This window comes from Streptococcus sp. HMSC10E12, assembly GCF_001807855.1.
In the GTDB taxonomy this organism is placed as follows: domain Bacteria; phylum Bacillota; class Bacilli; order Lactobacillales; family Streptococcaceae; genus Streptococcus; species Streptococcus salivarius.
This window is the reverse complement of sequence record NZ_KV791088.1, coordinates 1-57,671: the sequence shown is the minus strand read 5'-3', so window position 1 is coordinate 57,671 and position 57,671 is coordinate 1. Positions and strand designations below refer to the sequence as shown.

50 protein-coding genes, 1 pseudogene and 1 other annotated feature (1 of these 52 running past the window's edge) are annotated in these 57,671 nt (G+C 39.9%); of the genes and pseudogenes, 6 read left to right on the top strand and 45 right to left on the bottom strand.

Translation table 11 applies throughout. The features are described from left to right. From HMPREF3112_RS10950 to HMPREF3112_RS04735, 16 genes are all read right to left on the bottom strand, one after another. Positions 1–397: part of an SH3 domain-containing protein coding region (locus tag HMPREF3112_RS10950; RefSeq protein ID WP_141738652.1), annotated on the bottom strand (this coding region is incomplete at its 3' end). Its footprint begins 1,389 nt before the window's first position; the window shows 397 of its 1,786 annotated nt. A gap of 271 nt (positions 398–668) precedes the next feature. Next, a complete protein-coding gene (locus HMPREF3112_RS04800; RefSeq protein ID WP_070438439.1) occupies positions 669–1,319 on the bottom strand; it encodes a DUF6287 domain-containing protein in 651 nt (216 codons plus the stop codon). A 97-nt stretch (positions 1,320–1,416) separates the two neighbouring features. Next, positions 1,417–2,736: a sensor histidine kinase gene (locus HMPREF3112_RS04795; RefSeq protein ID WP_070438436.1), complete on the bottom strand. Its 1,320-nt coding sequence runs from the start codon at positions 2,734–2,736 to the stop codon at positions 1,417–1,419. Continuing rightward, on the bottom strand, positions 2,733–3,467 hold the full coding sequence (locus HMPREF3112_RS04790) for a response regulator transcription factor (RefSeq protein WP_048676267.1): 735 nt from the start codon (positions 3,465–3,467) through the stop codon (positions 2,733–2,735). Before HMPREF3112_RS04790 ends, HMPREF3112_RS04795 begins: the two co-directional genes overlap by 4 nt. Before the next feature lie 210 nt (positions 3,468–3,677). Further along, positions 3,678–6,233 (bottom strand): SH3 domain-containing protein, encoded by a 2,556-nt coding sequence (locus HMPREF3112_RS04785; RefSeq protein ID WP_070438434.1) that lies wholly within the window; start codon positions 6,231–6,233, stop codon positions 3,678–3,680. A gap of 161 nt (positions 6,234–6,394) precedes the next feature. Then, positions 6,395–7,330 carry a hypothetical protein gene (locus tag HMPREF3112_RS04780; RefSeq protein WP_070438433.1) on the bottom strand — a complete coding sequence of 312 codons (936 nt, stop codon included), beginning with the start codon at positions 7,328–7,330 and terminating at the stop codon, positions 6,395–6,397. After that, on the bottom strand, positions 7,331–9,010 hold the full coding sequence (locus tag HMPREF3112_RS04775) for a hypothetical protein (protein ID WP_070438430.1): 1,680 nt from the start codon (positions 9,008–9,010) through the stop codon (positions 7,331–7,333). It abuts the gene before it with no gap. 81 nt (positions 9,011–9,091) lie between these two features. Continuing rightward, entirely contained in the window at positions 9,092–11,710 is a 2,619-nt protein-coding gene (gene alaS, locus HMPREF3112_RS04770) for an alanine--tRNA ligase (RefSeq protein ID WP_013990152.1), read from the bottom strand. 24 nt (positions 11,711–11,734) lie between these two features. Continuing rightward, on the bottom strand, positions 11,735–12,220 hold the full coding sequence (locus HMPREF3112_RS04765; RefSeq protein WP_070438428.1) for an LURP-one-related/scramblase family protein: 486 nt from the start codon (positions 12,218–12,220) through the stop codon (positions 11,735–11,737). Between the two features lie 132 nt (positions 12,221–12,352). Continuing rightward, positions 12,353–12,490 (bottom strand): hypothetical protein, encoded by a 138-nt coding sequence (locus HMPREF3112_RS11415; RefSeq protein ID WP_158084691.1) that lies wholly within the window; start codon positions 12,488–12,490, stop codon positions 12,353–12,355. Positions 12,491–12,558: 68 nt separating this feature from the next. After that, entirely contained in the window at positions 12,559–13,701 is a 1,143-nt protein-coding gene (locus tag HMPREF3112_RS04760) for a peptidyl-prolyl cis-trans isomerase (protein ID WP_014633987.1), read from the bottom strand. Positions 13,702–13,762: 61 nt separating this feature from the next. After that, positions 13,763–14,470, bottom strand: a complete 708-nt coding sequence (locus HMPREF3112_RS04755; protein WP_048676289.1) for an O-methyltransferase — start codon at positions 14,468–14,470, stop codon at positions 13,763–13,765. Between the two features lie 71 nt (positions 14,471–14,541). Beyond that, positions 14,542–15,762, bottom strand: coding sequence for an L-lactate MFS transporter (locus HMPREF3112_RS04750; RefSeq protein ID WP_048676292.1), 1,221 nt, complete (start codon positions 15,760–15,762; stop codon positions 14,542–14,544). Positions 15,763–15,973: 211 nt separating this feature from the next. Then, positions 15,974–17,779 (bottom strand): oligoendopeptidase F, encoded by a 1,806-nt coding sequence (gene pepF, locus HMPREF3112_RS04745; protein ID WP_014633984.1) that lies wholly within the window; start codon positions 17,777–17,779, stop codon positions 15,974–15,976. A gap of 10 nt (positions 17,780–17,789) precedes the next feature. Next, a complete protein-coding gene (locus tag HMPREF3112_RS04740) occupies positions 17,790–18,749 on the bottom strand; it encodes a competence protein CoiA (RefSeq protein WP_038675415.1) in 960 nt (319 codons plus the stop codon). Positions 18,750–20,050: 1,301 nt separating this feature from the next. Then, positions 20,051–21,988 carry a GbpC/Spa domain-containing protein gene (locus tag HMPREF3112_RS04735; RefSeq protein WP_070438425.1) on the bottom strand — a complete coding sequence of 646 codons (1,938 nt, stop codon included), beginning with the start codon at positions 21,986–21,988 and terminating at the stop codon, positions 20,051–20,053. A 410-nt stretch (positions 21,989–22,398) separates the two neighbouring features. Between HMPREF3112_RS04735 and HMPREF3112_RS04730 the strand changes: the two genes are divergently transcribed. From HMPREF3112_RS04730 to HMPREF3112_RS04720, 3 genes are all read left to right on the top strand, one after another. Beyond that, positions 22,399–23,139 (top strand): CPBP family intramembrane glutamic endopeptidase, encoded by a 741-nt coding sequence (locus HMPREF3112_RS04730; RefSeq protein WP_070438422.1) that lies wholly within the window; start codon positions 22,399–22,401, stop codon positions 23,137–23,139. Positions 23,140–23,377: 238 nt separating this feature from the next. Continuing rightward, the gene (locus tag HMPREF3112_RS04725) at positions 23,378–24,274 is read left to right on the top strand and encodes a LysR family transcriptional regulator (protein WP_002885507.1); all 897 of its coding nucleotides are present in this window, start codon (positions 23,378–23,380) and stop codon (positions 24,272–24,274) included. A gap of 10 nt (positions 24,275–24,284) precedes the next feature. Next, the gene (locus HMPREF3112_RS04720; RefSeq protein ID WP_070438419.1) at positions 24,285–25,130 is read left to right on the top strand and encodes an aldo/keto reductase; all 846 of its coding nucleotides are present in this window, start codon (positions 24,285–24,287) and stop codon (positions 25,128–25,130) included. Between the two features lie 204 nt (positions 25,131–25,334). Here HMPREF3112_RS04720 and metG read toward each other — a convergent pair whose 3' ends face one another. The 20 genes from metG to gdhA form a co-directional block, all read right to left on the bottom strand. Continuing rightward, complete coding sequence (gene metG / locus HMPREF3112_RS04715) at positions 25,335–27,338, bottom strand: methionine--tRNA ligase (protein ID WP_070438416.1); 2,004 nt, start codon at positions 27,336–27,338, stop codon at positions 25,335–25,337. 109 nt (positions 27,339–27,447) lie between these two features. Next, complete coding sequence (locus HMPREF3112_RS04710) at positions 27,448–28,326, bottom strand: hypothetical protein (RefSeq protein ID WP_037612004.1); 879 nt, start codon at positions 28,324–28,326, stop codon at positions 27,448–27,450. A 130-nt stretch (positions 28,327–28,456) separates the two neighbouring features. Further along, positions 28,457–29,545 carry a hypothetical protein gene (locus HMPREF3112_RS04705; protein ID WP_048790165.1) on the bottom strand — a complete coding sequence of 363 codons (1,089 nt, stop codon included), beginning with the start codon at positions 29,543–29,545 and terminating at the stop codon, positions 28,457–28,459. A 152-nt stretch (positions 29,546–29,697) separates the two neighbouring features. Beyond that, positions 29,698–30,396 carry a hypothetical protein gene (locus HMPREF3112_RS04700; protein ID WP_048790164.1) on the bottom strand — a complete coding sequence of 233 codons (699 nt, stop codon included), beginning with the start codon at positions 30,394–30,396 and terminating at the stop codon, positions 29,698–29,700. Positions 30,397–30,522: 126 nt separating this feature from the next. Continuing rightward, complete coding sequence (locus tag HMPREF3112_RS04695) at positions 30,523–31,587, bottom strand: PhoH family protein (protein ID WP_048676322.1); 1,065 nt, start codon at positions 31,585–31,587, stop codon at positions 30,523–30,525. A gap of 79 nt (positions 31,588–31,666) precedes the next feature. Beyond that, positions 31,667–32,932 (bottom strand): LysM peptidoglycan-binding domain-containing protein, encoded by a 1,266-nt coding sequence (locus HMPREF3112_RS04690; RefSeq protein ID WP_070438413.1) that lies wholly within the window; start codon positions 32,930–32,932, stop codon positions 31,667–31,669. 239 nt (positions 32,933–33,171) lie between these two features. Then, positions 33,172–33,387: a YozE family protein gene (locus HMPREF3112_RS04685; RefSeq protein WP_002885591.1), complete on the bottom strand. Its 216-nt coding sequence runs from the start codon at positions 33,385–33,387 to the stop codon at positions 33,172–33,174. A gap of 8 nt (positions 33,388–33,395) precedes the next feature. After that, positions 33,396–34,253 (bottom strand): RNA-binding virulence regulatory protein CvfB, encoded by an 858-nt coding sequence (gene cvfB / locus HMPREF3112_RS04680; protein WP_070438446.1) that lies wholly within the window; start codon positions 34,251–34,253, stop codon positions 33,396–33,398. A gap of 90 nt (positions 34,254–34,343) precedes the next feature. Beyond that, the gene (gene frr, locus HMPREF3112_RS04675; RefSeq protein ID WP_014633971.1) at positions 34,344–34,901 is read right to left on the bottom strand and encodes a ribosome recycling factor; all 558 of its coding nucleotides are present in this window, start codon (positions 34,899–34,901) and stop codon (positions 34,344–34,346) included. Between the two features lie 14 nt (positions 34,902–34,915). Next, positions 34,916–35,653: a UMP kinase gene (pyrH, locus tag HMPREF3112_RS04670; protein WP_002885551.1), complete on the bottom strand. Its 738-nt coding sequence runs from the start codon at positions 35,651–35,653 to the stop codon at positions 34,916–34,918. A gap of 236 nt (positions 35,654–35,889) precedes the next feature. Continuing rightward, a complete protein-coding gene (locus tag HMPREF3112_RS04665; RefSeq protein ID WP_070438411.1) occupies positions 35,890–37,113 on the bottom strand; it encodes a sensor histidine kinase in 1,224 nt (407 codons plus the stop codon). Positions 37,114–37,126: 13 nt separating this feature from the next. Then, on the bottom strand, positions 37,127–37,804 hold the full coding sequence (locus tag HMPREF3112_RS04660; protein ID WP_037601879.1) for a response regulator transcription factor: 678 nt from the start codon (positions 37,802–37,804) through the stop codon (positions 37,127–37,129). A 1-nt stretch (position 37,805) separates the two neighbouring features. After that, positions 37,806–38,429: a GTP pyrophosphokinase gene (locus tag HMPREF3112_RS04655; protein WP_070438408.1), complete on the bottom strand. Its 624-nt coding sequence runs from the start codon at positions 38,427–38,429 to the stop codon at positions 37,806–37,808. A 147-nt stretch (positions 38,430–38,576) separates the two neighbouring features. After that, positions 38,577–39,200 (bottom strand): GNAT family N-acetyltransferase, encoded by a 624-nt coding sequence (locus HMPREF3112_RS04650; protein ID WP_048790159.1) that lies wholly within the window; start codon positions 39,198–39,200, stop codon positions 38,577–38,579. 57 nt (positions 39,201–39,257) lie between these two features. Continuing rightward, positions 39,258–41,036: an ABC transporter ATP-binding protein gene (locus HMPREF3112_RS04645; protein WP_070438405.1), complete on the bottom strand. Its 1,779-nt coding sequence runs from the start codon at positions 41,034–41,036 to the stop codon at positions 39,258–39,260. Next, positions 41,026–42,840, bottom strand: a complete 1,815-nt coding sequence (locus tag HMPREF3112_RS04640; RefSeq protein ID WP_070438402.1) for an ABC transporter ATP-binding protein — start codon at positions 42,838–42,840, stop codon at positions 41,026–41,028. Before HMPREF3112_RS04640 ends, HMPREF3112_RS04645 begins: the two co-directional genes overlap by 11 nt. Before the next feature lie 3 nt (positions 42,841–42,843). Next, positions 42,844–43,287: a MarR family winged helix-turn-helix transcriptional regulator gene (locus HMPREF3112_RS04635; protein ID WP_002885568.1), complete on the bottom strand. Its 444-nt coding sequence runs from the start codon at positions 43,285–43,287 to the stop codon at positions 42,844–42,846. Positions 43,288–43,472: 185 nt separating this feature from the next. After that, positions 43,473–43,883 carry a peptide deformylase gene (locus tag HMPREF3112_RS04630; RefSeq protein ID WP_038675386.1) on the bottom strand — a complete coding sequence of 137 codons (411 nt, stop codon included), beginning with the start codon at positions 43,881–43,883 and terminating at the stop codon, positions 43,473–43,475. A gap of 157 nt (positions 43,884–44,040) precedes the next feature. Then, complete coding sequence (locus HMPREF3112_RS04625; protein WP_247916160.1) at positions 44,041–45,582, bottom strand: glycosyltransferase family protein; 1,542 nt, start codon at positions 45,580–45,582, stop codon at positions 44,041–44,043. A 280-nt stretch (positions 45,583–45,862) separates the two neighbouring features. Further along, positions 45,863–47,215 (bottom strand): NADP-specific glutamate dehydrogenase, encoded by a 1,353-nt coding sequence (gdhA, locus tag HMPREF3112_RS04620; RefSeq protein ID WP_002885547.1) that lies wholly within the window; start codon positions 47,213–47,215, stop codon positions 45,863–45,865. A 358-nt stretch (positions 47,216–47,573) separates the two neighbouring features. On the opposite strand from gdhA, the gene HMPREF3112_RS04615 reads away from it, so the two are divergent. The 3 genes from HMPREF3112_RS04615 (at position 47,574) to HMPREF3112_RS04605 (ending at position 50,070) form a co-directional block, all read left to right on the top strand. Beyond that, positions 47,574–48,680, top strand: coding sequence for an AAA family ATPase (locus tag HMPREF3112_RS04615; RefSeq protein ID WP_070438396.1), 1,107 nt, complete (start codon positions 47,574–47,576; stop codon positions 48,678–48,680). Positions 48,681–48,736: 56 nt separating this feature from the next. Next, positions 48,737–49,498 (top strand): NUDIX domain-containing protein, encoded by a 762-nt coding sequence (locus HMPREF3112_RS04610; RefSeq protein ID WP_022496252.1) that lies wholly within the window; start codon positions 48,737–48,739, stop codon positions 49,496–49,498. A gap of 68 nt (positions 49,499–49,566) precedes the next feature. Further along, a complete protein-coding gene (locus HMPREF3112_RS04605) occupies positions 49,567–50,070 on the top strand; it encodes an HdeD family acid-resistance protein (protein WP_037612024.1) in 504 nt (167 codons plus the stop codon). Between the two features lie 78 nt (positions 50,071–50,148). On the opposite strand, the gene HMPREF3112_RS04600 is transcribed toward HMPREF3112_RS04605, so the two are convergent. The 9 genes and pseudogenes from HMPREF3112_RS04600 to HMPREF3112_RS10945 form a co-directional block, all read right to left on the bottom strand. Then, the gene (locus HMPREF3112_RS04600; protein ID WP_002885596.1) at positions 50,149–52,029 is read right to left on the bottom strand and encodes an ABC-F family ATP-binding cassette domain-containing protein; all 1,881 of its coding nucleotides are present in this window, start codon (positions 52,027–52,029) and stop codon (positions 50,149–50,151) included. 83 nt (positions 52,030–52,112) lie between these two features. Next, positions 52,113–53,315 (bottom strand): CCA tRNA nucleotidyltransferase, encoded by a 1,203-nt coding sequence (locus tag HMPREF3112_RS04595; protein WP_048676347.1) that lies wholly within the window; start codon positions 53,313–53,315, stop codon positions 52,113–52,115. Further along, entirely contained in the window at positions 53,312–54,079 is a 768-nt protein-coding gene (gene dapB, locus HMPREF3112_RS04590; protein ID WP_048676350.1) for a 4-hydroxy-tetrahydrodipicolinate reductase, read from the bottom strand. Before dapB ends, HMPREF3112_RS04595 begins: the two co-directional genes overlap by 4 nt. A 60-nt stretch (positions 54,080–54,139) precedes the next feature. Next, positions 54,140–54,982, bottom strand: a complete 843-nt coding sequence (locus HMPREF3112_RS04585) for a DegV family protein (protein WP_048676354.1) — start codon at positions 54,980–54,982, stop codon at positions 54,140–54,142. Between the two features lies 1 nt (position 54,983). Continuing rightward, positions 54,984–55,358 carry a DUF1149 family protein gene (locus HMPREF3112_RS04580; RefSeq protein WP_002885550.1) on the bottom strand — a complete coding sequence of 125 codons (375 nt, stop codon included), beginning with the start codon at positions 55,356–55,358 and terminating at the stop codon, positions 54,984–54,986. A 199-nt stretch (positions 55,359–55,557) separates the two neighbouring features. After that, complete coding sequence (locus HMPREF3112_RS04575) at positions 55,558–56,253, bottom strand: GNAT family N-acetyltransferase (protein ID WP_070438393.1); 696 nt, start codon at positions 56,251–56,253, stop codon at positions 55,558–55,560. A gap of 57 nt (positions 56,254–56,310) precedes the next feature. Beyond that, positions 56,311–56,601, bottom strand: coding sequence for a 50S ribosomal protein L27 (gene rpmA / locus HMPREF3112_RS04570; protein WP_002885483.1), 291 nt, complete (start codon positions 56,599–56,601; stop codon positions 56,311–56,313). A gap of 35 nt (positions 56,602–56,636) precedes the next feature. After that, the gene (gene rplU / locus HMPREF3112_RS04565; protein WP_002885597.1) at positions 56,637–56,951 is read right to left on the bottom strand and encodes a 50S ribosomal protein L21; all 315 of its coding nucleotides are present in this window, start codon (positions 56,949–56,951) and stop codon (positions 56,637–56,639) included. 40 nt (positions 56,952–56,991) lie between these two features. Beyond that, positions 56,992–57,066, bottom strand: a sequence feature (ribosomal protein L21 leader region). Positions 57,067–57,178: 112 nt separating this feature from the next. After that, positions 57,179–57,640: pseudogene (locus HMPREF3112_RS10945) on the bottom strand (GNAT family N-acetyltransferase); the annotation flags it as partial. Positions 57,641–57,671: the final 31 nt, after the last annotated feature.

The following is a 57,671-nucleotide window of genomic DNA, read 5'->3' as shown; positions in this document are numbered from 1 at the left end:
ATGAAGCATTTGTAGCACTTGTTGCTTCTGAGCTGGCAGCTGTTGATTCAGAAGTTTTATCTGTTGCTTGTGAGGTACTAGTACTCACTTCACTTGTAGCCTCGCTAGTAGCAGTTTCACTAGCAGTTTGGCTAGTTGTTGAAACTTGGCTAGCCTTCTCACTTGACGCCGCCCCATCTGTTGCTACACCACTGAAAATATCAGCTGCGGTCACAGCATCACTATCTGAGGTAGCACGCAAAGTGGCATCTGAAAATGTTGACACCTCATGATGCTCATCAGCCAAAGCTTGACCTGCAAAGACCAAACTAGCTCCTAAAAGAACTGATGCTGCCCCAAATGAATATTTACGAATGGAAAAACGTTGTTGTTCGTGTAAAAATTTTTCTCGTTTCATATTATTATTTCTCTCTATCGAATTGATGTTACTGGTTGATTGTAACACTCGGTGATAAATATTACAAGTATTTTACAGAATATTACTAAATATTTCTCACTTGACCATTAGTATACCAAATTTATTTGACTTGTTCACACCTAAATCATAAACTGTCCAATTTTTGTCATAATCGGAAAATGACCGACTTATACTTACATTTTCGTTATTTTTCCAAAAAAGCAAAAGGAAAAGTAAAAAGATTACTAAATAAATAGCAATCTTTTTCGTACTAGTTACGGTAATATGGTCCGTTTGCCCCAATAACAAGATAATCTGAGCTTCCAGATACTCCGGCAACTGCAGACAAAGCTACACTATCATCTTGAGATACAACTGATGCATTGAATGTATTATCTGAAACTCCTTGAGGCTTCAATTGAGCAGTATAACCTGTTGAGTTTTTGATAATTGTACCATCAGCGTTAATTGTAACTGATTCACCATTCGCATTAGTCCAAGTCCCCACAATAGAGCTAATATCACCATTATCAAGGGCACCGAAGTTAAGTGATGATTGACTATTAATTGTCCCCTTCTCAGATTTAGCCTTATCTGTTCCAGCTGCAGATTCAGCCACTTGTCCACCATCTGTAGCGCCTGCTTGAGCTTGTTCCTTAGAAGAAGCTTTAGGTGCTACTGCTGAATCCTGATTGTCATTTTCTTCATTTGAAACTGCTGAAGATGATGATTGAGTTGATTTTTTATCCTTCTTAACAGCCTTACTTGAGCTTGAAGATGACTTCTTAACCGTTTTGACTGGACTGCTACTTGTGCTAACACGAGCTGATTCATGGCTGTTAAACTTAGTCACCAGGAAGATGGCAAGAATAACTACGATAAGAGCTGCCACGATACCAATGAGTTTACTTGTATTTTTCATGAGTGATATTCCTTTTCTGATAATTTACTAGGTTATTATAATATATAGACAGCTAAATTTTTCATTGAAGTCATAAACAGTCGTTTTTTCGTCATAATCAAACCACATCTTCTATTTTTAGTGTCTGTTTAAAACGATAGTCTTTAGATTGTGTTGACAAAGAACAATTAGGGTACTTCCCTAAAATCTCTCGAACAGTGGACAGACCTATACCGCGGCCCTCTCCTTTACTTGAGCGACCAAGTTTAAAGATACCGACTGTATTGATAGATTCTTGAGCAATGGTATTCTCCACTATCACCACCTTTGTCTCTCCACTGATAAGAGCAATGTTTACTTCTTTAGCACTGCTATCCAGACTAGCTTCAATAGCATTATCCAAAAAAATAGACAACACTGTTATGAAATCCAACAATTCCATCCTCGATACTTCAAAGATATCACTGACCTCAAGGTGAATGGTAATAGACTGTCCCTGTGCTTCCAAAATTTTACTAGCCAGGACACCTTTAACGGCTTCATCTTTAATATTAATCAAGTTGGCAATTTCGTACTGTTTCCCCTCAATCCGAGTCTTTGTTTTTTCTAGGATGTTATCGTAGATATCGGAAATAATAGCCATATCCTTGGAGTCAATGCCATATTTGATACTAGACAAAACATTTAGGTAATCGTGCCTGAAGCGACGAAGATCCGTATAGAGTTGCTCGATTTGTTGACTATAATGAGCCAAATCACTCATTTGCCTATCTTTTTGGAGTAGGACTTCTTCTTTTAGTCTCTCACTGAAGGTCGCATTAATATAAACAAGGGTCGCAAGAAAGAGTAAAGCATAGGTCACCACGAGATAAACATGCCAATCTCTTCCTCCAGGGCTCTGTTGCACAAAAAAGGTAATATATTGGAGAAGGAGGGCATAAGATAACATTGATATATCTATAAGTAATAAAAAGTACTTTGAAAATGACTTTCGAAAACCATAGTTCAATGCTTTGAAATCCACTTTTAAGGTCTTAATGATTAACCAAAACACAGGAAAGACTAGCAACTCAATGACAAGGTTTAAATGAAAATGGTTAAGTACAATCAGATAATGACGATTGATGACCAAGGCAATCCCATAAATAATAAGATTGTGAACAAGACTTTCTATGATGATTGGAAACAAGCCATAGAAAATATCTAATAACCTATTGCCATAACGATTTCTGTAGAGGGAATAAACAACCAAGAAGGCATGCCCTAAAACATAGGATAGTGCTGGAGAAAGCACAAACAAAAATCGGATAATCAAGGGGATGATGATATACCATCTTAGCTTTATCTCCTCGGAGGTAATGTATTGATAAATGAGAATAAAGAGGATAATCTCCGCTAAAAAGTCTAGATTATCCAACAAAAAATTGATTGCTGTCATAGGCTGATTCTCTCAAGCAATTTCTTTAGTTTCAACTTTGAAACATAGCAAACGCCACCATTTTCAAAATAGACTGTCCCCGTACTTTTATCTAATTTGATGATATTTTCTGGATTGATAAGGAAAGATTTGTGGCATTTAAACAGTCTAGGGTCACTCTTTTCAATTTGTGAGAGACTGCCATAAAACTCAATCTGCTCCTCTTTAGTATAAAGGATAACCTTATGAACGATATCCGAGGTCTCAAAGTACAAGATATCATGAAAGGGAACCTGAATAACGGTCTTAGCATTCTCAATCCGAAAAGCGTCTTCTGGATTCTGACTCTGTATCTTTTTGCAGGTTAATAAGATAATACTTTCCACACGCTTTTGAAAGTCCTCACCCTCCAAAGACTTATCAATAAAATCTAGAGCTGCCAGTTGGTATTGAAAAGTTAAGGGAAGATACTCTGAATGGGTCGTGAAGAAAACAATATTGGCATAGGGATCATTCTTGCGAATCTGCTTAGCCACTTCCAAACCTTTTTTAGTATCGTCTTTAATTTGAATGTCCAAGAAAAAGAGCTGATGAGACCCTCGCTCGGTAATAGACTCTAACAGTTGATTGGGTTTGTCAAAAACCTCAAAGTCCCCCACTTTAATATTATTTTTCTTAAGAATCGTATGAATAACCTCTTCAATACGATTTTGTTGGATAAAATGATCTTCTAAAACATAGATGTTAAGCATAGCATAACTTCCTTTAGCATAATCTTAAGAGAAATTCTAAGTTAGAGCATTTCTTTAATAAATGAACCTCTCTTATTTATTTAAAATGAGATTTTTTGTTCTCTTTACCTATTTTACAGTTTTATTACAAAAAAACAATAGTTTGTAACATTTTTTTTGCTTCAATCAACCAAAAAACACCACCCTCAAAAGAGAGTGATGTTACGAATCTTAAGAAATATCCACATAGCGTCTTGCACCACTATAGGTTACATAAGACAACCAGGTGTGGCCATCAGCTGTTAGGACCTTGTCATAGCGAACGGACATGCCTTTATCATAGTAGGCTAGTTCTGGGCTTGCCACACTTGGTTGAGCCTTGATAGAGCTAGGTTTTGTAAAGGTATAAGTGCCGGTTGCAGCTAGGCTTGGGCTTGCTGGTTGAGCAACTGCTGTTGCCTTAGCATCAATAGCAACGTATCGGCGGTTGCCTCCATGGCTTACATAAGAGAGCCATGTATGACCATCTGCAGTCACCAATCTGTCATAGTTAACGGACATACCAGCATCATAGTAAGCCAACTCTGGACTTGCTACACTTGGTTCTGCTTTAATGCTAGAGCGTTCCTTGAAAGTATAGGTGCCAGATGAAGGTGTGCTTGGTTGAACAGGTTGTTCTACTGGTTTAGTCACACTTGTTGGTGCAATAGCCACATAGAAACGATGCCCTGAATAGCTGAGGTAAGAAAGCCATTGATAACCATCACCACTGACAATCTTGTCATAGTTGACTGACATACCAGCATCGTAGTAGGCCAACTCTGGGCTTGCCACACGAGGTTCTGCCTTAATGCCAGTACGAGCAGTAAAGGTATATGAACCTGAAGCTGGAAGATTGTGGCGAGTTGCATTTTGAACTGGAACAGTTGTACTAGTGCCTCCGATACCTACCATTTTACCATCTTGGACATAGTAGAGATGGACAATGTATTCACCTGCTTCAGACTTATGGTCGCTAACATTGATACGAACCTTGTAGCTACCATCACTTTGTCTGTCAGCTTGGTGCCATACAAGATCATCTTGGCCGTCCTTAGCTGTCCATACTGGAACACTCACACCTTGGATAGCCTTGTCACCACCAGAAACATTAGTGATATGAACGTCAAAACCGAGGTTAGAGAGGTTTTCAATATTGATAGTACCGCTTGGTTTGCTTTCTTGTTGAGCAAGTTTAACCACGGCTACATAACGTCGGTTGCCATTGTAGCTGAGGTAAGAAAGCCATTGGTAACCATCACCACTGACAATCTTGTCGTAGTTGACTGACATACCAGCATCGTAGTAGGCTAACTCTGGACTTGTCACACGAGGCTCTGCCTTAATGCTAGAGCGTTCTTTGAAGGTGTAAGTTCCTGCATCAGGAAGGCTATAGCTAGTAGTTGTATGCGTTTCTTCAACCTTGGCAGGAACTGTGTAAGCTGTGCCACCCACACCAACTAATTTACCATTAGTTTCAACATAGTAAAGATGAACATTGTAGAGACCACGTTCATTCTTATGGTCACTTAGACTGACGTTAACCTTGTAGTTGCCATTGTTAAGACGAGTTGCATTGTACCAAATGATATCATCTTGGCCATTCTTTTCAGACCAGATTGGAACAGATACCCCGAGGACACCGTTTTGGTCTGAAACATTACTGATAACTACACTAAAGTCACCATTGTCATGACTTTCAATAGCGATATCGCCTCTTGGTTTAGCTACAGCCTCTGCAGCAGCACCTAGGTCGACATAACGACGAGTACCACTGTACGAAGTGTAAGAAATCCAACGGTGGTTGTCAGCAAGCAAAGATCTATCGTAGTTGACTGACATGCCTGGATCAAAATTGAACTCAGTCTTGGCAGTCAAGCTAGGTTGGTTCTTCACATCTGCAGGTTTAGTAAAGTAATAAGTACCACGTTCAGGTATGACTTCATCTCTAGTTGCTTCAGTGGTGCTATTAGTGTTTTCAGCCTTCAATGCTGCGATATCAGCGTAGTAGCGTTCATAGTCGTAGCCAATGTAAGAAATCCATTGATGATTGTCTCTCTTCAAGACCTTGTCATAGATAACATGGTCACCCGCACTAAAGACAAAGGTAGGCTTGATATCCATGATAGGCGCTGTACGAATTTCAGTTGTACGACGGAAATAGAAAGTACCGTTTGATGGGATATCAAGAGAACCATCAGCAGTCACAGGACCATCCACACCAGGTTGAGGAGTATCCACAGCTTCACGGTCAGTACCTCTAACTTCTGCTACTTCTGAAGTTGCTGAACGGTTAGTCTCACTTGCTGCTTCAGAGCTAGCTACTGATGACACTTCAGAACGTGGACTAGCCACTTCTGATCTAGAAACAGAAGCGACAGCAGATGCAGAATGAGCAACCTCTGCCGGTACTTCCAAAGAAGCAGCCTCGCTAGCCACTACACTACTAGCTTCAGAAGAAGCAACTTCACTGCTGGCAAGCTTAGGTCTTGGCGCTTCAGATCTTGAAGCTGGTTGATTGAGGACATCGGTAACAGCTTCTGAAGTTGTCTGGTCGATTTGAAGTGGTTCAGAATTATTTACAAAAACTTCATAATCCTTGCTGGAATTTACGCTATTGGCTTGTTCCTGAGCCAAAGCATGTCCACCAAGCATCAAGCTCGCACCAATCAAGACTGATGCAGCTCCAAAAGAATATTTACGTATTGAGTAACGTTGACGTTCCTTAAAAACATATGCCTTTCTCATTTTGATCACTCTCACTTTCTAGGCTGTTTGATAAAAATTGGAACCGTTTTCACACCTATAGTATACTTCTTTTAAAAATATTTTACAAGTATTTCAATATTATTACTAAACTTTTTTAAGCATGAAAAAAGAGCTGAAAGTTCAGCTCTTCAATAATGTTTTTACTCTGCCCAGGTATTATAGTCTTGAAGCGAAGCGATATCATGCTCTTGTCCATCCTTTGACTCAGAAGCTGAAAGTTTTGTTCCACTAAGCATATCCGTCTGATCTGGCTTAGCTAGCAAATGAGAAACCTGCTCTAGAGCATCATCTCCAAAGAAGACCAACTCTCCAGAAACTTCCTTGTTCAAAATTGTCATAAGTGCTTTATTGGAACTGATGTTTAATTCCCTAATTCTAAAAGTATTTGGGTCAGACAACTCTAGAAATACTGCATTAGATCTATTCCGAATACGAAGTCCATAATAATCTAATCTTTCATTTAGCGATTTACTAAAATAGTCTCGTTTGTAAATCTGTTTATCATCTTTATCTACTCCACCTTGAATAGCAACTCCCGTCACGAACTTGCCAGTCTCAAAATCAAAGACCCTTCGTCGGCCAATTCTATCACGTTCTCCACCAGAATTAGTAATCAAAGTAGTTACGATAAGATAACTTTTCCCACTGATATCCTTGTCAAGATCCAGATCACTAACATATTCTTCAGGAAAATCCTTTCGTAAGATTTTCAAGACATCCCATTTTTTGTAAATCTTCTTGGTGTTAAAAGGGTTATAAATCATCACCTTGTAGTAATCCTTATCAGTGATGTCATAGTTATCCCTAATATCTTCACCCCTATGGTAGTATTCATCAAATAGTATCAGATAATCTTTAGTCAAGGCGACATAATTTTGATTTTCAGGAAGATACAGTACATTGTCCTGAACCGTTCGAATATCTCGAAGAGGAGTGGATTTCTTAATGGTTTCAATTTTATGTGAATAAGACTCTATGGGTTTGTGCCTATAAGCAAGATAGAAGCCAAGTAATGCTCCTAGAAGAATAATCACGATTCTCACTTTATCTTTGAAAAGTTCTTTAATTAAAGCCATCTACTCTTCCTCCCTTGGGATTATTACTGTTATGGCCTTACCATTTTGAACAAAAGACATACTATTATACACTGCCTGTGTTCTCGGACCTTCAAATTCGCTAATGCCATATTTTTCTTTCGCTTGATTACTTGGAGTTGTACCTAAAAGATAACCTCTCTGTACCATATCTGGACTAATGTTAAATGAACCATTATCAATAGCATCCCTAGGTGCATCAAGAATGGAATACAAACCAACAGGTGCTCCTTCATTAATAATACGGTTGAAAGCATCTTTACCCTCTTTCATCGCATTTTCAAAGGGATTTGATTGAAGCAATTCAAAAATACTCTCTTGCATAAATAAGATTTGTTTGGGTTCTTGGTTCGCATTTGCAGTATCAATACGTTCTATATAGGGACTGTAGTCACTCGTATAGTATTTCTCATAATACAATTCCTTAACGACCTCATTGTCCTTAAAACCAGCTCTCCAATTTTGAATCAGTTCGATACTTTTCTTTAGTTTACTTGTTTCAGAACCTATACTATAAGTATAAAAACTATATAGTGGCCCTGAGGCTAAATCGTAAGTTACGAGACTATTATCTGAGGCGTTAACACCAATCGGAAGCAAGGTTGAATTCGGATCATATAAAATGGCTTGAACATCCTCTCGAGATTTAAACTCTTTTCTTGTCAAGCTGACGTTTCGATATATCCATCTGTCAAAATCCTGAAAATTTGACAAGAGGTGTTCTTGTCCATCAATTGTTGTATCTGCTTTAGCTACCAAGCCGTCTACAAAACTAGTCTTACCATCTTCCTTGTATAAATCCAAAAGACTTTGGGTCTTTGCCTGATCATTACAAAAACTATCTGTAACTACCAATTGATAACTATCATTTTTAGCCATCTCTAGAAGTTTAGAATTTTGGCCATAAATCGTTCTCGATGTACCATCAAAAGCCCCAACACTAATAGCAACACGTCCCGAATCTAAAGTATGAACATTAGATAAAAGATTATTACCAAGATTATTGATAATCCCAATAGTCTGAGGTAAATAGCCTTTTACACTTTGTTCCTGTTTTGGGATAGTATCGATATCATAAAGACTAGTGTCTGAAAAATTGCTTATTTGCTTTAATGTTTTATCATCTTTTGAAACCTCAAAAGTATAAGCAGGCTCACGATTTTGCCCTACCTTTGTGCCTTCAAAAGTAACAAGAACATAGGCTTTCTGATTCTCTTCATAAAGCTTTGCTTTAAGATTTCTAATCTCTTTACCTTTCTTTAACTCTGGTACAAACTTAAAAAGGTCTACCTCAATCGGTTGATTACTAGTGTCATTAACATTATATATAGATAGACGATAATATTGATTATCCTTTTGAGATGTTTTCTCTGTATTTTTAAAAGAATCATGATAACGATAGTTTTGAGACATCATATAGTTATCGGAATATTGGATATTGCCAGTTGATTGGACAGCTAGAACATCAGGATCTGTTAATTTCACATAGGCATCAACCGAACTGAAACCTGTCACATAAGCATAACCATTTAAATAGCGGTCAGTTTGTTGATTATAAGAATTTTGCCACTCAATATACATCAGTGAAAAACAAAACGAGAAAAAGACTGTAATTATGAATATAAGCACATCGTTAAAATCCCTAACATTTTTATCTTCCATAATCCCCCCAAGAATGTGAATCTATTAAAAAAGATAGGATTTTCATCCTACCTTTTCAAGTTTCTTTTATTGTATCACATCTTAAAGCTGTTCTGCTACTGCTGAAAGAAGATCTTGGATACCATTGGCATCGCTACCACCGGCCATGGCCATATCTGGTTTACCACCACCACGACCTGATACGATTGGTGCAAGAACCTTGATGACATTACCTGCGTGAACATCCTTAGACTTGCTTGCTACAAGGACATTAACTTTTTCGCCAATGTGAGCTGCAAGGACAAGGACGTCAGAGTAGTCTGCTTGTTTCCATTGATCAGCAAATGTACGAAGGGCACCTGCGTCAGAAACTTCCACTTGGCTAGCGATGTAACGAACACCATTAGCTTCTTTAACGTCTTTGAAGACATCACCAGCTGCTGCTGCTGCTGCTTTTTCTTTAAGAGCAGCATTTTCTTTTTGAAGAGCATGCAACTGCTCTTGAAGGCTAGCAACCTTGTTAGGTACTTCTTTCAATTGTGGTGCCTTAAGCGTTGCTGCGATTGCTTTAAGGGCATCTTCTTCTTCACGGTAAGCAAGGTAAGCTTCACGTGATGTCACTGCCAAGATACGACGTGTTCCTGAACCGATACCTTCTTCTTTGACAATCTTGAACATACCGATTTCAGCAGTGTTGGCAACGTGCGTACCACCACAAAGCTCAACAGAGTAATCACCGATTGAAACGACACGAACATTCTTACCATATTTTTCACCAAAAAGGGCCATAGCTCCCATTGATTTAGCAGTGTCAATGTCTGTTTCAATAGTTGTTACTGGAGTGGCTTTCCAGATTTCTTCGTTGACTTGTTCTTCGATAGCACGCAATTCTTCTGGAGTTACAGCCTCAAAGTGAGTGAAGTCGAAACGCAAGAATTCTTGTTCATTAAGAGAACCAGCTTGAACAGCATGATCACCAACGATATTATGAAGGGCAGCATGCAAGAGGTGAGTCGCTGTGTGGTTCTTCATAACACGGTGACGACGTGTGTGGTCAATTTCAAGTTTGTAGTTAGCACCTACAACAAGTTCACCTTCAACCTCAACAGTGTGAAGTGCTTGTCCATTTGGCGCACGTTGAACGTCAACCACACGCGCAACAACAGTACCAGCTGCATCTGAGATCGTACCGTGGTCTGCTACTTGTCCACCCATTTCAGCATAGAATGGTGTTTGTTCAAAGACAAGGAGTGCTTGACCAGAGTTAACACTATCATGACGAGCATCATCAGCAACGATAACGCTCAAACGGCTTTCAGCTGTTTCAGCTTCATACAAGAACTCAGATGGTTCAGTGATGTTGGCGAGGGTTTCATTTTGCATACCCATAGAACCACCTTTAACCACGCTAGCACGCGCACGTTCTTGTTGTTCTTTCATGGCAGCTTTAAAACCTTCATGGTCAATCTTGAAGCCTTCATCTTCAGCCAACTCTTCTGTCAATTCCACTGGGAATCCATAAGTATCGTAAAGTTTAAAGATGTCTTTACCTTCAAGCGTATCTTTACCAGATTTCTTAAGGTTAGCAAGAAGCTCGTCAAGCATGCTTGAACCTGCATCGATGGTACGTGCAAAGGTTTCTTCTTCACGTTTAACGATTTTTTCGATAAAGTCTTTCTTCTCAAGAACTTCTGGGTAATAGCTTTCCATGATTTGACCAACAGTTGGAACAAGTTTGTACAAGAAAGCATCAGAAATGCCGAGACGACGGCCGTGCATTACGGCACGACGGAGAAGACGACGAAGGACATAACCACGACCTTCATTACCTGGAAGGGCACCATCACCAATGGCAAATGCCAATGAACGGATGTGGTCAGCGATGACCTTGAAGCTCATTGTGTCACCATCTGGATCATAAGTTTTACCAGACATTTTTTCGATTTCACGAATGATAGGCATGAAGAGGTCTGTTTCAAAGTTTGTTTTAGCCCCTTGCATCACGGCTACAAGACGTTCAAGACCTGCGCCCGTATCAATGTTTTTATTAGGAAGTTCCTTGTATTCTGAACGTGGAACAGCTGGATCTGCATTGAATTGTGACAAAACGATGTTCCAAATTTCAATGTAACGGTCGTTTTCAATATCTTCTTCAAGCAAACGGATACCAATATTGTCAGGGTCAAAGTCTTCGCCACGGTCAAAGAAGATTTCAGTATCTGGTCCTGAAGGTCCAGCACCGATTTCCCAGAAGTTATCTTCAATTGGAATCAAATGACTAGGTTCAACACCACAAGCAATCCAGCGGTTGTATGAATCTTTATCATCTGGATAGTAAGTCATGTAAAGTTTGTCTTTTGGAAAATCAAACCACTCTGGGCTTGTCAAAAGCTCATAACCCCATTCGATGGCTTCATCACGGAAGTAGTCACCAACTGAGAAGTTACCAAGCATTTCAAACATTGTGTGGTGACGAGCTGTCTTACCAACGTTTTCGATATCGTTGGTACGGATAGCCTTTTGTGAGTTGGTGATACGTGGATTTTCAGGAATCACAGAGCCATCAAAGTATTTCTTCAAAGTGGCAACCCCTGAGTTAATCCAAAGAAGGGTTGGATCGTTAACTGGAACCAAGTTAGCTGATGGTTCAACAGCGTGACCTTTTGATTTCCAGAAATCAAGCCACATTTGACGAATTTGTGCTGAAGTAAGTTGTTTCATTGTTTCTCCTTAATTAATTGTTTCTTATTTTGAGCTATTCTCGAGCATTTCCACATAGTCAATAGCAACACACAGGGAAATGGCCAAATCAGCGTAAGTATTTTCATAAACAGTAACAGTATAGGTCGATGTCAGATGGAAGAGCTCCTTTTGAATCCTAGCAACTACCTGATTTTGACTATTAAGTAGTTGAAAATCCAAGTCCCAAATATTACCCTCTATTCGCAAGCCAAGATTATCGACATCATACTTATCACGAAGAAGGGTTAATTTTTTTCGAATGTAAAAACTCGAACCATCCTGCAAGTCTACTGTAAACTTAGGCAAGAGACTAAGCGGCTCCTTGGTGATATGACTAATCTCACGACCATCCTCACCAAAAATTGTAAAGATCTTTGGAATCTTGAAAAAGGATCCTTCAACCTGATAGGCAACTCTACCTTGATCATCCTTGATATCAAAGCGTTCGCCACCCAATCGAAACTTCTGTTTGACAAAATAGGTTTTCATACGCTACCTCCAATATTGTCATACATTTCATTCAGAAAATACCCAAAGAATAAAAGACAAGACCACTAAACGAAGGGCGACGTGAACCGCGGTACCACCTTCATTCAATGAACTTGTCATTCTTATTTGTCTTTAATTGTGAACTTTGAGTAGCAAGTAACCAGATTCGTCCATGGCTCGCAGCGACCGCCATTTTTCTGTATCAGAAGCGATGATTACCAATCTCAAAGGGAAGGCTAAAAATGTCATGATATTAGAACCTTCAGCCACTCTCCATTTTAACGTGTTTTAGGCCTTAGGTCAAGCTGATAATAGCATTATCAACTCTATCTTGTGATTTATTTGCTAGAGCTTGATGATGAACTTGATGAAGCTCCAGAACCAGTCACATACTGGTCAAGAATTGCGCTAAAGGCCTTATCTACAACTTTAACATTATATTTCTTAAGGACCTTAGCAATCACTGAGTTAGTAAAGTTAGTATCAGATTTCTTACCATTGATGATGACCTTAGTCAAATCATCCTTATAGTTTTTCCAATCTGCATTTTTCTCAGATTTTGAAACAGTTTTGACGATGTAGTAAGTTGCAGCACCAGTTGAGCTGTTTGAAACAGTCACTACGTCAGAAACGGCATTAGCATCTTGTTTGAAAGCTGCTGTCAAAACATCTGCTGGGAAGTCTTGAGAAGCTGAGTTAACTGTCTTAGAAGTCACTTCCAAGCTGTTATCTTTAGCTACTTGTGAGAAATCTGCTCCTTCTGCCTTAGCTTCAGAGTCTACTTTATCTGCCACTGCTTTATCAGTAGTTGAAACCACTTGCACCTCTGTATTTGGTGTGTAGTTATCATAGGCAGCCTTGTAATTTGCTTCCGTCAAATCTTTTTGTGCGGCTTGATTAACAGCATACTCAACCAATTTTTGTGTACGGATTTGATTACGGTATGACTCTTCTGTTTGACCATAGGCTGCAAGTACTTGTGAGAATTGATCTCCGTATTGTTCTGAAGCTTGCTTATAAGCTTTGTCAACGTCTTCTTTGCTGACTTTGCTACCATATTCTTTTTCAAGAGCCTTTTGCAAAGTTGCACTCAAAACACTTTGTTGTGTTTGGCTGCTACCTTTAAGTGAATCAAAAACATCACCAACAGTAACAGTATCACCTTTCATAGATACCAAAGTTGTTTCTTCAGTTGTTTTGTTACCTAGAGAAACATACATAGCACCTGCACCAACGAGAGCTGAAACAGCTACAAGGGCAAGACCTCCAAGGAAGCGACCACCTGAGCTTGGTTTACCAGCATCACGTGTCTTTTTAGTTTTAGCACGTTTAGCTTTTTCTTTCGCTTTTTCACTGGCGAGGGCGATGCTTTCCTCTTCTTCTTTTTGGCGATCAAGATGCTCTTGTTCTGCGTCTTTGTCTGCTACAACCTCTTCAACAGTTTCTTCTGTTGACTCAAGGTTTTCATTTTCTTTAGCCATTCTATTTACTCCTTAAATTGTCAATATCTCTGCTATTATACCACACTTACTTAAATAATGCTTAATCTGGGAAGATAATATTTTCAGAATTTTTCCGAAGCATAAGAAGTCCGTCACTCATAGGAACCAAACTAGCAGTCAATCCAGGGTTATCTAAGGTCGCATCAAAAAGACGATGCAAGCCACGGTAAATCGTACGCTGACCACGACGAACCTCCATGATATCTTTGGCAATATCGCCCCCTTGGAAGATATCATCAAAGACGATGACACCACCTACCTTGAGACGTTTTAGGATTTCAGGCAGAAAGACGATATATTTAGACTTGGCTGAGTCCATAAAGACAAAATCATAATCAGTGTCCAAATCTTGCAAAACTTCTGCTGCATCTCCTTCGACCAAGGTAATTTGTTTGCGACTGTCATACTTGGCTAGATTTTCCTTGGCAAAGCCAATCATTTCTTCATTACGATCAACCGTTGTAATCTGAGCATCAGGTGCATACTCAGCCATAAGAAGGGCTGAAAAACCAATAGCTGTTCCTACCTCAAGGATTTTCTTAGGCTGCAAGGTCTGCAATAAAAATCGGAAATAAGCAACAACTTCGTGCTGGATAATTGGAATATTTTCCTTACGAGCAAAGGCCTCCAGTTCAGCCAAATGCCCTTTATTTTCCTGAAGATGCGTTCGCATGTAGTCCACAATATCCTTGTTGACTACAGGACGTCGCATGTTGTGATTTGCGTTTTTACTATATGATTTAACCATGTGTTTTATTATATAAAAAATCCCTAGCGAGTGCTAGAGATTTTTCTTATCTATAAATCAAATCGTCATCATTAGGCTACTTGACGTAACCCCCTCTTTTTCAAGAGGTAAGCAATGACCAAAGCCACCACGTAAAGAGCGATGAAAACAAGCAAGGTCATCTGGTATGATTTTGTCAATTCGTAGGTTACCGACAAGAGCATTGGCCCCACTAAGGCCGCCATCGCCCAGGCAGTCAAAATATAACCATGAAGGGTAGCCAACTCCTTTGCCCCAAAGATATCGCTAAGGTACGGAGGAATCAAGGAGAATCCTGCCCCGTAGCAAGTCATCAGAACAGCCATCGCAACCACAAAGACAAGTGGCACTTGTAGGACAATTAGGAGGACGGCCATAACAATATTAACCACAAAGAGGAGAATAAAGGTCTTCGGACGCCCAATATAATCCGACAAGCCTGCCCACAGAAGGCGACCAAAACCATTAAAGATTCCCATAACACCTACAACAACCGCCGCTGATTCCGCTGACATCCCAACCATATCTTGAGCCATTGGAGAAATAGCAGAGACAAGGGCTAAGCCACAAGAAATATTGATAAACAGAATAAGCCATAACCAGTAGAAAGTTGATGATTTCAGAGCCTCATTAGCCGTAACTCCCTTGCTCAAATCAGCAGCCTGACGGTTTGGACTCTTGTCAGCCAACAGTTGTGCTTCCTCTACACTTGGTCGTTTAATGAATTGTGAGACAAATAGCATAACAACAAAATAAACGACTCCCAAAATATAAAAGGTCTGCTCAACACCACGTGCCTGAATCAGATATTGAGCAATGGGACTGGTTAACAGCGAGGCAAAGCCAAAGCCCATAATGGCAAGGCCAGTCGCAAGTCCACGCTTATCAGGAAACCACTTAATAATAGTTGAAACAGGTGTAATATAACCCACACCCAGTCCTAGACCACCAAGAATACCATAACCAAGATAAAGCATCCACAGCTCTCCATGAGCAATGGCAACTCCTGTCAGAATATTTCCCCCAGCATAGAGAACAGCCGACATACTTCCAGTCACCCTAGGACCAAATTTTTCAACCAGACGCCCCATGAAAGCTGCAGAGAGTCCTAGACAAAAGATGGCCAACGAAAAGGCAAAAGAAACTGAAGATTGATCCCAGCCAGTCTGGGCCATAATAGGATTACGATAGATACTCCAAGCATAGGTAGACCCCAACATGAGATGGAGTAAGACACCACATGTTGCTACAAGATAACGATTGGTTGTTTTCACAAAAACCTACTTTCTATTTCTGAACATTGTTCACTTATCAACTATAAAACGTTAGGTTTTTAGTCTATCATGAATATAAACTAGGGGCTATAAATATGCTCATCCATATATTTCCATATCAATTAGAACTTATATTCTAGTAAATGTTCGTTTTTAAACATAAAAAGAATCATCCTGATTCAGAATGATTCTCTCTTATAGTGACTTCTTTTTAAGAAAGGTGAACACCTTTTTCAACCAAGTCTTCCAATTCAACGAGACGGTCTTCAAAAACTTTGAAGGCAGCATCCAAGTAGTCGGTATTGGTCATATCAACACCAGCTTTCTTGATGACTTCCAAAGGATAGTCTGAGCTTCCCGCCTTAAGGTAAGTAAGGTAAGCTTCCTTATCTTCTTCAGTACCATGAACAATTTTTTCAGCCAAGTAGCTTGCTGCCGCAAACCCTGTAGCATATTGGTAGACATAGTAATTCATGTAGAAATGCGGAATACGTTCCCACTCAAACTGAATTTCGTAGTTATCTTCAGCTTTGAGGTTATAGTATTTCTCATTGAGGTCTGCGTAAAGCTTATTCATGAAGTCCGCTGTCAAGATTTGACCAGATGCATCTGCCTCATGGATAGCATGTTCAAACTCGGCAAATTGTGTTTGACGGAAGACAGTTCCCTTGAAACCATCCAAATAGTGGTTAAGAATAGCAAAACGTGTCTTGTCATCTTTAACCTCTTTAAGCAGCGTTTCTGTCAAGATATTTTCATTGGTTGTAGACGCAATTTCTGCCAAGAAGATTGGGTAATCTCCGTAAACATATGGTTGAGTCTGACGTGTGAAAGTTGAATGCAAACTGTGGCCAGTCTCGTGAACCAAGGTAAAGAGATTATCCAAAGTGTCTTGCCAGTTCAAAAGCATGAAGGCATTGGTATCATAAGCCCCACCTGAATAGGCCCCTGAACGTTTGCCTTTGTTAGGGTGAACGTCAATCCAACGTTCCGTAAAGGCTGCATGAACCCCTTTACTATACTCTTCACCAAAGATTGCCAAGACTTCTTCTGCTTTCTTGAGGGATTCTTCATAAGTAAGAGCAGTTTCAGTCTCAGAAAGTGGTGTATAAACATCATACATCTTAAGCTCGTCAAGCCCCAAGACCTTCTTACGCAAATCAAGGTAACGGTGCAAAAGTGGCAAATGCTTGTTCACTGATTCCAAGAGTGAGTCATAAACACTCTCTGGAATAAAGTTAGCCGCAAGTGCTGCATGACGTGCTGAATTATAGTGACGAACTTTGGCTTGGTAATTGTGAACCTTGACAACGCCTTGGAGTGTTTGCGCATAAGTATGTTGGAACTGCTCGTAAGTCCCATACATCGCTTCATAAGCTCCCTTACGAATGTCACGGTCCTTAGATTCCATAAGAGTGATAAAGTTACCATGTGTCAACTCAACCACATCTCCTTGACCATCTGATACCCATGGAAAGAGGATATCAGCATTATCCAAGACATTGAAGGTATCCGTTGGACCGTTGAAAATATCACCAGCTGCTGCCAAGAGCTCTTCAGCTTCTTGGGAAAGAACGTGGTCCTTGTTTGCCAAAAGGCGTTCGAAATAGTGGTCATAAAGTCCAAGACCTGGCTCTTGCTCTTTAAATTCAGCTAATTTCTTATCATCCAAGGCCATAAATTCAGGCTCAAAGTAAGCAAAGGCTTCACTCAACTGTGAGTAAAGGTTTGAGGCCTTAGCTTGGTACTCTTGGTAAAGCCCTACTGTTGTGTCTTGGTCATTTTTCATTGACGCATAGACATAGATTTTCTCCAAGCGACGCATAAGACTCATATAAAGTTCTGTTGCCTCAAGCAAGTTCTTAGCAGAATCTAAGAGATGACCTGCATAAGCACTAGCCTTCTTCAAATCCTGAACAGTGCTTTCATATTCAGTCTCCCAATCTGCATCTGTCGCAAAAATGGTCGTCAAATCCCATGTGTATTTCTCTTCTAAATGAGCACGATTGTCTGACATAATATTCTCCTTAATTGTATCTATTCTTTACTATTTTAGCATAAAAGGTGGGAGGGTAGAGAGTTTGTCGATAAGAAAAACGCCTTTTTCGATAATATTGCTTAAAAAGCTTTTCAAAACCTTCAAGTGACTGTCTAATTTGTACAAAACCCTGCTTAGATTCTGGAAATCTCACTTGTGGAAAAAAATCCTGATCAGACAGGCATAACAAATTCATTCCCTTAAGATAGGCTTCTTCCTGCCTTCTCATCCACCTTGGATTTTTCCCCATTAATTCTCGTTGAATCACATGTGAGACCTTCTTTCGCTGAGTTACTTGATAAGTCTCAACCTGCTCTGCTTGATAAGGAAAACGTAAAACTGTCATGAGATTTTCGGTTAACGGCCAGGCCTTAGTTAAATAATAGACTTTCCCAAAAATATCCTCATAGATGAGATACTTAAGTCTAATTTCCTCACGCTTCCAATCAAGCTCCCATAGGTGAAATCCTATCTTAGCCGTAAAATAGAGAAAGTCCCGCTGTAAGTCTGTTAAACGTCCATTCAACCAGAGTTCCTCACCCAAAAGCCAACGCACTTCGTAACCTGCTTGGTGATAGGCACGTGTCCTCTCTCTCAAACGTTGCTGGGATAACCGAGAACACTGAACTTCTAGAGCCAGGGAGTCTCCAACAAATAAATCTGCAATTTGCCCCATCTCAGACAAAACCTTTTCAATACTTACTTTTTCACCATGATTAACCAAAGATTTATACAAAGCTGACTTAAGGGATAAATGTTGGGCCGATTCATTCTCAGAGAAGAACTGACAATTTTGCAAAGACTTATGAGCAAAATGTGGACACATTACCTGGCCATGCCTCAACAGGACAACTCCCTGGCAACCAGGACAGCTATAGGATTCCTTACGTTGCAAACTGGTTTCTAGAGCTGAAACGAGGTTTCCCTCCTGATTTCTTGCAATTAACATGACTCTCTCCTTCGTGCACTCTCTTACTTATTCGTAAAAGAATTCACAAAATAAAAAAACATCTAGATTACTCTAGATGCGTCCCCCATTCAAACTGAAACTTGCTCCCTGCTGTATGGAAACTTAGGTTTATAGGTGTATTGCTTACCTTGGGATACAAGTGCCGCTCAGTCCATTTGATCTCTTTTCAAAAATCTCAATTCTTCAAGGAAAATCCCCCAATTTTCCTTGGAATAAAGATTTTGAAAACAGTTTCTATCCCACATAACCATTAAAAATAGCTATTGTAGCATAGACAGATGCTCTCACAAACATCTGGTCAAATTCCGTCACTGAAGCATCATCCCAATATGCTTATCACCCTTTTGTTCCGCAATCCCACTAAAAACTTAATCCTTGAGTTGATAATGAGATAAAACAATTTTTAGACTTTTACAAGTTAAAGTCTTTATTTACTAACATTGAACCACCATTTCCCTAGGTGCAGTTCAATACCAACAAACGCAAAATCGTGTTGGTTCAAAATGGTTTCTAGTTAAGAGTATCTTGTGATTGATAGTCAGTCAATCTGAAGAACTTTCCCTCTAGCTTCTTTACGCAGCACGTCATACTGCTTACAAGATACTATTTCCTAGAAGAGTATTGGCTAAAAACGCCACTCTCAAAACATACCACCTATCAGTCATTAGGTTTAGTCCACCTTCTGATAGGTATATTAGCAGTTACTGCTTTATTTTCTTTTCCTCTTCGCTTTTGACGATTAGTCTCTACCGATTCTGCTGTTTTTGAATCTGTCGTTTGCTCTACACGGATTAAAAATACCGCTAGCTCCCGCTACGATGATGCTGATGTATTAAATCGATTAATCTAATTTTTTGCTGTTTAAATCTTCTCTTTTTTAAATCATCACAATGAAACATTGGAATTTGATAACTTAGAATTCCAGATTCTAAGCTAGTCCTTTTTGACTAGGGAGTCACCCTGCCAAAAAAACAAACTCTTCCTAACACAATCTATTATACTGTATTATAATTTTTTGTCAATTAATTTATTTCATATTTTTTGAAAATAATATTTACCCCCTTGTTTTACACATAGTTAACTATAAAGAAAAGCTTATAATATAGGCTTTTCTTGCGATTTTGAAAAAATTAGAAAATGTATATCTGTTTTTCTTTTTTCAGTCGAAATCAAGTAATTTCAGTAAATGTCAGAAAATTTCATCTTTATTATTTCTGGTTAACTTGATTTTTCCAAACTAAAAAAACTAGGAAATTTTCCTAGCTTTTTTATGTATTATCTTAGTGTTTACGTTTGTAAGTTGAAATACCGAACAAGGCTAAAGCTGATGTCACCATAGCTGCACCTGCTGCTGCAGAAGCTGCTGTTGATTTTTCACCAGTAGCTGGAAGAGCTGGAGCTTCTTCTTTTACAGGTACTGATGTTGGTGTTACAGGTTTACCTGGTGTAGGTTCTGTTGGAGTTGTTGGTACTTGAGGTTTTGGTTTCTCAGTTGTTTCTTCAACAGATACAAAGTTTTTGTGGTAAGTAACTTTTGCTGAAACAGTATTTGGAAGAACAGGTTTGTTTGGTTCTTCTGGCAATTCAGGAACAACTACTGTTGAGTTAGTTGCAAACCAGTAAGCAGTTGGAACGTTAAGGTTATTTCCACTTACGATGAAGTCCATTGGTTCACCCTTGAAGATTGTTGCAGCAGCACCATAGTAGGCATTCTTCGTACGAGGTGTTCCGTCTGGGTTAATAGCATCCCAACCTTCATCTGTAACTTCACCAGTTGTTGGATCAACTGTTGGGTCACTGTTAAAGCGTGAACCGTTAGCCACAAATTCGTTATCATTTGTTGCATAAGCATAACCATCTTCATGTAAAGTGATAGATGAACCAGGAATTTGAACGTATTCATTACCATTCAAACCAACTTTTTCAATGTGGTTTCCAAGCTCAGTGTTCCAGTGGTTAAGTGATGAGATACTCAAAACTGATCCGTTCTTAGACAAATCAAGTGGTGTCACTGATGACTCAGAATCAAAGAAGTTCAAGTTCATCTTAACGTGAAGTTTTTTGTTAGTGTCGTCAGTTTGTGAACCAATGAAAAGTGTCTTAGTTGGATCGTGATACAACTTAACAATGGCTGAACCATCTGTACTTGGTGTTTCTACCAAAGTGTAAGTTGCAACAATTTTCTTAACTGGAGTACCATTGAATGATGTTCCGTTTAGGTTGTTGTATGTTACAGTCAATGTTTGACCTGTAGCCATCTTCAACCATACATCTTCAGTGTATTCACCGTCAGCATTGATAGTGTACTGTGTACCGTTAGCTGCACTGAAGTCACTTGGAATGTAACGAGATGTGTTGAATTGTTCAAGGATTTCATCTACTGAGTGACCTGATTGGATTGTTTTATCCAAGTAGTCAACAGAACCTGCTGAATTTTCAACAGTCATAGTAGCATCAGATTCTGTTTTATAGATCAAGCCAGTAGCATTTTCAGCCAAGCCTTTTGTCAAAAGACGAGCTGTTGTTCCACCAGTGTACTCTTTGTATGATTTTTCCCAAGCAGCATAAGCAAGAACGTCTTGGTAGTATTTATCCAATTGTGTCTTGTAATCTGCAAGTTTTTGTTTATATTCTGAAACCGCAGTTGTCAAAGCTGTTGTTTGAACTTTGTTGTCATTGTTAGCAGCTTCGACGCTAGTGTGTTTAACACCTGCTTCTTCTGTAGCTGTGAATCCCCCTGTTGCAACAACATTTGCTTTTGCAGATGTAAGAGCTGCATCAGCTTCTTCACGAGTCAATTTATTTTCAGAAACAACTGTATTTGAAGCTTCTTGAGCATCTTTAGCTGCTTGATCTTGGACAGCTTTAACATCAGCAGAATCTTTTGATGCTGCTGCAGTCGTTGTTGCAGCTTCAACAGCGTTATCGAAGTCAGGATTTGAAACTTCAGCAATAGCTTTAGTTGTTGTTTTTACAGTAGTATCTGTTTCAGTAGTAGTTTTTTCTTCTGTTCCAGGTACTGTAGTAACAACTGCTGCATCACCTGTTGTTTTAACAAGGTTAGCACTTGATTCTGCAGCCGTATTTGATACGGTTGCATCAGTATCAGTAGTTGCTGTTACATCTTTAGCTTCATCCGCAGCTGCTACGCTTGTAGCCGCGAGTCCTGCAAGCAATACGCTTGAATACAATGTTGTTTTAAATGGATTGACTTTCATTTACACTTTCTCCTTCTTGGTTAACATTTTATTAACCTATTTTCTTCACCGTTTAATATACTACCGTGATTTTCAAAATTTGGCAATAGCTTTCTGAAAAAAATATTATATATTTGCTACATGTTTTTAAAATTTGACACACTTTTGTTATAATTTAATCATTTCTTTACAATTAATTATAATTCGTAAGGATTTTACAGAGTTTTCACTTATTACTTTCTTACAGCCGTTCATTTTTTTCTCATAATAAACTGTTTCAACGATAGAATAGGCTTTCTATTAGAAGTAAGTCATCAAGAACCGGCCTCTTCATAACTAAAAATACATAAAAAACACCTTCAAGTCCTTGACTTTAGTCGTTTTTCGTCGTATGCTTGAAAAAAATGTTAAGAAAGTTGGGGGACTTTTCAATGACAAAAAAAGAAACTAGGACACTGATCCTTTTTGGGGTTAGTATTATTTTTGTGAACCTTGTACTTCGTTTGCTTCTTAAGCCACTGCCAGAGGAGATAGCCTTTCTCATTAAGACACTAGGCCTAGGGTGTGGCTACTATTTCCTAGTCCATAAGCGACTAGGATTAAAAATAAAATCAACTAAAAAGATCAGTTGGTCTGAAACCTTAAGTGTATGTTGGTTGGTTCTTTTAGCAGATTTCTTCTATCTTTCTGCGGGTGCTTTTGGTATCATTAAGGCACCTCACATGATAGGAACTGCCTTGACTATTGCCTTAGGGGCTGGTTTTTTCGAGGAATATGTTTCTCGCGGACTCTTCCTTAAAATCGCCTTCCAAGATGGTGTTAAATCTTCAAAACAGGTTTTAGGTGTCGTTCTCCTATCTGCCTTATCCTTTGGGTTGGCTCATCTTGTAAATCTCACTCATCAACCCTTGAATGCTACTCTGTTTCAGGTTTATTATGCGACAGCTATAGGTATATTCTATGCGGCTATTTACTTACGTACTGGTAGCCTGTGGTGGACTATTGTCCTGCACTGTTTGATTGATTTTGCTAGTGTACTTCTCTCACAATCAACACAGGCTGCTCCAGCTACAAGTGTCTGGAATTTCATTGTTTGGTTACCACTGATTGCTATAGGGCTCTTCCTCATTCGTCCTAAAAAACTGAAAGCCATTAGATATCTTAATGACTAATATTTAAAACTGCATCCTACAATTTAGATTTTTAGTGTCTAGCCTGTGGATGCAGTTTTTCTTTTATCAGAACTATTTTCTTAGAGCTCAGCTCACTTTCCATTATTATTTCTAAAACGACTTAATCATAGAAATTTCATATCAGGTCTTCATCTATTCCTATCAGAATTTTGCTGATTTTAGACTTCTCATTTTGTTATAATATGACCTACAATCATATTTTTCAAAGGGGATGCTTATGAATTTTCAACAATGTCGCTATGTTCAGACTATCGCTGAAACAGGGTCTTTTAGTAAGGCTGCCAAAAAACTCTTTTTGACTCAGCCTAATCTCTCAGCATCCATCCGTGATTTAGAGGAAGAACTTGGAGTCCAACTCTTTGAGCGTTCCAATACAGGAGCCAAACTAACTGATGACGGTCATGATTTTCTCAAATACGCCAAACGTATTCTTGGAGAGTTAGATCTCCTAGAAGGACGTTACCGTAAATCATTCAAGAAATCATTCACTGTTGCCAGTCACCACTACGATTTCTTATCACTTCCAATGGCTCATATTGCCCAACGTTTTCGTAGTGATTATCAAGAATTTCAACTGATTGAAACAACGACTAGGAAGATTCTCAAAAGCGTTGAGAGCTTCGAAAGTGACCTGGGGATTATTTATCTAGATGAAGACAACGACCATATCCTTGAACGCAGTTTCCAACACATGGATCTGACTTTCACCCCACTTGGAGAGTTTGAAACTAAGATTTTCTTAGGTCGCCAACATCCCCTAGCTCACAAAAAATCCCTCAACCTCAAAGATTTAGAGGGATACCCACAGGTCCGCTTTCGTCAAGAAAGCTCTGGTATCCATTTTGACGAAGATCCTCTCGAGGTTCTGCCTGACCAACAAGTAATTTACAGTAATGACCGAGGCAGTGTTATGAATCTGCTCTGTGCCTCAGATAGTTACGCTTCTGGTCTCGGTATTGTTAATAGTTTCATTAAGGACCAAATTGTTTTACTTCCACTAAAGAACAGTCCAAAGCACACCTTGGGTTTTGTGACCAATAATAAACAGAAACAATCCGCAATTATTCAAGCATTTATCGAGGAAATTCAGGATAGCTTACTACCCCACCACTAAGGAGAAGAAAATGGAATTTCAAACACTTAATAATGGCATCAAAATACCCGTGCTTGGTTTTGGTGTCTGGCAAATTTTCGATCAAAAAGAATGTCAAAAAGCCGTTGAAGATGCTCTTTCTGTAGGTTATCGATTGATTGATACTGCTAGCCTTTATCGAAATGAAGAAGCCGTGGGACGTGCTATTAAGGCAACTGGTATCCCTCGCGAGGAGATTTTCCTGACTAGTAAGGCCTGGATTAGCCAGCTTGGCTACGAAGATACCAAATTAGCCCTAAAAGAAACACTTCGCAAACTAGATACTGACTATCTTGATTTATATTTGATTCATCAACCTTTTGGCGACTTACATGGTGCCTGGCGTGCTATGATTGAGCTTAAGCATGAAGAACTTATTAGAGCCATTGGTGTTTCTAACTTCTCAACAGGGCGTTTGGCGGATTTTGCCTTGCAGACACCTGTAATTCCAGCAGTCAATCAAATCGAGTTGCATCCCTATAAACAACACAAACTGATTCAGAAAGCTGATAAGGAATTTGGCACCCTAACGCAAGCCTGGGCTCCTTTTCATAGAGGAGAGGATGGTATTTTTGAGGACCCAACTCTAACTGCTATTGCTGAAAAACATGGCAAGACAGTTGCCCAGGTCATTCTCAGATGGCAAACACAACAAGGCATTCTGACCATTCCTAAGAGTACCCATATCGAACGGATGAAGGAAAACTTTAATAGCTTTAACTTCCACCTAGACCAAGCAGACCTTGACGCTATAGGTAAACTAGACCGATACCCAAATGCTTATGGTCCTGATGAAAGTGTAGAACGCATTAAGCATTTATTGAAATATAGTGTATAAAAAAAACGAGTTCGACTGAACTCGTTTTCTTATACATCAGGTCCTCTTAAGACTTTCCTTAAGAGTAGATGATTTCCGGTTTTAAGGAAGCAAAACTGCCGAGCACTTAACAAAGATGTGTTTCAAGCACTTTAGTCACAACTGAAGATTAGTAAAAAACAGTTTCCCAATTCAAAAAATTGAAAAACTATTTTTCATGATATTTTACCCAATCACGCTTCCGTTTGGAACAGATGGATCTACTGTCAAGACAGTGAGTTTGCCGTCATGTTCTGCGGAAAGAATCATACCTTGGCTGACATATTTCTTCATCATCTTACGTGGTTTGAGATTAGCCACAACTTGAAGTTTCTTGCCGACCAATTCTTGTTCGTTTGGATAGAATTTAGCGATACCTGAGAGGATTTGACGATCTTCACCGTCACCAGCGTCAAGTCGGAAGCGGAGCAATTTGTCTGAACCTTCGACCTTTTCTACTTCTTTAACTTCAGCAACACGGATTTCAACCTTGTCAAAGTCGTCAAATTTGATTTGGTCTTTTTCAGACTTAAGTTCGACCTCTTCTGGGTTCCATTCCTTCTCTTGAGGTTTGCCTGCGTTCATTTGAGATTGGATGTAGGCAATTTCTTCGTCCATGTCCAGACGTGGGAAGATTGGAGTTCCTTTTGAAACGACTGTCACATTCTCTGGAAATGCTGAAAGTTCAAGATTTTCAAGGTCAAATGTTACTGGCAAGCCAAGTTGTTCCATGATGGCATTTGAAGTTGTCATCATGAATGGTTGGATGAGGTGGGCTACCACACGAAGACTAGCTGCCAAGTGAGCCATAACAGCTGCCAATTGTTCCTTGTCACCATCTTCTTTGGCGAGAACCCATGGAGCTGTTTCATCAATATACTTATTGGTACGTGAAATGATGTTCCAAACGGCGTCCAAGGCACGTGGGAAATCTACAGCGTTCATTTGTTTGTGGAACTCTTCGATATTTTCAGCCACAACCTTAGCCAAATCAGCATCAAAGTCTGTAACGTCCTCAACATAGGCAGGCACTTGACCACCGAAATACTTGTTAATCATGGCAACTGTACGGTTGAGGAGGTTTCCAAGGTCGTTAGCCAATTCGTAGTTAATACGAGCCACGTAGTCTTCTGGTGTGAAGGTGCCATCTGAACCGACTGGAAGACTACGCATGAGGTAGTAACGGAGTGGATCAAGACCAAAACGCTCTACCAACATTTCTGGATAAATCACGTTTCCTTTAGACTTAGACATCTTACCATCTTTCATGACGAACCAACCGTGGGCAACAAGACGTGTAGGCAATGGCAAATCAAGAGCCATAAGGATGATTGGCCAGTAGATTGAGTGGAAACGAAGGATATCCTTACCAATCATGTGGATGATTTCGTGGTTTTCATCATTTTGCCAGAATAAATCAAAGTTAGCATGCTCATCCTGACCATAACCAAGGGCAGTGATATAGTTGATAAGAGCATCAATCCACACATAAACCACGTGTTTTGGATCTGATGGTACTTTTACTCCCCAGGTAAAGGTTGTACGTGACACAGCCAAGTCTTCCAAGCCTGGCTCGATGAAGTTTTTAAGCATTTCATTCATACGACCATCAGGTTGGATAAATTCTGGATGTTCTTTAAAGAAGGCAGTCAAACGGTCTGCGTAGTTACTAAGTTTAAAGAAATATGATTCTTCAGAAACAAGCTCTACTTCATGTCCTGATGGAGCTACCCCGCCAATGACATTACCTTCTTCATCACGGTAAACTTCTGCCAACTGACTTTCAGTGAAAAATTCTTCATCTGAAACTGAATACCATCCTGAGTATTCACCAAGGTAGATATCTCCTTGTTCCAAGAGACGCTCGAAAACTTGAGCAACAACTTTTTCATGGTAATCATCAGTCGTACGGATGAATTTATCGTATGAGATATCCAAAAGTTGCCAGAGGTCCTTAACACCAACAGCCATACCATCCACATACTCTTGTGGTGTGATTCCTGCTTCTTCAGCCTTTTGTTGAATCTTTTGGCCGTGTTCATCAAGCCCAGTAAGGTAGAAGACATCATAGTTCATCATACGTTTGTAACGTGCCAAGACGTCACAAGCAATAGTTGTATAAGCAGAACCAATATGCAATTTACCAGATGGGTAGTAGATAGGTGTTGTGATGTAGAATGTTTTTGTCATTTTAATTTCCTTTCATATGTTAACAAATGGGCTAACACTGATGATATAACATCTTATTATAGCACGTTTTGGACACTAAAAAAACCAGCTAAGCTGGTTTTAAACATTACTAGTTTTGGAAGCGCTTTTTATCAACTCTAACATCACGTTCATAGTCATAATCTAATTTCTTCACGTCATCCCCTGATAGGCGTTTGAAACTTCTTTCTTCAATAAGTTTGCCTTTCTTATTATAAGTTGTAACGATCAATCTATCACCCTTAACCTTGTATCGAACGGTTTCTTCAAGAGATTCTTTGTAGGATTTAACGTAAATCTTTTTACTTTCATCGTTATCAGCCTGAGTTCGATATTCACTTATTTTGTATTGATTATCTACCGCTTGGTCAATGACTTTGGTATATTCAGATAGTGACATGGTTGGTTTAAGCGTTCCTGACCAAGCATCTGGATGGTATGCTTCGTCAGTATCATAGTCTGTAAAGTCAACCAGATTGTTCCCGCCAGCTAAGGTATAAAAATAAAATTTAACATTATTACCTTTGACTTTAACAAAATCATGAGCCTCTAGACCACTTTTCTTGAAAGATTCCATACCATCAACCATTTTCTTCTTATCTTTATGGTAAAAGCGATAAGTTTCAAGCAGATAGGTTCCTTCAGGTATTTTACCGCCTTGCAAGTGCATAAACGCATAGCCACCAAATGAAAGTGCCACTAGGACAATCGCCCCCACTACAGAAGCAATAATAATTTTAGCTTTCTTAGACAAGCCTGTCTTAGCAGGAGCAACTTGTGAAACGGCTTGTGTCACTTGGTCACTCAACTGAGCTTGCTGTGGATTAATACCCTCGTCCTTAGCCTCTTGAGAAATAAATTCCCCATTAGCTTTTGCTTGTTGGATTTCTTCCTCTGTCGGCTTACGATTATTGATTGTTTCGAAATAATCTAACCACTCTTTTTCGTTCATAAAAGTCCCCTTTTTCATTGATACTTCCATTCTAACAGAAAAAAGACTCCAAGGCTATTTGATTATTTCCATATAAAGAAAAGCGATACCAGAATGGAGTTTTGGCTCTCCTTCTCGTACCACTTTACTCATTTACATCATTGGGTGATTAGATTTTATCACTAGATTTTTTACTACTTTTACTATCGTCAGAGCCTGATTTAGAACCACTACCATAGTCATCGCTATTACCATAGCCATAGTCATTACCATAACCATAGCCGTAATTGTAGCCATAACCATAATCATAGTAATCCTTGAAGTCATCATATTGATCACTATAAGTCTTCAAATCTTTCTTATAATCTTTGATGGCATCCTTATAGTCATCCCAGCGCTCCTCAGCGTCTCCCTTACTCATACGTTTATAAGTAATACGTGACTGAAGCTTCCCTTTTTTATCATAAGTAGTCAGAGTGTATTCATCGCCATGCTTGACATAGGTACGTTTTTCCTTCAAGGTATCTTTATATTCTCTTGTTGTTTTTTTAACGACTTTGTCAGCTTCCTCTTTGGTATAAAACGAATAGTCTTTTCTCATCTTTTTCATGAAGTCTTTTGTGACATCTTCGACTTGATCCGCATCTAAAACTTGACTCTCTGTTCTATTCCACGGATCAAATACCTGAGGAACATCTATCTCATAGTCCATCAAACTAACATATGATTTATTGTCACTCTCTACTAAATTGTAGGTTCTAGATTGATTATTCTTTACAACTACAAAAGACTGCAAGTCCAAACCTTCGTCCTTGTATTCATCTATGCCATCAACCATTTTATCTTTGTCTTCATCATAACGAGAGAAAGAAACTACTTCATAGGTTCCATCTACAATTTTTCCTGACTGATAACGCCATAATGAATAGCCACCAACAGAAAGTAAAATCACTGCCACAGCACCCAAGACTGATGCCAAAATAATCTTAGTTTTCTTAGACATACCTTTTTTAGCAGGTACGACTTGTTGGAAGGTTGCTGTTGTTTGGGCAAACTGAGGCTGCTGTGTCATCGTTATCACAGGTTCAGCTGGCTTAATCGGTCTTTGCTCCGTCGCCTGTCCATTTGAGCCAAAGACGTTAGGGTTAGGTCGTTCAAGGATAAACTCGCCTGCTGCTTGAGCTTGAGCTAACTCTGCGGGAGTTGCTTTGCGACCGTTGACTAATTCAAAGTACTCAATCCACTCTTGCTGGTTCATAATAATCTCCTTTTTTATTGGTCTACCGTTCTATTGTACCAAAATAAATGGTGAAATAGTATTTGACAATTATCATAAAGACTGTAAGGTTTTTTAATAAATCATTAGGCTATGATTCTCGATAGTAAAGAGGTGCTTGATTGGTAAGTGAATCAGCGCCAGATGAGATAATCCCCATCATGCCTTGAATAATTATAATACTTCAAGGCATACTCATAATCCCTATCATAACCACTTTTGACCCCTTTGGCTTCCTCTGAGCTCAATCGTTTAAAAGTTCTACGCGACTCAATATGTCCATCATTAGCATAAACAGTCAGAACGAGACCATTAGGGCGCTTTTCATAAGTTCTTTTTTGCTTCAACATTTTTTTATAATCGTCTACACACCTTTGGACAGATACTTCTTTTACTCTTGAATACTCCTCTCCCTTTTTAGAAATCTTATCTATATGAGAAATCACTAGAGCTTCATATTCAGAGACTGTTAGATCCTGTTTCAAAGTCCCTGTACGTGGGTCAAAAGTCTGTGGGAGCTTTTCATCATGCTCAAATGGTGAGACAAAAGGTTCCCCATCCCCCACAAAAACATAATAAAATTGAGATTTCATATTCTCAACAACTATAAAATCCTCATATAAGCTATCATTATTCTCTCCTCGCTCAGTCCAATTTATCAATTCATTGGAATATGCCGATTTAGCCTCGTATTTTAGCATCTGATAAGTGCCGTCTGGAATATAGTTCTGTTGATACTTCCAAAATCTTCCCTCTCCTATGGCTATCAAGACTGTCGCAACAAGTCCAAGCAATACAATGATAGCAATCTTCCATTTTTTTGCTTTAGTCATGGCTCTCCCCTCCATATCAGCCTATTATTCAATACTATTTTACCAGAAATAGGGGAAAAGCTAATGACATGACTGTAAAGGAAAAAGAGGTTGAGAACACATACTCTCAAACCTCTTTTCATCAATTTACTTTTTTACATCCTCAGCACCAATTACTGGGTATTCAGTCAATCCTGATGCTGTTTCTTCTTCAAGCTTGTTTGTTTCCTCTGATTTTTCCTCAAAGTCAACCTTAGGTGCATCTTTTTCATAAGCATTAATGATATCAGCTACAACTGGGTGACGTACGACATCGCTAGCAGAGAAGTGAACAAAATCAATAGCCTTAATTCCCTTCAATTTCTCCATAGCATCGACAAGGCCTGATTTAACACGACGTGGCAAGTCAATCTGACTCATGTCCCCATTGACAATCATCTTAGAATTAAAACCAAGACGGGTCAAGAACATCTTCATTTGCATGATGGTTGTATTTTGTGCCTCATCAAGGATAACAAAGGCATCCTCTAGGGTACGACCACGCATATAAGCGAGGGGTGCAATCTCAATAATTTCACGTTCCATGAGGCGGGTCGTTTGCTCCTTACCAAGAATTTGATAAAGGGCATCATAGACAGGGCGAAGGTAAGGATCCACCTTTTCCTTGAGATCACCAGGCAAGAAACCGAGGCTCTCACCCGCCTCAACCGCCGGACGTGTTAGAACAATACGTTTAACTTGACCACGTTTAAGGGCTGTAACTGCAAGGGTAACCGCTAAAAAGGTCTTCCCTGTACCAGCTGGACCAATCCCAAAGACCACATCATGACTTTTGATGCTATCAACATAAACCTTTTGCCCCAAGGTCTTCACTCGAATAGGCTTACCACTGTTGTCCTTGATAATCTCTTCTTCATATAAAGCAACAAACTTGTCAATCGAACCATCTTGAGCCATGGTTAAGGCTGCGACAACATCTGAAGTGTTGACTAGCATTCCACGCTCCACTAAAACAAGGAGGGCTTGAATGGTCAAACGGGCCAATTCAACACTTTCCTCGTCATCTCCAAGTATCTGCACACGCTCTGTTCGAGCATGAATAATAACATTGAGGTTTTCCTCGATAAGTTTTAGATGGCGCTCATTGGTCCCAAAAAGTGACAAGACATCATCTGGGTGATTTAGGGTAATTTCAACAGAATACTCTTGCAAATAGAGTTCCTCTTTCTTTCGTCTTTTTCTCCATTATATCAAAAAAATCACGCCAGGCGTGACTTTTTATTATTCTGACTTATTCATTAAATGACACGTGAACGTGGTCATAGTGGTTTTCAGTAACGCTACCACGGTCTGGCATTTGGTTCCATGTGTTAGCTGGTCCGTAGATGTTGTTTACTGGTGCGTAGAATTGTTGTTTGTAGATGATGTATGAAATACCTGCATTTGAGATATTGTCTACTGCATATTGGGCAACTTGATCACCAACTGCTGAACCAACTGGTACCATAACGTCAACAGCAAGTCCTTTACCATGGTCTTGTGGATCACCTTCACGGTAACCACCGATATCAGTAAGACCAAATTGTGCCGCTACATCTTGACGGAAAGCTTCAGCTTGTGGTTGAAGGTGTGGATCCGTTGGAAGTGTATTTGTTGATGCAGGTTGTGCTGCTGGTGCCTCTGAAGCTACTGGTGCTTCTGATGCCACTTCTGATGTTGCTGCTGGTTCTACCGCTGGAGCTTCTGCTGGCGCTTCTGAAGCAGCTGGTGCCTCTGAAGACGCTTCTGATGTTGCTGCTGGTTCTGCCGCTGGAGCTTCTGAAGTCGCTGGTGCTTCTGAAGTCGCTTCTGATGTTGCTGTTGGTTCTGCCGCTGGAGCTTCTTCTTTTACTTCAGGTTGTGCTGGTGTTTCAGCAGCTGGAGTAGTTTCTGCTTCAGGTGTAGCCTCTGCTGACGCAGTGACATGATCAATAGCATCAGCAACTGGTTGTTCAGTTTCTGCGTATGCTGGTGCTTCTGATGCTGATGCGATAGCTTCTGTTACTTCTGAAACAGCTTGAGTTGACTCTTCTGTAACAGGTGCTTGAGTAGCTGTTGTGCTTACTGTTTCAACTGGAGCTGTCAAGTCCGCTGCAACTACAGATTGACCATTTACAGTCACTTCGTTAGTTGTCAAATTAGCTTCTGCAACTACAGGTGTAGTTGATGTTTCTGAAGCTGGAGTTTCAACTTTAACAGAGACAGCTTGATTATCAGCATTGTAAGTTGCTGTCAAGACTGTTCCAGGGTAAATCAAATCAATGTTTGTGATTTGATTGATGTTAGCCAAAACGTTCACATCAATACCCATTGCTTCAGCGATACTCCCCAAAGTATCACCGTATTGAACTGTATAAGTTTGTTGGTTATCACTTACAGCGATATCTGCTTTGATTTGATCTACTGAACGTGCTGCCCAGTTTGAAGTTTCATCGGCATGTACGTGACTTGCAGCAAAAAGTGAAAGTGCTGCGGTCGAGTAAAGAAGTGCCTTTGTTGTTTTAGATTTTGATAACATGTATAATTCATTCCTTTTTTAACAATTTTAACATCTACAATAATACCACACTTTTTGTCAAAAAAGGGGTGATTTACTGCACTTTAAAGCAATTACTAACTAGTTGTAACAAGCCTAATTTATTGAAAAACAGCTGAGATATTTGTAAAAAATTGTAACAATTCATACCAATTCAAATGGTAATTACTTTTTAAAGAAAATGCTAAAAGTCATTATGCTTATCGTAGACTTAGTCGCTATTAATGAGCCAGATAATCTTCCCAAATCTGGTCAAACTGCCCCAGATTAAAGGAAAAGCTAGCTTGATCTTCCAAGTAACGACTAACTTCTTCGAAGTCATCAGTATGCTTCGGGAAGGTTGAATCTTCAAAAGCCAAGTCAGCCAAGATTGCTACTGGTTCATTGGACTTTGGATTACGCTGGGCCATCAGCCAAGTATAAAAGGATTTTCTCATGCCTTCTCCTAACCGATTAATTCTGTTCCAAACTGATCTTGTTTGATTTTTTTTGCCTTCATCAGACCACCCAGGGCTTTCTTGAATTGTCCCTTAGAAATACCAAAAGTCGCCTTGATGTCCGCTGGTGATGACTTGTCATTAAGCGTCATAAAGCCACCATTGCTCTCTAAATAGGTCAAAATCATCTGTGAATCATTTTCGAGCATTTCAAAAGAACGTGGTTTAAGAGAAAGATTGAGGGTACGATCAACTTCTCTGAACCCAATCACACGCGCTTCAAGGACCTGACCTAAGCGTGGCTCCGCATAGCGTTCTGATGGATGGATGAAACCAAGCATGTTATTTTCTGGCAGATAAACAAAGGTTCCTGACAATTTTAGACGGTAGGCAATGGCTGGCCATTTTTGGTTTTGCATATTATCGTAAGCAGGTCCAGCCATACGTTGAAAGACCTCAGGTTCGGCAGGAAGTCCCCAAATACGATCCTTTTTATCAACATCGAGTTTGATATAGAGTTTGTCACCTTTCTTAGGCCAAAGCTCTTTGAGTTCAGGTAAAACATCTAAAGAGACTACGATTTCCTTATCTGGAATTCCTACGTCTACAAAAACACCCAAATCCTTACGAACTTCAGTAACTTCTCCCCAATCATAGGAATCACGAGTGGCTTTGATTTCTTTTTGCGTTAGACGTGATTTTTGCTTGCTGTCTGTATAGGCGAAACCTGTCACCATGTCACCAATGGCATGTTCTCCTTCTTCTTTAGACAAGGCAAAAGTCACACCGTCCTTTTGAACAAAATAAAATTTGTCATTTTCATCAGTTACTAGGGCAGTAATAATTGTTCCAAGTAATGTATTCATCTTTTTTCCTCTAAAAAGAGAGTCGGACAAGGAAGCTAACATAGTCCATGCTCTTTTGCTTCTGTCCCACTCTCCTTATTTTTCTATTGATTAAACAGTAAGGAGTTCTTTTTCCTTTTCTGCTGTCATGCTGTCAATCTTCTTAACAGCGTCATCAGTTGCTTTTTGGATATCTTTTTCCAAAGATTTCAATTGATCTTCTGTGATTTCTTTGTCTTTTTCTTGCTTCTTAGCTTCATCCATAGCATCACGGCGGATGTTACGGATAGCGATTTTAGCATTTTCACCGACTTTTTTCACTTCTTTAGCCAACTCTTTACGTGTTTCTTCTGTAAGTGCTGGGATAACCAAGCGTACTACAGAACCATCGTTAGCTGGGTTGATTCCAAGGTCAGATTCGTTGATTGCACGTTCGATATCAGCAATTGAACCTTTATCAAATGGTGAAATCAAAAGGACACGTGCTTCAGGAACAGTGATTGAAGCTAATTGGTTAAGTGGTGTTGGGGCACCATAGTATTCTACAGTGATGCGGTCAAGAAGTGATGCATTGGCACGACCTGCACGGATAGAGCCAAATTCACGGGCCAATGACTCATGTGAGTGGGCGAAACGTTCTTTTGCTTTTTCAATAATTGCGTTTGTCATAAATTCTCTCTTTCTTACTTGTGTGATTCTGCTTTGTTAGATACAGTTGTTCCAATTTGTTCACCAAAGATAACACGTTTGATGTTTCCTGGTTCGTTCATGTTGAAGACAACAAGGTCAATGTCATTATCCATTGAGAGGGTAGAAGCTGTGGCATCCATGATTTTCAAACCACGTTTAATAACTTCCACGTGTGTCAACTCGTCAAACTTAACGGCATCGGCGTTTTTACGAGGGTCGTCATTGTAGACACCATCAACACCGTTTTTAGCCATAAGAATAGCATCAGCTTCGATTTCAGCTGCACGAAGAGCCGCTGTTGTATCTGTTGAGAAGTATGGTGAACCAATACCTGCTGCAAAGATAACGATACGGCCTTTTTCAAGGTGACGAAGGGCACGACCACGGATATAAGGCTCCGCTACAGACTTCATATCAATCGCTGTTTGAACACGTGTATCAACACCGAGTTGTTTCAGACTATCAGCCATAACAAGGGCGTTCATCGTTGTTCCAAGCATTCCAGTATAGTCTGCTTGAACACGATCCATTCCTGCTTCAGCAGCAGGTTCGCCACGCCAGAGGTTACCACCACCAATAACTAAAGCAATTTGAATACCTGAATCCGCTACTTCAGCAATTTCCTTAGCCATAGCTTGGACAGTTGGAAGATCAATCCCAACACCTCGTTCACCAGCCAAAGCTTCACCTGAAAGTTTAATGAGGACACGTTTGTATTTTGGTTCTGCCATGATTTCTCCCTATTAACTATTTTGTTTTATGATTTGATTCTTAGCTGAGATTTATCTTTCCTAAGTCATCCATTACCAGCCTTTTAAGGTGGTTAAGGGGTCTCATTCGAGCATCTCCTTTTTATGATTAGGATAGGAAAATGGTTTCTTTTTTGCAAAGAAAATACTAAATCTTCATCCTTAATATTTTATCATAAATTAGGGTTTTCACCTAGTCAAATATTTAAAAAATATCTTTACAAGATGACTGTAAAAGTAATGGTATCATTTTTGTAGGAAGCAAAGAGACGTCCCTTAAATAATTTGACCATACTTTGTGCCATAGAGAGGCCAATACCAAAACCCTTGTGTTCTCTGTTATTATGGGATTCTTCAATACGATAAAAACGTTCAAAAAATTTACTATAGTCAACATCCTTACCATCTTTATAGGTGTTCGATACTTCTAGACGAGCCCGTTTTCGTGTCCTTCCAATCTGACGGAGCCTTACGGTTACTGTCCCTTCTGGATCACAATACTTGTTAGCATTATCCACAAGGAGGGTTACAAGTTCAAAGAGAGACTTCTCCTCTGCTTTCACATGAATATCCGGTGTGATGTCCATAACGAAAGATTTACCATCTCGGACAACAGGCCCCTTAAAGTCCTCTGCTGCATCCTCAGTAATATAGGAAAAATCTACATCTTGAAGAACAATATCCGGCTGCTCCTCCAGACGAGATAGGGCTACAAGAGAATTGATTAGAGTGGTCAAACGTGCCACCTGGTCGTTCGTCGACTTGGTCCATTCGTTCTCTCCAGTCATGAGTTCTTGTAGCTCCGTATTGGCAGAAATAATAGCCAATGGTGTCTTTAATTCATGACCTGCATTGGTAATAAAACGTCGCTGCTTTTCGTAGTTTCGAATGAAGGGACGAATGACAATTCCTGATAAGGCACTAACAATGACAACAAAAAAGATAAAGCCAAACATTGATAAAAGGATAGAAAGATTTAACAAGGCTTGGGAAGAATTATAATAAGAGGTCGTGTCCAGAAAGACCACAAGGATCTTATTTTTGCTAACTTTACTAACCTGATAACTGAGATTAATATTTTTTTCTCTAATGGTTCCAAGAGTACTCGTCATTCGGCTAGCTGCTCGGGCATAAGTAGCGGCCTCTTCATCATTTATCAAGGAAGTATGACTGGTGTCCTGACTGACCACTTCATCACCAGACAAGGTCACGCTGAAAAAACGAAAACTATCTGATGGAATTTCACGCCCTTGATTGGTCTCAATTTTTTTCGTTTTTCCGAAACTACCATTATTTTCTGTAAGTGTGTTGAGAACCTTACTAATTTCCTGCTCCGTCTGAAAGGACCTCACAGTATTGATGATTCCCACAGTAGAGACCAAGATAAAGAGGATAGCCAAGGAAGCAATCGTAATAAATTGAAGTCGTAAACGTCTAAACATGAGCTACTCCTCTCTAATTGGCGAGAAGGCAAAAGTCGCCTCCTTTTTCACCAAGAATGCTGATGTCAGCCTGGATGGCTTGCAATTTCTGACGCAGATAGGAAATATAGACCCAGACAATAGACTCGTCCACATCTTCCTCATCCTCCCAGATAGTCTTGAAAAGGTGCTCAGTCGTTAATTTCTTGGCAGGATTGAGCATGAAGTGGGCCAGTAACTTGGTCTCTCTGCTTGAAAGTCGAATGGCGTTCCCAGCTACCAACTCCTGCTCTTCTTGGTCCAAACGAACAGAACCAAGAGTCAAAATTTTGGCAGTGAAGCTCTCACTCACACGACGTTCTAATGAACGCAGACGAGCCAAAAGTTCTTTAAGGGAGATTGGCTTGGTCAAGTAATCGTCTGCCCCAGCATCAAGCCCGGTCACGCGATCATCAATTTCAGCCATAGCTGTCAACATAATGACATGCGTCCTGTCCCCAGAGGAGCGAATCTCTTTTAGGGCCTCAATACCTGTTTTAATGGGCATCATAATATCCATAATCATCACTTGATAGGCATTCTGTGCAGCTAGGTCTACTGCCTCTTGCCCATTGAATGCTTGATCCACCTCATAACCCTGATGCTCTAGGGCTGCCTTGTAAACTCGAGAAAGAGCCTCTTCATCCTCAGCTAGTAGAATCTTCAAAGCCATTCTAGTCCCCTCCTTCTTGAATTAAGTTACGGATGGTCTGCATGGTCAAATCGCATGAAGCTAATTCATCCGCACAGCGCTTAAGCTCACGGGTAATCATTTCTGGATTCTTGATGTCGTGCTTGTACTTCATTTGATGCTCCAAACTGGCCCAGGAATCCTGAGCAATGGTCCGAAGCTGAACCTCAACAAAATAGGTTCCTCTCTCATTTCCTAGCACATCTGGAAACTCGGTTTCTACTTCTAAAATGAGATGGTAAGAACGATAGCCATTGGGCTTAGCATTTAAAATGTAATCTTTCTCGTTATAGATAGAAACGCCAGGGATAGCCTTGATGACATCGATAGTTTTGTAAATATCATCGACAAAGCCACAAACAATTCGAATCCCAATACTGTCACGAATTTCCTTGAGAGCAGATTGGTTGGTTTCAGGTAAATTTTTCCTACGACACTTTTCACGCATAGAATCGCTTTCTTTGATTCGTGAAATAAAATGTTCATAGAGTTTAAAGCCTGTTTCCTTTTTGCTAGTAATATTAGCCGCAATAATCGGGTCTGTTATTTCTTGTAAAATCTTGGGGAGATACTGAGCATATTCCCCATAAATACTTGGAGTTGACATATAAACCTCCTCTAATAGCGTTTCCTAATTATAGCATAGTTAGGCTTAAAAATAAGGAATGAGCCAGACAAGAAGGACTCTAAGGCTAAGAAAAAAATCCAGCCGAAGCCAGATTCATTTTGCTTATCTTAATTAAATAGCACAAGGCTATTCATCAAGCGATTTGACAAAAGGCCAGTTACCTAGTTTGTGTGTTTCATAAGTCAAAGCTTTATAACCACATTGCTTGTAGCCATTTTTCTCATAGAAAGGTACATTGTAATCGCGATTGGTAATCAAACCAAGACTGTGACCTCCTGTACTACGCACAAAAGGTTCAACCCCTTCAAGCAAGAAACGACTCCCTATCCCTTTTCTTTGATAATCTGGAGTCACCGCCAACATCATCAAGTACCAGTCGTATTCTGCAGAATCTTCCAGATGTCTTTCGGACTCTTCAACAAAGTTAAAATACTTGAACAACTTGGTGATACTTATAAAACGGAAAAGCTTGGTCGCTCCGTTCTGAAGATAGTTAAGCATAGAAATCGTCTGATGCTGTAAAATGGCCGCCGCAACAATGCGACCGTCCTTTTCAGCCACCAAACATGAGTCCTGTTTAATCGCCAAACGCACCAATATTTCCTGCAAGGCTAAGACAAATTCCTTATACTGTTCAGGCTTCTTTAAATTACTGGCAATCATTGAAAGATAGGGGTAATCTTCAAAGGCATCTGCACATACTTGTGCAACTTCCTGAACTTCGTCTAGTCTTGCTTTGCGATATTGCATCATAATCTCCTAATCTGTCTGTTTTTTTGTAAAATCTTATAATTTTATAAGAAAAGTTTAGGCAACTTCTTCTGTAAATTGACTATTATAAAGATCAGCATAGAAACCATCTGCTGCCATGAGCTCATCATGATTGCCCTGTTCAATAATGTTACCATCTTTCATCACAAGGATAAGGTCAGCATTTCGAATGGTTGATAAGCGGTGGGCAATAACAAAGCAAGTACGACCTTCCATAAGCTTGTCCATGGCTTTTTGAATCAATTCTTCTGTTCGAGTGTCGACAGATGATGTCGCCTCATCCAAGATAAGGAGAGGGGCATCCTTAAGAAGCGCACGTGCAATGGTCAAGAGCTGCTTCTGTCCAACTGATAAGGTCACAGAATCATCCAAATAAGTATCATAACCCTTTGGAAGTGTGGTAATGAAGTGGTGAATACCGACGGCCTTGGCTGCAGCAATAACTTGCTCATCAGAAATATTCTCTTGGTTGTAAATCAAATTATCACGAATAGTACCTTCAAAGAGCCAAGTGTCTTGAAGCACCATTGAGAATTGGTCATGAACAGTTTCACGCTTCATGTCATTCGTATCCACACCGTCAATGGTAATACGACCTTGGTCGATGTTATAGAACTTCATAAGCAGGTTAACAATAGTCGTCTTACCAGCACCCGTCGGACCAACGATCGCAATCTTTTGACCTGGCTTAGCAAGAGCCGAAAAGTCATGAATAATAGTCTTTTCAGGAGTATAACCAAAGGAAACATGATCAAAGACAACTTGACCTTTAGTATCTGTCAATTCAGCTGTCTTAGCTGACTCGTCGTCCATATCTTTTTCTTCCAAAAATTCAAAGATACGACCAATGGCTGCAGTGGCTGATTGGAGTTGTGTAATCCCTTGTGCAATTTGAGAAAGAGGTTGTGAGAAGATGCGAACATAGGTCATGAAGGCTACCACATCACCAATAGTCAAGCTACCATCAATAACTTTGATGGCACCCACAAGACAGACCATGACATAACCAAAGTTCCCAATGAAAATCATAAGTGGCATCATAATACCTGAGATAAACTGTGATTGCCACATTGATTTATAGAGTTTATCATTAAGTCCCTTGAAAGCTTGACTACTTTCTTGAGCAGCATTGTAACTCGTTACGACTGCTTGACCCGTGTAGATTTCTTCAATATAACCATTAATATTAGCCAAATTTTCTTGTTGGCGCTTGAAAAGGGGTTGCGAGAAGCCCATGATGAAGGCTACCAGAACAAAACCTATCAAGACAGAACCAATCGCAGTGAAAGCCATAGTGACATTTGAGTAGAACATCATAATAATGGCTGCCACCAAGAGAACACTTGAAGTAATCAAGGTACCTAAGCCTTGGCTAAGCGATTGTCCCAAAAGGTCAACGTCATTGGTCACACGAGAGAGGGTATCCCCTTGAGAGTGACTGTCGAAATAATTAAGAGGGACACTGTTGATTTTCTTTTGGATAGCTGTACGGAAACGTTGTGAAAAGCGTTGTGTAACTGTCGCAACCGTAAAGCTTTGTAGGTAACCCACAATGGCTGAAATGGCATAGAGAACAGCCAAGGTCATAGCAATACTTGCTACCTTGTCCAAATCAATGCCTGGAATCGTTCCCATTTTAGTAGGTGTAATACCTTCAGTTATAGTATTGGTAATTTCTTTAAGCTTATCTGGTCCAATAACTGTAATGACCGCTGAAATAATTGCTCCAAAAATCGCAAGGACAAACGGAATTTGGAAACCTTTAATATAGGGTTTTAAGCGTTTATAGGATGATGTTTTTGGCTTATTTTCCATTTTCTAACTCCTCCTTAGACAATTGTGAATAGGCAATTTCTTGGTAAACCTCATTATTTGCCAAGAGTTCCTTGTGAGTTCCTTGACCAACGACCTTACCTTGATCAAGTACCAAGATTTGGTCTGCATCCATAATAGTAGAGATACGTTGAGCTACAATCAACTTGGTCATATCTTGTGTTTTTTCAGCCAATTCTTGACGTAACTTACGATCGGTCTTATAGTCCAAGGCTGAGAAGGAATCATCGAAAATCAAGATTTCAGGCTTACGTGCCAAGGCACGCGCAATAGCCAAACGTTGCTTCTGTCCACCTGAGAAGTTAGACCCAGCTTGGGCAACTTCTGCTTTAAGTTGACCTTCTTTATTTTCAACAAAGTCTTTTCCTTGAGCTAATTCGAGAGCTTCCCAAATCTTAGCATCATCAAGAGGACTGTTATTGCTCGTTCCCATCGTCATATTTGACGTGATATCACCTGAGAAAAGCACAGCCTTCTGTGGAATATAACCGACTATATTGTGCAAGGTTTCATGGTCATAATGTCGCACGTCGACACCGTCAACCTTGATCGTCCCTTGCGTGGCATCATAAAAACGTGGGATAAGGTTGACAAGTGTTGATTTACCAGATCCAGTCGAACCAATAAAGGCCACCGTGTCACCTTTTTTAGCTTTGAAGCTAACATGCTCCAAAACAGGCTCTGAAGTTTCAGAATAACGGAAGGAAACATCATCAAATTCGACAGCACCCACCTCTTTAGGCTTTTCAGAACTATTTTCAGGATAAGAGACTGAAGATTGGGTATCTAGAACTTCATTGATACGACCAGCTGCTACAACTGCACGTGGAAGAAGGAAGAAAACAACAATCATCATCATGAATCCCATCACAACCTGCATGGCATAAGATGAATAAACCACCATGTCTGAGAAGAGATGGACCTTATTTTCCATAGCACCAGAAATCTTAGTTGGATCTGTTGGAATCTTAACATCTTCAATCAAATGTGCACCAATCCAATAAATAGCCAGTGTCAAACCACTTGATACAGCAGTCATCACGGGTGTCAGTAAGGCAAAAGAACGACCGATAAAGAGATTGTTTTGGGTCAAATCAGTATTGGCCTTTTCAAATTTATCCTCTTGATAACTTTCGGCGTTATAGGCACGCACCACACGAATTCCTGTAAGAGATTCACGCGTTACGCTATTCAGTTTATCGGTCAGAGTTTGAATCAAGCGTTGCTTAGGCATAACCATAATCAAGAGGAAAAGCATGAGAATGGCAATCACTGCCACAGCGACAAGCAAGGCAAGGAGCCAATTTCCATTTTTATCGGCAATCTTTGTAATCGCCCAAATGGCCATGATAGGTCCCTGTGTAATAACCTGTAACCCCATGGTAAGTACCATCTGCAATTGGGTAATATCATTTGTCGTACGGGTCAAAAGACTAGGAATTGAGAATTTCTTGATCTCTGCGTCCGAAAAATCTAGAACCTGATGGAAGATATCATCACGAAGGCGGGTGGTAAAACTTGCCGCTGTTCTGGCAGCTAAGAAACCAACAACTACAGAGGCCATAAAGCCTGCAAACGACATTAAAAGCATTCGCATCCCTGGAGCATCTGTATTCCAGGCAAAAATATCCGACGCTTTAGTTCCCTTAGTTGATAAGAGTGTCGTAATATCAGACATATAGTCTGGAATTTTCAAGTTTAGATAGACGTTCAAGCAAACAAAAATCACCGCTAAGACAATCATGATTAACTCTTTTGTCGTCAAACGTTTAAAAATTTTAAACATAAGTTACTCCTTATTTTTTTCTAAATTCATACGAATTTGGTGAAAGACACGAAAGGCTGTTTCAGCATCTTCTTTGGAAATACCTTCTAACAGCTGTTCATGGATGGCCTCTCGAAAATGTTTGACATCTCGAGCTTTCTTTTTACCTAAGTCTGTCAGATGAACATACTTGTAGCGTTTATCCTTGTCCGATGTCACCAACTCAACAAAACCATTTTTTTCCATTCGTTTGACCAAATTACTAGCCACTGATTTAGAAATACATAGTCTTTTTTCAATGTCTTTGATAAAGATTTCTTTATCTTGATTGTCAGACAAATACTTGACAGCAAATCCTTGAGGGCCAGCTAAATGCTCAACCCCATGGACCTTTCCTAACTCTTGCACGCGAGATTCCATAGTATTGATGAATTCTCTGAATTCACTAAAAGTATCTTTTCCATGCATCGCAAGTCCCTCCTTGAATAATTCTCATGGAAACTATTTTAGTTCTTATGAGAACTAATGTCAAGAAAAAAGTTCCTATGAGAACTAAAAAAGAGTGAGAAAAAAATTGCTTTCCGCTCTCACTCCCATAACTATGATTATTAAGGCTTTGAACTCAAAAACCTAGCCCGCTTGGGCTAGGCTATCTAAATAATAATCCCCTCCAAATGATCCAATTCATGTTGAATAATTTGGGCTGGCATACCAGAAAAACTTAACTGTTTAGGCATCCATTGTTCATCTAAATAGGCAACCTCAATCGACTCATAACGTCTGGTCGGACGACTTCCCTCTAAAGACAAGCAAGACTCCTCTGTTTGATAAGGTGAGGACTTGCTGACTAAAACAGGATTAAACATGACCAGATTGACAAAACCGATATTGACGATAATAACACGCTTTTTAACGCCAATCATATTGGCAGCCATACCCACACAGGCTTCCTTATGAAACTCCAGTGTATCACGTAAATCTTTAGCCAAATAGAGGTCTTCTTTAGTCGCTTCTGTCGATTTTTGTCCAAGGAAAAAGACATCCTTTACGATAGTTTTTATCATCTATTTACTCCCTTTTCTTATCTAAACTATGAAATCATATACACTTCTTTTATCGGAAACAAAGGTTTTCAATTTCATATTAATCACCTTGACCTATTATATCAAAAGGGCTACCATCTAGTAAAACAGACAAAAAAAGAAACCCGCAAGCTTCTTTTTAGTCATCTTTCTTCACTCTATACAAATAACCAATAAACGCCAAAAGACTAATAGTTGATACACCCATTGCCAATTTGGCAACTGGGGTATAGCCATAGGTCAAAACGACATCATGCTTACCTGGTGGTAGGACTAGATTAGTTGGATTCTTTTCCTTAGCTAAGTAAGTAGTTACTCGCTTTCCATCAATCCTCGCTTCTTGTCCTTTATAGTAGAAAACTGGTAGCGACAAGACTTTAGCTTCTTTTGACTCGTTATCTACTGTAAGTGCTAGCTCCTTTGGAGAACGGCTGATGGTTGACTTAATTTCCTGATTATCCAAGAAAAGATGTTTGTCAAAGACAAAGCCAAAGGGCACTTCTTTATTGGTGTAATCGCCATTTATATTTTTATAAGTTCCCTTAGCTAGCATTTCTCTCGTGACTTTTGTATTGCTTGGCAATATATTCTTGGCTTTAGTCATCTTATCTTGGACAGTAACAATCTGAAACATATTCAGGCAAAGACCAAACAAGACAAGTATCGTCGTTGCCTTCATAGACATATTTTCCAAGATATTAGACAAGGCTAAGCTGAAGAAAAGCAAGGCAAAACTCCATAATCTCCAAGGAAATTGTAGATTGGACACTGGACTCTCCTGTAATAACTGCCAAGGAAAACTATTCAAAGTTAAAAAAGCCAAAACAAGAGAAATAAAAAGGTAAATTCTAGCCTCCTTATCCTTCACAAAACGCTTAGCAAAGATTAGGCTTAGCACTAGACCCAAGAGATAGAGAAGATTAACTGATGGAGTCCTTAAATCGCTTTTTAGAATCAACTCCCAGTTGTCTGCCAGACTTAAGGCAGTCTTGGATAGGAGCGGTTTAAAAGTCGTTCGTAGGGTGACATACTTGAATTGCTCTATCATAGGAACAAAGAAAGCTAGAGACATACTAAGAGTGACAAGAGTGGCCTTAAGAAATCCTAGAATACGTTCTTTTTTATTATCCCAAATCCCAAAACTAGCTACCACTGCTATGAAAATCATAAGAGAAGCCAAAAGGACAGATAAGACATGGGAATAGACTAAACCAAGCATGCCAAGGGTCAAGACCCACCATTTCTTATAATCTCCAAATGTTATCAAACGAACGCCAACGAAAACTAGAGGTAAAAAAATCATAGCCAGCGTTTCGCCAACAGCTGCCCGGTAATAAGAATTGTGCAAGAAATAACCCGAAAAAAGATAAAAGGTAGCAAATACCATCACCTGTTTATCAGAATAGTTCAATAAACGTAATCCGTAAAAACTAAGCAAACAAGTTACAAAGCGAACAAGAAATTGAAAACTCATCCAAGCTACAAAGACTGACTGAGTCAGCTTATAGATTATGAAAATAGGATAATAAGTCAACCAGGGATAAAAGGTATTGATTAATTGTCCGGTCCCTCCGTTAGTTGTAAAATTGATAGGACTCTTCCAGACAGTATCCAAGGATAACAGTCGGTTAATGTGAAAGACAATATCATCACCATAAAGCTTGTCCCTAAAAAAGAACATAGGCAGTATCGACACTATGCTGATCAAGAAACTTATTAGAATGACTGTCTGATTAGTATACTTCTTTTCTTTTGCCCCACAGGGATCCTTTCCAAGACTCACGATTATTCCTCTCATATTCTAATTCATAAAAATCTACTCTAGAAAAAGATTTCTTACTAGCTCATTATACCAAAAAAGGACAAATCTCCTCTTCCTCCTAAGTCTGTCTAAACAAAAAAAGAAACCCGCAGGCTTCTTTTCTTATTTTATCGAGAGGCTATTAGTAATAATCTATCAATTAAACGATACCTTGTGCTGACATAGCATCTGCAACTTTAAGGAATCCAGCGATGTTGGCACCAACAACAAGGTTACCTTCATGACCAAATTCTTTAGCAGCTGCTGCAGCATTTTCGTAGATACCTTTCATGATATCGTAGAGTTTAGCATCAACTTCTTCGAATGTCCATTGTGTACGTCCGCTGTTTTGTGCCATTTCAAGAGCTGATACAGCAACACCACCAGCGTTAGCAGCTTTGGCAGGACCAAATGATACACCAGCTTTAAGGAAGACATCAATAGCTCCCAAAGTTGATGGCATGTTAGCACCTTCTGAAACAGCCAATACACCATTTGCTACAAGTGTTTCTGCATCTGTTTCATCCAATTCATTTTGAGTTGCACATGGGAATGCCAAGTCAGCTTTAACTGACCAAACTGTCTTTTCACCACCAGCAGGTGTGAAGGTTGCATTTGGACGTGCTTCTGCATATTTAACGATACGTTCACGTTTAACTTCTTTGATTTCTTTCAACAAGTCAACGTCGATTCCGTCTGGATCATAAACAAAACCAGATGAGTCAGAACATGTTACCGCTTTAGCACCAAGGCTTTGCAATTTTTCGATAGCGTAGATGGCAACGTTACCAGCACCTGAAACAACTGCTGTTTTACCGTTAAAGTTTTCACCACGTGCATTAAGCATTTGTTCTGCAAAGTAAACAGCACCGTAACCAGTTGCTTCTGTACGAGCAAGTGATCCACCCCAGTTCAAACCTTTACCAGTAAGAACACCTGTGTACTCGTTACGAAGACGTTTGTATTGGCCGTAGAGGTAACCAATTTCACGTCCACCAACACCGATATCACCTGCAGGTACGTCTGTATCTGCACCAATGTGTTTGCTCAATTCAGTCATGAAGCTTTGGCAGAAACGCATGATTTCGTTATCTGATTTACCTTTAGGATCGAAGTTTGATCCACCTTTACCACCACCGATTGGTTGACCAGTCAATGAGTTTTTAAAGATTTGTTCGAAACCAAGGAATTTGATGATTGATTGGTTTACTGATGGGTGGAAACGAAGACCACCTTTGTAAGGACCAATAGCTGATGAGAATTGTACACGGAAACCACGGTTTACTTGTACTTGTCCTTTATCGTCAACCCATGGCACACGGAATGAAACGATACGTTCTGGTTCAACCAAACGTTCCAAAAGGTTTTCTTCAATATATTTAGGATATTTATCGAAGACAGGAACAAGTGAATCGAAAACTTCTTCAACTGCTTGAAGAAACTCAGCCTCATGGCCATTTTGAGCTTTCACTTTTTCAAAAACGCTAGCAACGTACTCTTTACCTGTTGTCATATCAATGTTTCCTTTCAAATAATTACCTTAGTAATTTAATTACATGAATAGTATAAATTTTCAGAATCTTCTTGTCAAGTATTTTCTGCTATTTTTTTGATTTTTATGTTAGGTTTTGTGACATAGCAAGTGACCTCTCTTTTTTTAGTTAATCCTAAAATGTTATCAATTCAACAATGTAAGCGGATACTGTTTTTCTTGTTTTTCTCCAAAATTTTTTAAACTTTTTTTGAACTTTAAGGCTAAAATGGGTAAAAAAACAATTTAGTAAATTTACTATTTTTACATTTACAAAGATTCCCAACTATGTTATCATTAATTTAGTAATTTTACTAAATCTCAAAAAGGATCATTTTTTATGAAAAGAAAACAATTATCTGGAAAGCGCATCGGCATTGTTTTTGGAACTTTCGCTCCAATGCACGTTGGACACGTTGACCTCATTACCAAGGCAAAACGTGCTAATGACAATGTGCTTGTCATCGTAAGTGGCAGCAACACACAAGAAGATCGTGGGACACGCGCAGGCCTATCACTCAATCGACGTTTCCGTTATGTTCGAGAAGTCTTCTATGATGATGAATTAGTCGTTGTGGATAAACTAGACGAAGCTGGGATGCCAGCCTATCCAGAGGGCTGGGTGCCTTGGGTTAATCGTATCAAAGAGCTTATCGCTAAGAATACGGATAATCCTGAAAAGATTACCTTCTATGTTGGAGAGCTAGAGTATGTGACTGAGCTCAATCGCTATTACCCTCAAGCTCAGGTAGAACTCATCGAACGTTCTATTATCAATATCTCTGCTACTGAGATTCGCGACAATCCGATGGAAAATTGGCGTTTTATCACCAAGCCTTTCCGTCGCCACTTTACGCGCAAGGTCCTTGTTGTGGGCTCTGCTAGCGGTGGAAAGACTACTCTTGTCAAGGATTTGGCCCGCACTTACAATGCTCCCTGCTCTCTGGAATATGCTAGGGAATATCAAGAAAAGTATAATGTACGAGATGACGAGTTAGATACCAACGACTATATTCACCTCCTAACAGATCAATATGCCCAGACCTCTGATATCATTGACAAAGGGCAACACTCAGGACTTATCTTTGCCGATACCAATTCAACAGTCACTAAGGTCTATATTGACTACTATTTGAAAGAAAATATCTCCCAAGAAGAGTTCGACATGTTGGATCGTCTCTATCAGGTAACTCAGGCCCGTGAAAAGTGGGATTTGATTTTTGTGATTCTGCCAAAATCAAACTATGTAGATGATGGTTTCCGTGACATGACTATGGCCGATAATCAAACACGTGACTGGTTTACCAAGCATCTCTTAAACCTCCTATCACCATTCAAAGATAAAATTGTTATTTTAGGGGAAAATAGTAATAGCGACAGCTTCTTTGCGGACAACTACCACAATGCCAAAAAAGCAATCAAGGAACGTCTACACATCGAGATTTAGAAGACTGGTGTAAAGCACTCATCATTTGCACTTACAATAAATAAAGGAGGAAACCTATGACTAAAACCTTCGAAAACTCTGGTAGTGAAAAGGAATTTTTGGACATCTATAGGCGAGAGGAAGAGGATAAGTACGTTAAGCCCTCAGTGACCGTTGACTCGGTCATCTTCCGCTATTATGAAGGAAGAGTCCAAACCTTACTTATCAAGCGAAAAAACCATCCCTTCATGGGGAAATACGCCCTCAGTGGTGGCTTCGTTCAGGAGCAAGAAGATCTCAATCTAGCTGTCTGTCGCGAAGTACAGGAAGAAACATCCGTTAAACTCAATCCTGACCACATTGAGCAACTCATTACAGTGGGAACACCTTATCGGGATCCTCGAATGTGGACCATTACAGTGGCTTATCTCTGCTTTATGACCTTTAATGACATTCAAGTGGAAAAGGCTGCCGACGATGCAGCATCTACGCATTGGTTAGACATCGCCATGGTAGACGGTCGACTGCAACTTGTTGATGGTGAAAAACAACTATCACATGATGACCTCGCCTTTGACCACTGGGAAATCCTCTTAACAGCTATGAAACGTATCAAGGGACGACTCGAATACTATCCAACTATCCTTTCCATTATGCCCGAGGAAAACACCTTGACTACCTACCGTCAACTTTTTGGTACCTTTAATGAAGACTACCTCAAGATGGATTCCACAAATTTCTTGCGCCGCTTTAAACACCTCTTCCAAAAAACAGGTCGTCAGGTAGCTACGAGAACCAGAAAAGCTGCCACCTACACTTATAACATCAAGCCACTCTAAAGTAGGTCTTTGTTTGACAATTTGATACTTATTTAGTAGTATTAAGAAAAATTAATAAGAGGTAGCCTATGAAAAGTTTTACATTGATTAGTGGCATTCTCATTACACTCTTGGGTGTCTTTTTCTTCGCTAATCCTACAAACCTTCTTGCCATCGTTGGTTGGCTGTTTGCCCTAGTGATGCTGGTATCTGGTGTTTCAAGTCTCATGGTTTATTTTAAACGAGATAACGAAAACCGCTCCTTCTTCCAACTGCTTCAGAGTATCATTTCCATTGTTTTTGGGATTATTTTGCTATCAACATCAGCATGGGTGCTCTCAGGTGTAGCTGTAACCATTATCGCTTGGTGGCTTCTTGTCTCAGCCTTTACACAAGGCTTTCAAGCTCATCGCCAACGTCAATTCGGCTTCTCAGGACAACCTGCCCTGTCAATCGCCTTAATTTGTCTGGTATTTGGGCTCTTACTCTTTAGTGCTCCGTTTTTCTCAGCCTTTCTTATTGGGCGCTTGGTAGCTTCCTTAATTATCTTTACGGGTGTTTCAGTCCTTTCCTTTTCATTCCGCTTGTGGTAAGAAGAAACCAGACACTACATAAACATAAAAAAGCCTTGCAAATGCAGGGCTTTTGTCATACTTTGATTACTAAAGAGCTTATCCCTCTAGCTCACTCAAATACTCATAGCGTTCATACTTTTCAAGTAGGGTTTCGTTAGCAGCATCCAAATCACGTTGAAGGGTAGCTAACTGTCCATAATCGCTAGCATTTTCAAGCATGGCTGCTTCAATCTCTTCGATTTTGGCTTCAAGGTCAGCAATCTCATCTTCGATGGTCGCCCACTCTTGTTTTTCAAAGTAGCTCATGCGTTTTTTGTCTTCTTTGACTTTCTCAACTTTAACGCTAGCTTGCTCTTTTTCCTTCTCGAGGAGGGCTGATTGCTCTTGTAAGAAGGCTTTTTCATCAAGGTAGTCTGTGTAGTTACCAAAAAACTCTCGAACACCACCCTCTTCAAAGGCTAGAATCTTGTTAGCTACCTTGTCCAAGAAATAGCGGTCGTGACTTACGGTAACGACAGGGCCGCCAAAACCATTAAGGAAGTTTTCCAAAACCGTCAAAGTTGCAATGTCCAAATCATTTGTCGGCTCATCCAAGAGCAGAACGTTAGGCTTTTCAATCAGAATCTTAAGTAGATAAAGACGTTTCTTTTCCCCACCAGAGAGCTTGGCAATCTGTGTCCCATGGGTAGAACGAGGGAAAAGGAATTGCTCCAAGAGCTCTGTGATACTGGTTGTCCCAACCGTTGTCTTAACTTCATCTGCAACTTCTTGCAAGTAGTTAATGACACGCTTGCTCTCATCCATATCTTTAATTTGCTGTGAGAAATAACCAATACGTACCGTCTCACCAATATCTAGGACACCAGCTGTAGGCACAAGGTCACCATTAATCAGATTGAGCAAGGTCGATTTTCCGACACCATTATCCCCAACAATACCGATACGATCACGATTTTGCATGATAAGATTGAAATCACTGAGAATTTGCTTGCCATCTTCATAAGCAAAATCGACATGCTCGAAGTTCACTACCTTCTTACCAATACGGCTGGTCTCAAAGTTAATTTCAAGATCGTCATTATTGACCGTTTGGTGAACCTCACCCTTAAGATCCTTAAAGCGATTGATACGAGCTTGTTGTTTGGTTGCACGTGCCTGTGGTTGCGTTCGCATCCATGCTAACTCCTGCTTATAGAGTTGCTTTTTCTTGTGAAGGGCTGCTGCATCTCGTTCATCTTGTTCGGCCTTTAGACGCACATAGTCTTGATAATTCCCCTGGTATTCAATCAGATTAGCCTGGTCTAACTCAAAGATACGTGTGGCTACATTGTCCAAGAAATAACGGTCGTGGGTAATAAAGAGTACCGTCTTTTTAGAAGACTTAAGAAAATTCGTCAACCAAGCAATAGTATCAATATCCAAATGGTTGGTTGGCTCATCCAAGAGCAGGAGATCTGCATCATTCAAGAGAACCTGAGCCAACTGCACACGACGACGAAGACCACCTGAGAGATCCCCGACCTTTTGCGAGAGGTCTGACAATCCCAACTTAGACAAGACTGTCTTAACCTCGCTCTCAATGGACCAAGCATCTAGACTATCCATCTCAGCCATAACCTTCTCCAAGCGAGCCTGATTCTCCTCAGAATAATCTGCCATAAGGGTTTCATATTCACGAATCAAAGCCATCTCACGAAGGTCTGATGACAAGACTGTATCAAGCACTGTCTTGCTGTCATCAAATTCTGGCTCCTGAGTCAAATAAGCAATCTTATAGCCATTAGCCTTAGTGAAAGGTGACACATCACCATCAAAACCAATACGCTCAGAGACAACATCTAGCAAGGTTGTCTTACCTGTCCCATTGACACCAATAATCCCAATACGATCCAAATCATGGATAATAAATGAAATCTCTTTAAAAACCGTCTTGTCTCCAACGGACTTGGTTAATTTTTCAACAATAAAATCTGACATCTTACTTCCTTCTTACAAATAACACCGCTACGGATCCTACGCATGCTCTGTAGCGGTGTTTTATTTTTATAACGTCACTAGACTTATTTCATCGCTTGAACAAAGGCCATAATGGCTTCCTTGTCATTAGCTAGTTTCCCATCAACGATGGCATTTTCAATGGCTTTAAGTACACGTCCAAGGTCGGGACCAGGTTTGAATCCTAGCTCCTTCATCAGCGTGCCACCATTCACAACGATTTCGTGCTTATCATGGATTAGCAACTGACCATCCAAATCGGCAATGCGCTCATAATCGACGTCCAAGCCCTGAGCCTGTCTCAAAGTCTCAGCCGCCTCTAAGAGCTCCTTACCATACTGATAAACATCTTGTTTAGTCACGGCTCTCTCCAAACGGAAATTGAAAATCTCAATCAAGGACTGAACTGTCTTTTGGAAATTAACAGACGTCTTCCATTTTTTAAGGAAAGAGCGTGGATTATCATGCTTGAGAGCCAAAAGAGTTGCCGCCCAAGCCTGTTCAGAACTTGTAAATCTAAAGTCCTCCAAATAGTCTGCCACAAAAGACTGCCATTCTTCAGCAGTTTCTTGAAAATCCGGAAGGTACTGATAAGCCTTAGTCGCTAGAAGTGCCTTGATTCCCTTTTTCCAATGTGGGGCCAAAAGCAACTTATCGAACTCGATGAAACTTCGCTCAATCGAAATCTTTTCCAGAAGTGGGGCATGGCTGGTCATAGCCTGAAAAGTTTTTTCTTCGATATCAAAGTCTAAACTCGCTGCAAAACGTAGCCCTCGCATGATACGAAGAGCATCTTCGTTAAAGCGTTCCTCAGCCTTACCAACAGCCCTCAAAACACGGTTGTCCAAATCAGCAAGCCCATCGAACTTGTCGATAACCTCAGCATTTTCATTAAGAGCAAAAGCATTGACTGTAAAATCACGACGCTTGAGGTCCTCTTCCAATGAACGCACAAAGGACACGCTAGACGGACGACGGTAATCTACATAGACGTCCTCTGTTCGGAAGGTCGTCACCTCATACTCACCGCCATTTTCCAAGACCAAAACGGTCCCATGCTCAATACCGATATCCACCGTACGCTCGAAGATCTGCTTGGTCTCCTCAGGATATGAAGATGAAGCAATGTCTACATCATGAATGGGACGGTTAAGAAGGGCATCTCGTACCGAACCACCAACAAAGTAAGCCTCAAAACCCGCAGCCTTAATCTTCTCTAATATTGGTAAAGCCTTCTGAAATTCAGAAGGCAAATAACTTAATCTCATAGTAAATGTTCCAAACCATAAACAAGCTGATCACGTTTAACCACTTCTTTAATACCTAGGTTAACTCCACCCATAAAGGAAATACGGTCATAAGAATCATGACGCAAGGTCAAGCCCTCTCCTTGGGCACCAAAGATAACCTCTTGGTGAGCTACAAGCCCTGGCAAACGCACACTGTGAATGCGGAAACCATCAAACTCAGCACCACGTGCTCCAGCGAGGGTTTCCACTTCATCCTCAGCTCCCTGACGTTTAGACTCGCGAACCTCACGAATAAGTTCAGCTGTTTTCACTGCTGTACCTGAAGGCGCATCTTTTTTCTTGTCATGGTGAAGCTCAATGATTTCAAGATCTGGGAAATATTTGCTAGCTTCTGCCGCAAACTTCATAAGAAGGATAGCACCAATAGCAAAGTTAGGGGCAATCAAACCACCAATAGACTTGTCTTTAGAAAGGTCTGTCAATTCCTGAATTTGTGCTTCAGTAAATCCTGTGGTACCCACAACTGGTGCAAAACCATTCTCCAAAGCAAAACGAGTATTTTCATAGGCAACAGCTGGCATAGTGAAATCCACCCAGACATCTGCGTCAAAGCCAACCAAATCCGCTTTATCTGTGAAGACAGGAACACCGTCCACTTCTTTTTCTGTCGCAAATGGGTCAAGCAAGGCAGCCAAAGTCAATTCGTCATCTCCCTTGACCATTTCAACCGCAGTTGAACCCATTCTTCCTTTAAATCCAGCAACAATAACTTTAATAGACATGTCATTTTTCCTCTCTATTGATTTTAATCATAGACAAACCCCATTCCAGATGGATAGTACTTATTTGGTAAATTTAGGTGTTATACCTAGTACTAGTGCTCCTTCACCCAAGTGTGTCGCAATTACAGCACATAAGGATACCACTGTTGAAACGCTAATTCCCTGTGCTTCTAGCTGCTTTTTAAAATCTTCAGCTTTTTCAGGAGCATTGGTGTGAAGGATACTAAGTTCCATTTCACGATTTTCCTCAGCTAGGGCAACCAAACGTTTCACAGCTTTCTTCTCTGTACGCACCTTTTCAAAAACAACGATTTTTCCTTCGTCATTAAAATTCAAAATAGGTTTGATAGACAAAAGATTTCCTAAAATCGCCGAACCATTCGACAAACGGCCACCCTTAACCAGATGATTAAGATCATCCACAAGAATATAAGCCGTCGTTTGGTCAACTTGCTCCTCAAGCTTCTTCAAAATGTTCTCAAAAGACATTCCTTGGGCTGACCAATGCAAAACGTTTCTCACCATAGCTCCCATAGGAGCTGCTGTGATTTTTGTATCAGGAAAAGCAATCTTCAACTTGGCATGGTCCTCAATCAAAAACTGACTATTGGCCCAAAAACCAGAGATTCCTGAAGAAAGGAAAAGCCCAATGACATGGGTATAACCTTCTGCCTCCAACTCCATAAGCAAGTTATCCAAGTCAGCTAGATTTGGTTGTGACGTCTTGAGCAGTTCCTCAGAGTTTGCCATTTGTTCATAAAACTTATTGACATCCAAGTTTTTTCCTTCAACAAAAGGCTGCCCCTCAATGATGACTGGAATATCTAAAACATAAACATCAGCATGGCCCTGAATCTCAGCAGGGAGATTAACCGATGAATCCGTAATAACTGCAAGAGACATCTTAGAACTCCAAGTTGATACCAGGGCGATCCAAGGCAATTTCAGTTACTTCATAAGTCAAACGTTGAAGCGTATCCAAGAGCGGTGCAGCCAAGGCTTCTGCTTCTTCTTGTGAGAAGTCTTTTGGTTCATTGACGATACGGTTTTGAATATGGTCCATTTGAGAAACAATCCCTGAGATAACAAACTCATCACGGACAATCATAAATTGCAAAACAGCTACAACAGACGTATTGTTAGCTTCTTCATCTTTATTGTGCAACTGGAAAGTTACTTCAACATTTGTTTTAGGCACACCATTCTCTTTTTCCCACTCATGGTTACGAACATCATAGTGGTAACGGTTAACAAATACTTTTTCGCGAATTAAATCCATTAGTCATATTCTCCTTGATACAATTACTCTTTATTATAGCATAAATATGCTTTATTATGGGAATATTATTGACAGAAAAATGAGTATTTAGACTGAGTTTGACAGCAATAATAATCACTAGAAAAGTAGGAGCTTTGATTTAGGTCTAAGAACACTAAAATAAGGCTCCTTCATCAGAAGAGAGCCCTTATATTGCCAGCTAACAATCCCTCAAAGAACATTTCTGCTGTCCCTTTTCATCAAAATTCTCAGGAGCTAGCCAATTCTCAAATCGTTTCTTAAGTGCCGGCCACTCACTATCAATAATCGAGAACCAGTCCGTATCACGGCTACGTCCCTTATAGATAGCATGGTTACGAAAACGCCCCTCATAGGTGAACCCTAAACGCATGGCAGCATTGGCAGAAGGACGGTTGAGACTATCACATTTCCACTCATAACGACGATAGTTAAGATCTTCAAAGACATATTTCATAAGCAGGTATTGAGCTTCTGTAGCTGCTCGAGTCTTTTGTAAAGCAGGTGCTAAAATCACTCGTCCCATCTCAACACTACGATTTTTTGGTGTAATAGCCATAAGTGAAAAGGTTCCCAGAACCTTACCTGAAGCCTTATCCCTGATGGCAAAGAAATAAGGGTTATCGGATTGCTCATAATCCTCCAAACACTGACGTACAGCTTCTTCAGATTCAAATGGATCGGCATACATATAGGTCCAATCAGAAAGAATCTGATTAGTAAAGTAAAAGTCTAAAATGTCCTCATAATGCTCTGCCACTGTCAAATGTTCAACGCTACAATAACGACCTTCTAATAGAGCAACATCTGGCATTTTACCTGGACTGGCATCTGCTAGACTTGGCCCTACTTCTTGTTGGTAGTGATTTAAAGGCATAGGATTCTCCTTTTTTCATAAAGAAAAGCCTACACAAAAGTGCAGACTTTAGCTTAATTATTTAGCAACTGGGTATACAGATACTTGTTTTTTGTCGCGACCTTTACGTTCGAAACGTACAACACCTTCAACTTTAGCGAAGAGTGTATCGTCACCACCACGGCCTACGTTTACACCTGGGTAGATGTGTGTACCGCGTTGACGGTAAAGGATTGATCCACCTGATACAGTTTGTCCATCAGCTGCTTTAGCACCTAGACGTTTAGCTTGTGAATCACGACCATTGGAAGTAGAACCCCCACCTTTTTTGTGGGCGAAAAGTTGCAAGTTTTCAAGAGTTTTCAACATAAGATTGTGTCCTTTCTTAGTGATTAGTCGCTAACTTACGCGTTGATAGCGTTGATAACAACTTTTGTATAAGGTTGACGGTGACCTTGTTTACGGTGGCTACCTTTTTTAGGTTTGTATTTGAAAGTAACAACTTTCTTTTGTTTACCTTGTTTTTCGATAGTTCCGACAACAGTAGCTCCCTCAACAACTGGAGTACCTACTACAGTTTTATCACCACCGACAAGAACAACTTCGTTAAAAGTTACTTCTGATCCAGCTTCAGCGTTGATTTTTTCAACGTAGATCGCTTGACCTACTTCAACTTTAACTTGTTTTCCACCAGTTTTGATGATTGCGTATGTGCTCATGATGCACCTCCTATTAAAATTTTTAATGTGTCTGAGGTTTCCCTCTGTGAAGACTCGCCTAGTACTGCGGGGACAAACCCACTTGCAAACAGTAGTCGTGCGGTTGCACAGGACGTGCATTTAGTCAACGTTACAATTCTATCATTTTTTCCCTCTAATGACAAGAGAAAAAGTTATTTTGATTATTCTTATTCTGCTCATTGAAATTTATCAAAGTTACGATTACCCTAATCAACTTTTATTCCATATCTTCCTAGGAAAGTCTTAGCTAAATCTTGCTCAATCGTATCTAAAGAAAGACTCCTATCAGTTATTAAAATCTGATACCGCTCCGTTCCTTCAAAATAGAAGTGATTCAATGCCTGATAGCCATTTCGTTCATAAAATGCTAAACGTTTTAGACGTTGAGCCCGATTAGAGACTTGCTCCTCATCCATAGGCTCAATCGTAAGCACACACGGTCGTTCTCTTGCTTCTTCCCTAACTTGTGCCAAAATTTGACTACCGTAACCCTGCGACTGTTTACTTTCCTCAACCGCAAGAAAGAGAAGGTAGACCAGGTTATCAGTACAGATTGCATAGGTAAAACCAATAAAAACTCCCTGATCAAAATAAGCCAAGAAAGATTGTCCATTTTTCAAACTGTTCCAAGACAATTGCCAGAGTGGGAGCCTCTCCTCCACAGGAAAAGGGCTCTATAATTTCTGTAGTGGGTAAAAC

What these genes read in the sequence shown, in the direction of transcription:
- HMPREF3112_RS04800 (WP_070438439.1), bottom strand. Translation starts at nt 1,319, where the DNA reads ATGAAAAATACAAGTAAACTCATTGGTATCGTGGCAGCTCTTATCGTA.
- HMPREF3112_RS04795 (WP_070438436.1), bottom strand. Translation starts at nt 2,736, where the DNA reads ATGACAGCAATCAATTTTTTGTTGGATAATCTAGACTTTTTAGCGGAG.
- HMPREF3112_RS04790 (WP_048676267.1), bottom strand. Translation starts at nt 3,467, where the DNA reads ATGCTTAACATCTATGTTTTAGAAGATCATTTTATCCAACAAAATCGT.
- HMPREF3112_RS04785 (WP_070438434.1), bottom strand. Translation starts at nt 6,233, where the DNA reads ATGAGAAAGGCATATGTTTTTAAGGAACGTCAACGTTACTCAATACGT.
- HMPREF3112_RS04780 (WP_070438433.1), bottom strand. Translation starts at nt 7,330, where the DNA reads ATGGCTTTAATTAAAGAACTTTTCAAAGATAAAGTGAGAATCGTGATT.
- HMPREF3112_RS04775 (WP_070438430.1), bottom strand. Translation starts at nt 9,010, where the DNA reads ATGGAAGATAAAAATGTTAGGGATTTTAACGATGTGCTTATATTCATA.
- alaS (WP_013990152.1), bottom strand. Translation starts at nt 11,710, where the DNA reads ATGAAACAACTTACTTCAGCACAAATTCGTCAAATGTGGCTTGATTTC.
- HMPREF3112_RS04765 (WP_070438428.1), bottom strand. Translation starts at nt 12,220, where the DNA reads ATGAAAACCTATTTTGTCAAACAGAAGTTTCGATTGGGTGGCGAACGC.
- HMPREF3112_RS04760 (WP_014633987.1), bottom strand. Translation starts at nt 13,701, where the DNA reads ATGGCTAAAGAAAATGAAAACCTTGAGTCAACAGAAGAAACTGTTGAA.
- HMPREF3112_RS04755 (WP_048676289.1), bottom strand. Translation starts at nt 14,470, where the DNA reads ATGGTTAAATCATATAGTAAAAACGCAAATCACAACATGCGACGTCCT.
- pepF (WP_014633984.1), bottom strand. Translation starts at nt 17,779, where the DNA reads ATGTCAGACAATCGTGCTCATTTAGAAGAGAAATACACATGGGATTTG.
- HMPREF3112_RS04740 (WP_038675415.1), bottom strand. Translation starts at nt 18,749, where the DNA reads ATGTTAATTGCAAGAAATCAGGAGGGAAACCTCGTTTCAGCTCTAGAA.
- HMPREF3112_RS04735 (WP_070438425.1), bottom strand. Translation starts at nt 21,988, where the DNA reads ATGAAAGTCAATCCATTTAAAACAACATTGTATTCAAGCGTATTGCTT.
- HMPREF3112_RS04730 (WP_070438422.1), top strand. Translation starts at nt 22,399, where the DNA reads ATGACAAAAAAAGAAACTAGGACACTGATCCTTTTTGGGGTTAGTATT.
- HMPREF3112_RS04725 (WP_002885507.1), top strand. Translation starts at nt 23,378, where the DNA reads ATGAATTTTCAACAATGTCGCTATGTTCAGACTATCGCTGAAACAGGG.
- HMPREF3112_RS04720 (WP_070438419.1), top strand. Translation starts at nt 24,285, where the DNA reads ATGGAATTTCAAACACTTAATAATGGCATCAAAATACCCGTGCTTGGT.
- metG (WP_070438416.1), bottom strand. Translation starts at nt 27,338, where the DNA reads ATGACAAAAACATTCTACATCACAACACCTATCTACTACCCATCTGGT.
- HMPREF3112_RS04710 (WP_037612004.1), bottom strand. Translation starts at nt 28,326, where the DNA reads ATGAAAAAGGGGACTTTTATGAACGAAAAAGAGTGGTTAGATTATTTC.
- HMPREF3112_RS04705 (WP_048790165.1), bottom strand. Translation starts at nt 29,545, where the DNA reads ATGAACCAGCAAGAGTGGATTGAGTACTTTGAATTAGTCAACGGTCGC.
- HMPREF3112_RS04700 (WP_048790164.1), bottom strand. Translation starts at nt 30,396, where the DNA reads ATGACTAAAGCAAAAAAATGGAAGATTGCTATCATTGTATTGCTTGGA.
- HMPREF3112_RS04690 (WP_070438413.1), bottom strand. Translation starts at nt 32,932, where the DNA reads ATGTTATCAAAATCTAAAACAACAAAGGCACTTCTTTACTCGACCGCA.
- HMPREF3112_RS04685 (WP_002885591.1), bottom strand. Translation starts at nt 33,387, where the DNA reads ATGAGAAAATCCTTTTATACTTGGCTGATGGCCCAGCGTAATCCAAAG.
- cvfB (WP_070438446.1), bottom strand. Translation starts at nt 34,253, where the DNA reads ATGAATACATTACTTGGAACAATTATTACTGCCCTAGTAACTGATGAA.
- frr (WP_014633971.1), bottom strand. Translation starts at nt 34,901, where the DNA reads ATGACAAACGCAATTATTGAAAAAGCAAAAGAACGTTTCGCCCACTCA.
- pyrH (WP_002885551.1), bottom strand. Translation starts at nt 35,653, where the DNA reads ATGGCAGAACCAAAATACAAACGTGTCCTCATTAAACTTTCAGGTGAA.
- HMPREF3112_RS04665 (WP_070438411.1), bottom strand. Translation starts at nt 37,113, where the DNA reads ATGTTTAGACGTTTACGACTTCAATTTATTACGATTGCTTCCTTGGCT.
- HMPREF3112_RS04660 (WP_037601879.1), bottom strand. Translation starts at nt 37,804, where the DNA reads ATGGCTTTGAAGATTCTACTAGCTGAGGATGAAGAGGCTCTTTCTCGA.
- HMPREF3112_RS04655 (WP_070438408.1), bottom strand. Translation starts at nt 38,429, where the DNA reads ATGTCAACTCCAAGTATTTATGGGGAATATGCTCAGTATCTCCCCAAG.
- HMPREF3112_RS04650 (WP_048790159.1), bottom strand. Translation starts at nt 39,200, where the DNA reads ATGCAATATCGCAAAGCAAGACTAGACGAAGTTCAGGAAGTTGCACAA.
- HMPREF3112_RS04645 (WP_070438405.1), bottom strand. Translation starts at nt 41,036, where the DNA reads ATGGAAAATAAGCCAAAAACATCATCCTATAAACGCTTAAAACCCTAT.
- HMPREF3112_RS04640 (WP_070438402.1), bottom strand. Translation starts at nt 42,840, where the DNA reads ATGTTTAAAATTTTTAAACGTTTGACGACAAAAGAGTTAATCATGATT.
- HMPREF3112_RS04635 (WP_002885568.1), bottom strand. Translation starts at nt 43,287, where the DNA reads ATGCATGGAAAAGATACTTTTAGTGAATTCAGAGAATTCATCAATACT.
- HMPREF3112_RS04630 (WP_038675386.1), bottom strand. Translation starts at nt 43,883, where the DNA reads ATGATAAAAACTATCGTAAAGGATGTCTTTTTCCTTGGACAAAAATCG.
- HMPREF3112_RS04625 (WP_247916160.1), bottom strand. Translation starts at nt 45,582, where the DNA reads ATGTTCTTTTTTAGGGACAAGCTTTATGGTGATGATATTGTCTTTCAC.
- gdhA (WP_002885547.1), bottom strand. Translation starts at nt 47,215, where the DNA reads ATGACAACAGGTAAAGAGTACGTTGCTAGCGTTTTTGAAAAAGTGAAA.
- HMPREF3112_RS04615 (WP_070438396.1), top strand. Translation starts at nt 47,574, where the DNA reads ATGAAAAGAAAACAATTATCTGGAAAGCGCATCGGCATTGTTTTTGGA.
- HMPREF3112_RS04610 (WP_022496252.1), top strand. Translation starts at nt 48,737, where the DNA reads ATGACTAAAACCTTCGAAAACTCTGGTAGTGAAAAGGAATTTTTGGAC.
- HMPREF3112_RS04605 (WP_037612024.1), top strand. Translation starts at nt 49,567, where the DNA reads ATGAAAAGTTTTACATTGATTAGTGGCATTCTCATTACACTCTTGGGT.
- HMPREF3112_RS04600 (WP_002885596.1), bottom strand. Translation starts at nt 52,029, where the DNA reads ATGTCAGATTTTATTGTTGAAAAATTAACCAAGTCCGTTGGAGACAAG.
- HMPREF3112_RS04595 (WP_048676347.1), bottom strand. Translation starts at nt 53,315, where the DNA reads ATGAGATTAAGTTATTTGCCTTCTGAATTTCAGAAGGCTTTACCAATA.
- dapB (WP_048676350.1), bottom strand. Translation starts at nt 54,079, where the DNA reads ATGTCTATTAAAGTTATTGTTGCTGGATTTAAAGGAAGAATGGGTTCA.
- HMPREF3112_RS04585 (WP_048676354.1), bottom strand. Translation starts at nt 54,982, where the DNA reads ATGTCTCTTGCAGTTATTACGGATTCATCGGTTAATCTCCCTGCTGAG.
- HMPREF3112_RS04580 (WP_002885550.1), bottom strand. Translation starts at nt 55,358, where the DNA reads ATGGATTTAATTCGCGAAAAAGTATTTGTTAACCGTTACCACTATGAT.
- HMPREF3112_RS04575 (WP_070438393.1), bottom strand. Translation starts at nt 56,253, where the DNA reads ATGCCTTTAAATCACTACCAACAAGAAGTAGGGCCAAGTCTAGCAGAT.
- rpmA (WP_002885483.1), bottom strand. Translation starts at nt 56,601, where the DNA reads ATGTTGAAAACTCTTGAAAACTTGCAACTTTTCGCCCACAAAAAAGGT.
- rplU (WP_002885597.1), bottom strand. Translation starts at nt 56,951, where the DNA reads ATGAGCACATACGCAATCATCAAAACTGGTGGAAAACAAGTTAAAGTT.